The organism is Bacteroides sp. FSHCM14E1 (assembly GCF_019633785.1).
Classification (GTDB): Bacteria; Bacteroidota; Bacteroidia; order Bacteroidales; family Bacteroidaceae; genus Bacteroides; species Bacteroides hominis.
Genome location: NZ_JADKYL010000020.1, coordinates 1 through 49,512, shown reverse-complemented (window position 1 = coordinate 49,512; position 49,512 = coordinate 1). Strand labels below are relative to the sequence as shown.

The 49,512-nt window shown below is 43.3% G+C and carries 36 protein-coding genes, 1 tRNA gene and 2 pseudogenes; 8 read left to right on the top strand and 31 right to left on the bottom strand.

Translation table 11 applies throughout. From position 1 onward, the window contains the following. The first annotated feature begins 953 nt into the window (after positions 1-953). Genes metF through gldH form a run of 4 tightly spaced genes read left to right on the top strand, consistent with a single transcriptional unit; the run spans position 954 to position 4,942 of the window. Positions 954-1,907 (top strand): methylenetetrahydrofolate reductase [NAD(P)H], encoded by a 954-nt coding sequence (metF, locus tag ISX59_RS20470; RefSeq protein WP_005783089.1) that lies wholly within the window; start codon positions 954-956, stop codon positions 1,905-1,907. A gap of 3 nt (positions 1,908-1,910) precedes the next feature. Beyond that, the gene (locus ISX59_RS20465; RefSeq protein WP_022011750.1) at positions 1,911-3,020 is read left to right on the top strand and encodes a DNA polymerase III subunit delta'; all 1,110 of its coding nucleotides are present in this window, start codon (positions 1,911-1,913) and stop codon (positions 3,018-3,020) included. A gap of 16 nt (positions 3,021-3,036) precedes the next feature. Further along, positions 3,037-4,494, top strand: a complete 1,458-nt coding sequence (ricT, locus tag ISX59_RS20460) for a regulatory iron-sulfur-containing complex subunit RicT (protein ID WP_032541051.1) — start codon at positions 3,037-3,039, stop codon at positions 4,492-4,494. After that, positions 4,472-4,942: a gliding motility lipoprotein GldH gene (gldH, locus tag ISX59_RS20455; RefSeq protein WP_005783084.1), complete on the top strand. Its 471-nt coding sequence runs from the start codon at positions 4,472-4,474 to the stop codon at positions 4,940-4,942. Before ricT ends, gldH begins: the two co-directional genes overlap by 23 nt. Here gldH and rodA read toward each other — a convergent pair. From rodA to ISX59_RS20375, 16 genes are all read right to left on the bottom strand, one after another. Further along, entirely contained in the window at positions 4,937-6,394 is a 1,458-nt protein-coding gene (rodA, locus tag ISX59_RS20450) for a rod shape-determining protein RodA (RefSeq protein ID WP_005783081.1), read from the bottom strand. The genes gldH and rodA overlap by 6 nt on opposite strands. Then, positions 6,375-8,231, bottom strand: a complete 1,857-nt coding sequence (mrdA, locus tag ISX59_RS20445; RefSeq protein WP_032541052.1) for a penicillin-binding protein 2 — start codon at positions 8,229-8,231, stop codon at positions 6,375-6,377. The genes rodA and mrdA overlap by 20 nt, the downstream gene beginning before the upstream one ends. A 2-nt stretch (positions 8,232-8,233) precedes the next feature. Continuing rightward, positions 8,234-8,731, bottom strand: a complete 498-nt coding sequence (gene mreD, locus ISX59_RS20440) for a rod shape-determining protein MreD (protein WP_005783076.1) — start codon at positions 8,729-8,731, stop codon at positions 8,234-8,236. Then, entirely contained in the window at positions 8,728-9,573 is an 846-nt protein-coding gene (gene mreC / locus ISX59_RS20435; protein ID WP_032541053.1) for a rod shape-determining protein MreC, read from the bottom strand. The genes mreD and mreC overlap by 4 nt, the downstream gene beginning before the upstream one ends. Before the next feature lie 102 nt (positions 9,574-9,675). Then, entirely contained in the window at positions 9,676-10,698 is a 1,023-nt protein-coding gene (locus ISX59_RS20430) for a rod shape-determining protein (protein ID WP_005792050.1), read from the bottom strand. A gap of 73 nt (positions 10,699-10,771) precedes the next feature. Continuing rightward, positions 10,772-12,295, bottom strand: a complete 1,524-nt coding sequence (purH, locus tag ISX59_RS20425) for a bifunctional phosphoribosylaminoimidazolecarboxamide formyltransferase/IMP cyclohydrolase (RefSeq protein WP_032541054.1) — start codon at positions 12,293-12,295, stop codon at positions 10,772-10,774. 151 nt (positions 12,296-12,446) lie between these two features. Next, positions 12,447-14,480, bottom strand: a complete 2,034-nt coding sequence (locus ISX59_RS20420) for a M13 family metallopeptidase (RefSeq protein WP_005810940.1) — start codon at positions 14,478-14,480, stop codon at positions 12,447-12,449. Between the two features lie 15 nt (positions 14,481-14,495). Continuing rightward, a complete protein-coding gene (locus ISX59_RS20415) occupies positions 14,496-16,451 on the bottom strand; it encodes an ABC-F family ATP-binding cassette domain-containing protein (RefSeq protein WP_032543719.1) in 1,956 nt (651 codons plus the stop codon). A gap of 166 nt (positions 16,452-16,617) precedes the next feature. Further along, positions 16,618-19,011 (bottom strand): TonB-dependent receptor plug domain-containing protein, encoded by a 2,394-nt coding sequence (locus ISX59_RS20410; protein WP_220576232.1) that lies wholly within the window; start codon positions 19,009-19,011, stop codon positions 16,618-16,620. Between the two features lie 872 nt (positions 19,012-19,883). Next, complete coding sequence (locus ISX59_RS20405; protein ID WP_005783042.1) at positions 19,884-20,786, bottom strand: hypothetical protein; 903 nt, start codon at positions 20,784-20,786, stop codon at positions 19,884-19,886. A 126-nt stretch (positions 20,787-20,912) separates the two neighbouring features. Continuing rightward, complete coding sequence (locus tag ISX59_RS20400) at positions 20,913-23,264, bottom strand: outer membrane protein assembly factor (protein ID WP_005810951.1); 2,352 nt, start codon at positions 23,262-23,264, stop codon at positions 20,913-20,915. A gap of 27 nt (positions 23,265-23,291) precedes the next feature. Continuing rightward, positions 23,292-27,836, bottom strand: a complete 4,545-nt coding sequence (locus ISX59_RS20395) for a translocation/assembly module TamB domain-containing protein (protein ID WP_032541059.1) — start codon at positions 27,834-27,836, stop codon at positions 23,292-23,294. A 101-nt stretch (positions 27,837-27,937) separates the two neighbouring features. Beyond that, positions 27,938-30,247 carry an ATP-binding protein gene (locus ISX59_RS20390; protein WP_220576231.1) on the bottom strand — a complete coding sequence of 770 codons (2,310 nt, stop codon included), beginning with the start codon at positions 30,245-30,247 and terminating at the stop codon, positions 27,938-27,940. Between the two features lie 3 nt (positions 30,248-30,250). Then, the gene (locus tag ISX59_RS20385) at positions 30,251-31,576 is read right to left on the bottom strand and encodes an MATE family efflux transporter (RefSeq protein ID WP_005810956.1); all 1,326 of its coding nucleotides are present in this window, start codon (positions 31,574-31,576) and stop codon (positions 30,251-30,253) included. Next, positions 31,573-32,820: a M16 family metallopeptidase gene (locus tag ISX59_RS20380; protein WP_370539148.1), complete on the bottom strand. Its 1,248-nt coding sequence runs from the start codon at positions 32,818-32,820 to the stop codon at positions 31,573-31,575. The genes ISX59_RS20385 and ISX59_RS20380 overlap by 4 nt, the downstream gene beginning before the upstream one ends. Before the next feature lie 5 nt (positions 32,821-32,825). After that, positions 32,826-33,665: a peptidylprolyl isomerase gene (locus tag ISX59_RS20375; protein WP_005783032.1), complete on the bottom strand. Its 840-nt coding sequence runs from the start codon at positions 33,663-33,665 to the stop codon at positions 32,826-32,828. A 90-nt stretch (positions 33,666-33,755) separates the two neighbouring features. Here ISX59_RS20375 and ISX59_RS21490 point away from each other — a divergent pair. From ISX59_RS21490 to ISX59_RS20365, 3 genes and pseudogenes are all read left to right on the top strand, one after another. Continuing rightward, positions 33,756-34,127, top strand: a pseudogene (locus tag ISX59_RS21490) (response regulator); the annotation flags it as partial. A gap of 54 nt (positions 34,128-34,181) precedes the next feature. After that, positions 34,182-35,102, top strand: a pseudogene (locus tag ISX59_RS20370) (sigma-54 interaction domain-containing protein); the annotation flags it as partial. A 299-nt stretch (positions 35,103-35,401) separates the two neighbouring features. Then, on the top strand, positions 35,402-35,599 hold the full coding sequence (locus tag ISX59_RS20365) for a hypothetical protein (RefSeq protein ID WP_032543743.1): 198 nt from the start codon (positions 35,402-35,404) through the stop codon (positions 35,597-35,599). A 63-nt stretch (positions 35,600-35,662) separates the two neighbouring features. On the opposite strand, the gene ISX59_RS20360 is transcribed toward ISX59_RS20365, so the two are convergent. Genes ISX59_RS20360 through ISX59_RS20350 form a run of 3 tightly spaced genes read right to left on the bottom strand, consistent with a single transcriptional unit; the run spans position 35,663 to position 37,701 of the window. Beyond that, positions 35,663-36,337 carry an RluA family pseudouridine synthase gene (locus tag ISX59_RS20360; RefSeq protein WP_005783026.1) on the bottom strand — a complete coding sequence of 225 codons (675 nt, stop codon included), beginning with the start codon at positions 36,335-36,337 and terminating at the stop codon, positions 35,663-35,665. A gap of 8 nt (positions 36,338-36,345) precedes the next feature. Then, on the bottom strand, positions 36,346-37,092 hold the full coding sequence (gene fabG / locus ISX59_RS20355; protein ID WP_005783025.1) for a 3-oxoacyl-[acyl-carrier-protein] reductase: 747 nt from the start codon (positions 37,090-37,092) through the stop codon (positions 36,346-36,348). A gap of 12 nt (positions 37,093-37,104) precedes the next feature. Continuing rightward, the gene (locus ISX59_RS20350) at positions 37,105-37,701 is read right to left on the bottom strand and encodes a TetR/AcrR family transcriptional regulator (protein ID WP_005783024.1); all 597 of its coding nucleotides are present in this window, start codon (positions 37,699-37,701) and stop codon (positions 37,105-37,107) included. A 239-nt stretch (positions 37,702-37,940) separates the two neighbouring features. Between ISX59_RS20350 and ISX59_RS20345 the strand changes: the two genes are divergently transcribed. Next, positions 37,941-38,013 (top strand) — tRNA-Met (locus ISX59_RS20345). A gap of 125 nt (positions 38,014-38,138) precedes the next feature. Here the strand turns inward: ISX59_RS20345 and ISX59_RS20340 are convergent. The 12 genes from ISX59_RS20340 to ISX59_RS20285 all read right to left on the bottom strand — a co-directional run bounded on the left by ISX59_RS20340 (position 38,139) and on the right by ISX59_RS20285 (position 49,135). Further along, positions 38,139-39,662, bottom strand: coding sequence for a hypothetical protein (locus ISX59_RS20340; protein WP_220576230.1), 1,524 nt, complete (start codon positions 39,660-39,662; stop codon positions 38,139-38,141). Between the two features lie 338 nt (positions 39,663-40,000). Further along, positions 40,001-40,801, bottom strand: a complete 801-nt coding sequence (locus ISX59_RS20335; protein ID WP_220576229.1) for a hypothetical protein — start codon at positions 40,799-40,801, stop codon at positions 40,001-40,003. A gap of 13 nt (positions 40,802-40,814) precedes the next feature. Continuing rightward, positions 40,815-41,183, bottom strand: coding sequence for a GntR family transcriptional regulator (locus tag ISX59_RS20330; protein ID WP_005811098.1), 369 nt, complete (start codon positions 41,181-41,183; stop codon positions 40,815-40,817). Positions 41,184-41,198: 15 nt separating this feature from the next. Next, positions 41,199-42,011, bottom strand: a complete 813-nt coding sequence (locus tag ISX59_RS20325; RefSeq protein WP_220576228.1) for a hypothetical protein — start codon at positions 42,009-42,011, stop codon at positions 41,199-41,201. Next, entirely contained in the window at positions 42,008-42,862 is an 855-nt protein-coding gene (locus tag ISX59_RS20320; protein WP_044299991.1) for an ATP-binding cassette domain-containing protein, read from the bottom strand. The genes ISX59_RS20325 and ISX59_RS20320 overlap by 4 nt, the downstream gene beginning before the upstream one ends. Before the next feature lie 329 nt (positions 42,863-43,191). Next, the gene (locus tag ISX59_RS20315) at positions 43,192-44,625 is read right to left on the bottom strand and encodes a tetratricopeptide repeat protein (RefSeq protein ID WP_005822083.1); all 1,434 of its coding nucleotides are present in this window, start codon (positions 44,623-44,625) and stop codon (positions 43,192-43,194) included. Positions 44,626-44,644: 19 nt separating this feature from the next. Next, positions 44,645-45,592: a PstS family phosphate ABC transporter substrate-binding protein gene (locus ISX59_RS20310; RefSeq protein WP_005783013.1), complete on the bottom strand. Its 948-nt coding sequence runs from the start codon at positions 45,590-45,592 to the stop codon at positions 44,645-44,647. A gap of 2 nt (positions 45,593-45,594) precedes the next feature. Then, positions 45,595-46,410: an energy transducer TonB gene (locus tag ISX59_RS20305; RefSeq protein WP_005783011.1), complete on the bottom strand. Its 816-nt coding sequence runs from the start codon at positions 46,408-46,410 to the stop codon at positions 45,595-45,597. Between the two features lie 29 nt (positions 46,411-46,439). Continuing rightward, complete coding sequence (locus tag ISX59_RS20300) at positions 46,440-47,090, bottom strand: biopolymer transporter ExbD (RefSeq protein WP_005783009.1); 651 nt, start codon at positions 47,088-47,090, stop codon at positions 46,440-46,442. A gap of 12 nt (positions 47,091-47,102) precedes the next feature. Further along, positions 47,103-47,708, bottom strand: coding sequence for a biopolymer transporter ExbD (locus ISX59_RS20295; protein WP_005792004.1), 606 nt, complete (start codon positions 47,706-47,708; stop codon positions 47,103-47,105). Positions 47,709-47,735: 27 nt separating this feature from the next. After that, a complete protein-coding gene (locus ISX59_RS20290) occupies positions 47,736-48,548 on the bottom strand; it encodes a MotA/TolQ/ExbB proton channel family protein (RefSeq protein ID WP_005783005.1) in 813 nt (270 codons plus the stop codon). A gap of 140 nt (positions 48,549-48,688) precedes the next feature. After that, positions 48,689-49,135, bottom strand: coding sequence for a hypothetical protein (locus ISX59_RS20285; RefSeq protein WP_080783769.1), 447 nt, complete (start codon positions 49,133-49,135; stop codon positions 48,689-48,691). Between the last annotated feature and the right edge of the window lie 377 nt (positions 49,136-49,512).

Genomic DNA, 49,512 nt, shown 5'->3' with positions numbered 1-49,512 from the left:
TAAGCGCCGTCTATTCAGGAAGGCGGGAGAAAGGGAATAGCGGACAGGGAATGGGGCGGACGGGGGCAAAGAATATCCCAAGCGGCAAATAACAAAGGACTTCCGGAAAAAAGCAGAGCATTTTCAAGCAAACAAGCGGGGATATGAAAATGCTTTTTAAGGGAAAAACTGACAAGAAACAGAAAGTATACTTCTGAATACGAGTGAATTAGGAAAGTTTTTCAAGCGATGGCAGAGGGTGGAAGATGGAAGATGAGGGTGGAAGATAAACAGGCTGAAAACGCGATCTTCCACCCTATTAACTAAATGATAATCAGACAAAAAGATTGAAAAAGGTGGAAGATGGAAGATAGAAATACATTTCGCGGAGGAGAGGAGAAAAGCGGATGGGAGATGAAAGATACAAAAAGAAAAAAGGAAAGAGACCGGGAAAGAGTGAAACGGGACGAAAAGAAAAGATAAAAGACTAATGTTAAAAGCACATTTTGCCATAATTTCTCTCCCCCCCAAAAAAACAAGGCATGTTCTACCAAAGCATATGAAAGCAGTTATAGTAACAGACAAAAACTTTCTTTCATCGTTTTCCAGAGCAAAATCAGCTAATTATGATTCTTTCGCAATTCAAGCGCAAAGGTCTTTCAAAATAAACAAGATGTACCGTCATAAGGTAGTTCTAAGACTTCTGTCATAAGGAATAAAAGAACAAATACACCAGCAAAATCAACAGAAGGGACAACAAAACCGAACTTTAAAAATATCCCCAAAGGGGCATCTGTCCATGTAAATCTTGCCTTTCATTCATTAAAAGTATCGGTTAACAGCCAAAAAAGATTCATAACCGGAAGAGATAGCAATCTTTTAGGGTTCCACAACGATTTCATTTCATCTTTTTTTCGTATTTTTGTCCCAATATGCACCTTATTATAAGGAGAGCAACGACCAATAAAGAAACAATGAGAGTAATTGACTTAATACATAGCAACGAAAAAACAGCCTTCTCTTTTGAAATACTTCCTCCTCTGAAAGGTACGGGTATTGAGAAGCTGTATCAAACCATAGATACATTACGAGAATTTGACCCCAAGTATATCAATATCACTACGCACCGCAGTGAATATGTATACAGAGATCTGGGGAATGGGCTTTATCAGCGCAATCGGCTACGAAGACGTCCGGGAACCGTAGCTGTAGCAGCTGCTATCCAGAACAAGTATAATATGACGGTAGTACCTCACATTCTGTGCAGTGGTTTTACTCAGGAAGAAACTGAATACGTACTGCTCGACCTACAATTCCTGGGAATTACCGATCTGTTGGTTCTCCGTGGAGATAAAGCAAAGCACGAATCGGTTTTTACCCCCGAAGGAGACGGACATCATCATGCTTTAGAGTTACAGGAACAGATCAATAATTTCAATAAAGGTATCTTTGTAGACGGTTCGGAGATGAAAGTAACAAATACTCCTTTCTCTTATGGAGTGGCCTGTTATCCGGAAAAACATGAAGAAGCACCTAACATCGACATGGATATCTATTGGCTGAAAAAGAAAGTGGAAGCCGGAGCCGAATATGCTGTGACACAATTGTTCTATGACAACAAGAAATACTTTGATTTCGTAGAAAGAGTACACCAGGCAGGAATACACATCCCGATTATTCCGGGCATCAAACCTTTCAAGAAGTTATCCCAACTAAGCATGGTTCCGAAAACATTTAAGGTAGACCTTCCGGAAGAACTAACCCAGGAAGCACTGAAGTGCAAAACAGACGAGGAAGCCCGCAAAGTGGGTATCGAATGGTGTATCAACCAATGTAAAGAGCTGATGGCCGCCGGTGTACCCAGTATCCACTTTTACTCCATCGGAGCAGTGGACAGTATAAAAGAAGTAGCCAAAGCGATTTATTAAACTATGTTTTTCAGAGACGTCATCGGACAAGAGGCAGCCAAGCAGCGACTGATACAAGAAGTCAGCGAAGGACGCATACCACACGCCCAACTTTTCTGCGGGCCTGAAGGTGTGGGCAAGTTTCCATTGGCATTAGCCTATGCACGCTACCTGAGTTGCACGAACCGCAGTGAGACAGACGCTTGTGGAGTCTGTCCGTCGTGTGTGAAGTTCAATAAGCTGGTTCACCCCGATGTTCACTTCGTTTTTCCGGTAGTAAAAAACGGAAGAAGTGATGATTACATTGTGGAATGGAGAAAACTGGTACTGAATAATCCCTATTTTACGATTAACCACTGGCTAAATGAAATTAACGCAGAAAATGCACAGGCGGTGATTTACACCAAAGAAAGTGATGAGATCATGAAAAAGCTCAGCCTTAAATCCAGCGAAGGAGGATTTAAGATTACCATTCTTTGGCTTCCCGAAAAGATGCAGCAAGCTTGTGCCAACAAGTTATTAAAGCTGCTGGAAGAACCACCCCAGAAAACGATTTTCTTACTGGTATCAGAGAATCCGGAATTAATTCTCCAAACGATACTGAGCCGCACACAACGTTTCAATCTACGCAAAATAGACGAACAATGCATTGCCGACGCTTTACAAAACAAATATGGAGTGCAGCAGACGACCAGTATTTCGATTGCCCACCTGGCTAACGGAAACTTTATCAAAGCGCTTGAAACCATTCATCTGAATGAAGAGAATCAACTGTTTTTTGAGTTATTTGTCAGCCTGATGCGCCTTTCTTACCAAAGAAAAATCCGGGAAATGAAATTGTGGAGCGAACAAGTGTCAGGCATGGGACGTGAACGTCAGAAGAACTTCCTGGAGTACTGCCAACGGATGATCCGGGAGAATTTCATCTACAACCTGCATCGGAAAGAATTGACTTATATGACATTAGATGAACAGAACTTCGCTACACGGTTTGCCCCTTTTGTAAACGAACGAAACGTGATGGGCATCATGGACGAACTGAGTGAAGCTCAAAAACATATTGAACAGAATGTAAACGCTAAAATGGTATTTTTCGACTTCTCACTGAAGATGATCGTACTGTTGAAGCAATAACTTTAAAATAAAGTATATGGAATTTAAACTGCATAATGGGAGCGGAGGCCTTTGCTGTAAGAGCTGTTCCCGACAAGATAAAAAACTAAATACCTACGATTGGCTGGCCGACATACCGGGCAATGCGGAGGAGAGTGACATGGTAGAGGTTCAGTTCAAGAACACCCGCAAGGGATACTACCGAAACAGCAACAAGATCAAATTAGAGAAGGGAGACATCGTAGCCGTAGAAGCTACACCGGGACATGACATCGGCACCGTTACCCTGACGGGACGATTAGTGCCGCTCCAGATGAAAAAGGCAAACTTTAAACAAGATGCTGAAATCAAACGTATCTACCGCAAAGCCAAAGCTGTGGATATGGAGAAATATGAAGAAGCCAAAGCCAAAGAACACGCCACAATGATTCGTGCGCGTCAGATAGCGGCCAGCCTGAATTTGGACATGAAAATTGGCGACGTAGAATATCAGGGAGACGGCAACAAAGCTATCTTCTACTACATCGCTGACGAACGCGTCGACTTTCGGCAGTTAATTAAAGTGTTGGCTGAAGCTTTCAGAGTACGTATCGAAATGAAACAGATCGGTGCGCGCCAGGAGGCAGGGCGCATCGGAGGTATCGGTCCTTGCGGACGTGAATTGTGTTGCGCCACCTGGATGACAAGTTTTGTGTCTGTATCGACCAGCGCAGCAAGGTATCAGGACATTTCACTCAATCCTCAAAAACTGGCAGGACAGTGTGCTAAGTTAAAATGTTGCCTGAACTACGAAGTAGATTGCTATGTAGAAGCGCAGAAGCGCCTGCCTTCAAGAGAGATTGAACTGGAAACTAAAGACGGAACCTATTATTTCTTCAAAGCAGATATTCTCAGCAACCAGATTTCGTATTCAACAGACAAGAATTTCGCCGCAAACTTAGTCACTATCAGCGGGAAGCGGGCATTCGAAGTGATAGGACTGAACAAAAGGGGCATCAAACCGGATAGTCTATTGGAAGCTGAACGCAAACCGGAACCTAAAAAGCCGATTGACCTGTTGGAACAAGAAAGTCTGACACGTTTTGACCGTGACCGTCGCCGTAACGGAAAAGATGGAAATGGAAAAGAAGAAGGTGGAAACGGAAACCGCAAAAAGAAGAAAAAGAACAATAACAACCGTCCGCAACAAGCCGCCAATGCTGAAACACAAAACCCATCGCCGACGGCTATAGAAAACAAAGAGAACAGTGGAGCTCAACCGGTACAAGGGCAACAACGCACACGAGGAGAACGCCCCAAAAACAATAACCGCAGCAACAATCAGCCGCGCAAAAATAATGAGGCTCGTGAACCGCGCAATAATGAAAATCGGGAAACACGTAAGAATGAACCCCGTGAGCAGCGCCCTCCACGCGAACCCCGCGGACCACGTAACAACGAACAACCTAAACGCACCGAGAAACCCCAGGGAAATGAAAAACCTGCTCAAGAATAGCATCTGCATGCTTCTCATGACATGGATACTGACTGCATGTGACGATAACACTGTGTATCACTCATATCAATCCACCCCTCAAGGTGGATGGAAAAAGAGTGATACACTCTTTTTCAATGTCCCTTTGAATGACTCCCTGATCAATCTGCGATTGTCTGCCGGTGTACGCAACAGCAGTAATTATCCTTATCAGAATCTGGACATCCTTATCAGTTACAATCTGGAAGATTCAACTGTATGGAAAACAGACACTCTGAAGTTTACTCTGACTGACCAAGAAGGTAAATGGAAAGGAACCGGCTGGGGAAGTCTTTACCAATCGGCTCTCCCCTTAAAAGACTGCTCCATCAAGCATCCCGGTAACTATACTTTTAAAGTTGTACACGGAATGAAAGATGAACAAATAACCGGAATCATTGATGTGGGACTGAAAATCGAGCACTTATAACCTCCTGCTACGTCCTGCATCAATACGCAGAAAAATAAAAAGCAGAATAGTAAATCCCCATAAAGACGACCCCCCATAACTAAAGAAAGGTAACGGAATACCAATTACAGGAGTCAGACCAAGCACCATTCCGACATTAATAAATAAATGGAAAAGGAAGATACTCACAACCGAATAGCCATAAACCCGTCCAAAAGTTGAGGTCTGCCGCTCCGATACCGCTATAAGACGCAGTATCAATGCCAGGAAAAGTAAGAGGACAGCAGCTGAACCAACAAATCCCTGTTCTTCGCCTACAGTACAGAAAATAAAGTCTGTATCTTGTTCAGGCACATATTTCAACTTCGTTTGCGTACCGTTCAGAAAGCCCTTGCCGGTCAATCCTCCAGAACCAATCGCTATCTTAGACTGGTTAACATTATAACCGGCACCAGCCAAGTCCTCTTCCATTCCCAACACTACCTTTATACGAATCTGCTGATGAGGTTCAAGGATATTGTCGAAAACATAATCGCTTGAGTAGAGAAAACCAATAGATCCCAAAGCAAACAATCCTATCAGGAGATAAGCACGTTGTCGCTCGCTCAGAGACAAGTAAAGCAGATAGCAGATAACCACCACACAAAGTCCCCACTCTACCCAAACCAGATTAAAAGGAACAAGATACTCAGAAACAAGATAGGCAATCGACAATGCAAGCAAACTACCACCTATAATATTCCGCACAGGCTCCCATTTCTTTCTATACACCCAAACCATGGAACCTGCAAACAAAAGTATCATCATCAAAACAGCAAATTCTCCGATCGGTGTAGGTGTGTCGGCAATAAACACCTGATCAAAACGAATACCTACCACAAAATATACTACTGCACATACCCCTGAAAACAAAACAACCCCGGGCATACCTTCGCGATACAGCATCAAGAAAAAAGCAAGATAGACCAATGCCGAACCGGTTTCTTTCTGCAACACGATCAGCAACATCGGCAACAGAATAAAAGCAACCAAAGGCAAAAAGCATTTCCACTTCTTTATATTAAAAGAATAGGCATTCATAAACTTCGCCAATGCCAAAGCCGTTGCAAACTTTGCGAATTCCGCCGGCTGGAGACTGACCGGACCTAATATTAACCAGGAACGGGAGCCTTTTGTATCAGGTGCGATAAAGATAGTCACTATCAACAGAAGAATCAGACCTATATATACAAGGTATGCAAACATATCGTACATCCGTTCTTCAAGCATCAAAAGAATGAAGCCAAGCCCAAATGAACAGATAATCCACATAAATTGCTTACCGGCGCGGGTAGAAAAATCCAGAAAGTCACGATCACCATAATCATAACTGGCTCCACACACACTGAACCATCCGCCGATAATAAGGAGCAGGTAAATACCGATCGTTACCCAATCCAATGTTTTCCATAAACTAACGCTCCTCGTTTCCATACATAATCACTCTATTACTATATTCTTCTGCACGTATCTCGTTCTCGGGGGACAGCTTTCCTTTTAAATATTGTTCCATCATCAGTGCCCCGATAGGTACTCCGTAAACCGCACCAAAGCCACCGTTCTCAACATATACAGCAATGGCTATCTTGGGATTATTCATCGGAGCAAATCCCATAAAGACAGAATGGTCATGACCACGATTCTGCGCCGTACCGGTCTTACCACACACTTCAACATCCGGCAAAATGGCCCCAGCCACCCGGCAAGTTCCTCCCGTAACCGCAGCCCGCATACCGGTCACCACATCTTCATAATGTTTTCGGTCGATAGAGGTCTTTCTGGGCACCCGATAGATACTGTCAAGCTGTTCGTCCTGTATTTCTTTCACAATATGCGGAGTGATAAAATATCCCCGATTGGCAATAGTAGCACCCAGATTGGCTATCTGCAACGGAGTTGCCAGAATCTCTCCCTGACCGATGGCAATACTGATTACCGTCAATCCATTCCAGCGTCCACGATAAGCTTTATCATAAAACTGAGCATTAGGGATCAATCCGCGCTTCTCCCCCGGCAAGTCTACTCCAAGTTTATAACCAAAACCTTGAGAAACCATGTGATCTTTCCAAACAGTAATGGCATTTTGCGAGGAGCCATACTTCCGGTCACCAAACATCCGGAACAATCCCCAGCAAAAATAAGAGTTACATGAAGTAGCAATGGCCGGTATCAATGGCAGCGGTGAACCATGAGCATGGCAACCTACATGCAGGCTTCCGTAATTGAATCCATGAGCACAAGGAAAGGCCGGCGTATTGGTCTGAATAATTCCTTCCTGTAAGAAAGTCAGTGCTTGTGCTGTCTTAAACGTTGATCCCGGAGGATATACCCCCATAATCGAACGGTTTAGCAAAGGTTTCATCGGATCTCTCTGAAGCATGAGGTGATTCTTTCCACGCTGACGCCCAATCATCAGTCTCGGATCAAAATCAGGCGAGGAAACCATACAAAGTATTTCCCCCGTTTCCGGCTCAATAGCTACAATACTACCGATTTTGTTTTTCAATAAACGCTCTCCCAACATCTGGAGATCAATATCAATTCCGAGTTTCAGATTCTTCCCGGGTACCGGACGTTTATCATACTTCCCATCCATATAATGCCCCTGTATGCGCCCATGAGCATCACGCAACAATACTTCCACTCCCTTTTCACCACGCAAAAAAGATTCATACGATTTTTCAATGCCTTGCTTACCGATATAGTCGCCACGGATGTAGTAATCATCATTTTCTATGTCTTTCATTGATACCTCACCGATATCACCAAGCACATGGGCAGCAGAGTTATAACTATATTGTCGAATGGTGCGACGCTGTATATAGAATCCCCGGAATTTAAATAGTTTCTCCTGAAACACCCCACACTCTTCTGCCGAAAGCTGAGACATAAATACCTGATTAGTATAACGTGAATATCCCGGATTTCTACGGCGGTCTTTCATATCACTCATAATTCTCAGGAACTGCGCACGGGTGATATTCAGCGTCTGACACAAATCAAGTGTATCAAGGTTCTCAACTTCCTTTGGAACCATTGTAATATCATAAGCAGGCTGATTAAACACCAACAATTTATCATTCCGATCGTACATCGCCCCACGTGACGGATACTGAATTTTATTTAAGAAAGCATTACTGTCGGCATTCTTCTTATAGTCATCCGTAGCTATCTGGAGTGAAAATAAACGCACTAAGTAGATCAGGACAATAGCCAGCGCTACTCCACCGATCACATATTTTCGTTTCTCCAGCACATAATCTTTTGCCATATCTATCTCCTCACTCCTTCAACAGCCATAATACAAGTTATAGTCAAAATGGTGCTCGACACCACCCTTAACAGCAATAACGGTATGCTGGTAAATGAGAAGAACTCAAGAGTAAGCAACATAAGATGATGTACAAAGACACTCACCACCAGATATTTGAGAAAAGAAGCAATCCCCATACTTTTCAACGAAGGTACAATGCTGTCCAAAGTATCGCGGGGAGTAAACAAACGGAGAAACAACGGACGTAGAAAAGCCAGTAACACTGTCGCTGCCGCATTCATACCCGGTGTGTTAGAAAAGATATCAATGGCAAGACCTATGCAAAAGCCCCATAACATCAATTCGTTTCGGGAAGTACCGGAATTAAACTTTAAAATAAAGTAGACATATAAAAAAGGAGTAGCCACACCGGCAATATGCACATTATTCAGGATCAGTACCTGAAGCAAGATCAGACCGACAAACCATCCTATTCTATGTATATAGTTGATAATCATTGCGCCAAACTCTTTTGTTCCAATTCTTTTTGTTCATGCTGGCCGGTCCTTGCAATCACACGCACTTCACTCACTTTACCAAAATCCGTTGCCAGCTTTACTTTCAACAAATAAGAGAGCCCGTCATTCGAATCGGCCATATCATCTACAGTACCAATCATGATCCCTTCAGGAAAAACGGTAGAATAACCACTGGTTACCACTGTATCCCCTAAGTTGAACTCTGCATGACGGGGTAAATCTTTCAAATAAGCATATCGGGAATCTCCATACTCCCATTTCAGATAACCAAAATATTCACTACCCACAATTTTACAACTAATACTGGACTTGCTGTTCAGCACCGAAATGACCCGGGAATAATGAGAAGAAGTATCGTATACGATACCAACGACTCCGTTTCCGTCGACAACTCCCATTTCCGGGCGGATCCCATCTTTCGATCCACGATTTAAAGTGATGTAATTATCTACCAGATTGAGACTGTTATTGATGACCCGCGCCTTAAAAACCTGGTAATCCGTATTAGTTAAATTGCGGATACTATTTAATTCGGTAGAGTCTGATAAATGCCTTCCCAGAGCATCCTCCAGATTGTGATTCTGTTGTTCCAGTTCCATAATGCGATCCAGCAAATCTTCATTGACCGATTTTAAATGGAAATAAGAAGTAATCCCTCCGGATACTTCATACACTTTGCCGGCAACCGCATTAGCCGAACTGAAATAAACACTGTGTTGATAGTGATTAAAGCGAAATAACAAAACAAAACTGATCACCTCCAATAAAATGAAGAGGAACCAGTGATTATATTTCAAGAGAAAGTTCAGTAAATTCCGCATAAAGACATATAAGTTACAAGCTACGAACTACGAGCTACAAGTATATGCAGCTACATTTATGCACTGCCAGTAACTTATAGCTCGTAATTCGTAGTTAATTATTTATCTCATCAAGAATGAGAAACGGTCTACATTCTTCAATGCAACACCTGTACCTTTAGCCACTGCATGCAACGGATCTTCCGCAATGTGGAAAGGAATATTAATCTTATCAGTCAGACGTTTGTCCAAGCCACGAAGCAGCGCTCCACCACCGGCCAGATAGATTCCATTGTGTACAATATCAGCATACAGTTCAGGAGGCGTATTCTCCAACGCGCTCAAAATAGCCGTTTCAATTTTTGAAATTGATTTCTCAAGGCAGTGTGCTACTTCCTGATAACATACCGGCACTTCCATCGGAAGCGCAGTAATACGGTTCGGTCCGTGAACAATATAATCTTCCGGAGCATCCTCACCCAGTTCGGTCAAAGCAGCACCTACATTGATTTTAATACGCTCGGCCATACGTTCACTGACTTTAACGTTATGTTGGCGGCTCATATATTCCTGAATATCTGCTGTCAGATCGTCACCTGCAATGCGGATGGAGTTATTCGAAACAATACCTCCCAATGAAATTACGGCAATCTCGGTAGAACCACCACCTATATCGACAATCATATTTCCTTCCGGTGCCTCTACATCGATACCAATGCCAATAGCTGCGGCCATAGGTTCAAATACCAGATAAACATCACGTCCACCGGCATGTTCGGCAGAGTCACGAACGGCACGAAGTTCAACTTCCGTACTACCCGAAGGCACTCCGATCACCATACGAAGCGACGGAGAAAAAAGACGGTTGCGAGTATTTACCTGTTTGATTAATCCGCGCATCATCTGCTCGCAAGCATAGAAGTCGGCAATCACTCCGTCACGTAGCGGACGGATGGTACGAATATTCTCGTGGGTCTTTTCGTGCATCAGTTTTGCCTTTTCCCCCACAGCAATCATCTTGTCTGTCCGACGGTCAAGGGCCACCACCGAAGGCTCATCTACTACAATCTTACCACCGGTAATTATGATAGTATTGGCCGTACCGAGGTCCATTGCTATTTCTTGTGTAAAAGAGAATAATCCCATAATGAATAAATTTCTAATGCGTCGATATGCCAGTGTGCCCTAACGGGTTGTCCGGCATACAACAAGTTTTTAATTAGTGCTTAAAGTGGCGGATACCCGTTGTCACCATTGCCATGCCATGTTCGTTGCAATAGTCAAATGTCAACTGGTCTTTCACCGAACCTCCCGGCTGAATAACAGCTGTCACACCTTCTTTATCCGCAATTTCCACACAGTCGGGGAAAGGGAAGAAAGCATCCGACGCCATCACTGCACCCTGCAGGTCAAATCCAAATGACTTAGCCTTCTCGATAGCCTGCTTCAATGCATCCACACGCGAAGTCTGTCCTACACCGCTTGCCAGCAATTGTTTACCTTTTGCCAGTACGATGGCATTCGATTTACTGTTTTTCACTATCTTATTAGCAAACAACAGATCTTCGACCTCTTCGGGAGTAGGAATTTTATCAGTTACCGTTTTAAGGTCTACCGTTGTTTCAATATTCAAGTCTCTATCCTGAACCAGTACACCATTGAGCAAAGAACGGAATTGCTTTCTCGGCAATTTGGCTTCTTTACGAACCAAAATAATACGGTTCTTTTTCTGCCCAAGAATTTCAAGTGCATCTACATCATAATCAGGAGCAATCACTACTTCAAAGAAGATTTTATTAATCTCTTCCGCAGTCTCTTTATCAATAACGGCATTCGTGATCAATACGCCGCCAAACGCAGAAACCGGATCACCGGCCAAAGCATCTTTCCATGCCTCAAGCACAGTCGGGCGGGAAGCCAGTCCGCAAGCATTGTTATGCTTCAGAATAGCAAATGTAACGTCATCAAATTCATCAATCAAGTCTACAGCAGCATTAATGTCGAGCAGATTGTTGTAAGAAATTTCTTTTCCATGAATCTGGTCGAACATCTCGTCCAGGTTTCCATAGAAATATCCTTTCTGATGCGGATTTTCACCATAACGCAGCGCCTTCTGGCTGTTTGCAGAACAACGGAAAGCAGATCCCTCCTCGGCATCAAAGTAATTGAAAATAGCCGAATCATAATGTGATGAAACTGCAAATGCCTCTTTTGCCATCCAGCGGCGTTCTTCAAGGGAAGAAGTAGCTCCATGCTCCATCAACATATCGAGCAATGGTTTATACTGGGCCTGAGAAGCAACAATAATCACATCGTTGTAATTTTTAGCAGCGGCACGAATCAAAGAGATTCCGCCTATATCAATTTTCTCGATAATAGCAGCTTCATCGGCACCTGAAGCAACCGTAGCCTCAAATGGATAAAGATCTACAATGACAAGATCTATTTCAGGAATTTCATATTTTTCAATCTGCTGGATGTCTTGTTCCAGTCCGCGACGGCAAAGAATACCTCCGAAAATCTTCGGATGCAGCGTCTTCACTCTGCCACCCAAAATCGAAGGGTACGAAGTCAAATCTTCGACAGCCTTACAGGGATAGCCCAGTGATTCGATAAACTGACGAGTTCCTCCCGTTGATAAGAACTCCACTCCTTCTTCGTGCAGTTTGGTAATGATTTCATCCAAACCTTCTTTGTGATAAACCGATACCAGTGCGGTTTTTATTCTTTTAGACTCAGACATTGATTTGCTTATTAAGTATTTGGTGCGCAAAGTTACAAAATATTGTTTATCACACGTTATAAATAAGGTGTGAATTAATAATAAAAAAGCGCTGACTCACAATTAAATGAGTCAGCGCCTTTCTTATTATCAGTTTATTTGCAACAATCTATTACCAAATAGATACCCGTTTATCCACTGGCAAGTACATCGGATCTTTTTCAGTAATATTGAAAGCCTCGTACCATGCACCAATCTGAGGTAGTGCGCCATCTACACGCCATTTACCTAATGAGTGCGGATCAATCTTCGTAAGTTTCAGGATTTCTTCCGGACGGATATTGCCAGCCCACACATTTGCGTAAGACAGGAAGAAACGTTGTTCGGGTGTAAATCCATTTTCATTTTTCAAAGGTGCGGCCGCCGTTGCTTTCTTGAATGCCTGGTAAGACACTTGAAGTCCACCGTGATCGGCAATATTTTCACCCAAAGTAAACTCTCCGTTGGCATGAACCCCGGGAGCTACTTCAATGCTGTCGAAGAAGTTAACCATCACTGCTGCACGTGCTTCAAAGTTCTTGGCATCCTCTGCCGTCCACCAGTCTTTCAAGTTACCATCCTTATCATACTGACGGCCCTGATCATCAAATCCATGAGTCATCTCATGTCCGATAACTACACCAATCGCTCCATAATTGAAAGCATCGTCCGCATTCATATCAAAGAAAGGATATTGAAGTATTCCGGCCGGGAAACAGATTTCATTCGTCGTCGGATTGTAATATGCATTTACTGTCTGCGGAGTCATGTGCCACTCCTCTTTATCTACCGGCTTACCGTATTTGGCAATCATTTCATTGTAGCCCCACTGACTGGCGCGCTCAATATTAGCCCAATACGAATCATCCTTTATCTCAAGTGAAGAGTAGTCTTTCCATTTATCCGGATATCCGATCTTTACATGGAAAGTTGCCAGTTTTTCCATGGCCTTTTCTTTAGTCTCTTCTCCCATCCAGCTCAGTTCCCTGATACGTTCGCCCAGAGATTCTTGCAGATTCTTGACCAGAGCCACCATTCTTTCTTTGGCCGCAGCAGGGAAGTACTTCTCCACATACATCTGTCCGACAGCTTCGCCCAATGAACTGTCAACTGTGCTGACAGCACGCTTCCAACGAGGTTGCATTTCTTTCTTACCCGACATGGTACGACCATAGAAGTCAAAATTCTGAGCCACGAAGTCATCACTCAGGTAATTGGCGGCCGAATTGATCAGATTCCACTGCAAGTACAGAATCTGGTCCTCAAGCGGTACTGTATCGATAATGGCATTCACTTCTTTCATTGCATCAGGCTGCCCGATATTAATCTCTTTCAAGTTATTCAGTCCGGCAGTCGAGAAAAATACATCCCATGCGAAAGAGGGATATTCTTTTTGCAATGTTTCCAAAGTCTTCTTGTTATAGTTGGCATGCGGATCGCGTAATTCTACTTGTGAACGTGCCGACCGGGCCAGGCGGGTTTCAATGTTCATCACAGCTTTCACTGCTTTTCCGGCAGTAGTCTCATCATATCCTGCCAATCGGAACATCTTACCTACATGCTGCTGATATTTATCACGGATCTCTTTTGTCTGTGCATCATTCTCCAGATAATAATCCCGTTCGCCCATACCCAGGCCTCCCTGCATGGTGTGTACCATGTTTTCATTGCTATTCATGTCATCAGCGCTGACATAAAAAATAAAATAGGGATACATGCCATTCTTTTGCATTTCCACGATCAACGGATAAATCTCAGTTTTACTTTTGATAGCACCTATTTTATCCAGTTCGGGTTTAATGGGAGCAACGCCTTCCTTATTCAGCTTTACGCTGTCCATAGCAATATTATAAAGTTCACCTACTTTCTGTGCAATGCTGCCCGCTTCGTGTTTGCCTGCTGCCAAACCTTCAATCAGCCCGCGCAATTGCCGGCGATTGTTCTCGGCAAGCATATCAAACGAACCGAAACGCGAATATTCGTCTGTCAGAGGATGGTTTTTCATCCATCCGCCACAAGCGTACTGATAGAAACTGGTGCCCGGCAGGGCAGTTGTGTCAAGGTTGGCAAGGTCAATGCCGGACGTAAGTACGGCCTCTTTCTTACTGTTGCATCCTGTTGCCATACAACAGATTGCAAGGATTGGTAAATACTTAATTACTTTCATACACTTAAAAAACTATTATTTTTCATTCATCTCCTCCAGCTCCATTGAAACACGTTCCCACTCTTCCACCGTGTGGTCAAGTTGTTGTTTCAACTTCTGGTGTTGTTCGTAAAGTGACATATCCGAAGCACCATCGGGTGTAGCCATCTTCTCTTCAAGGATAGCTATAGCCGATTCTGTTTGTTCGATGGCAGCTTCACAGTCTGCCACCTGGCGCTCCAGTTTCTTTATCTTCTTATTAAATTCTTTCTGTGCTTCGTAGGACAGTTTATTTTCGGACACCCCCTCTTCAGCTCCTTCCTCTTTCTTACCGCCTGTAGGTGAGGCAGACAAAGGATTGTTTTTCTGAAGTTCGTTCAGGTTCTCTATTTTTTTCTTTTGAAGGAAATCATAGATACCTCCCAAGTGCTCTTTCACTACACCACCACCGAACTCATATACTTTAGTCGCAAGTCCGTCCAGGAAATCACGGTCATGACTGACAATAATTACTGTACCGTCAAATTCGCGTATGGCCTCTTTCAATACATCCTTCGAACGCATATCTAAATGATTGGTAGGCTCGTCGAGTATCAGGAAGTTCACAGGTTCCAACAATAATTTTATCATTGCCAGCCGGGTGCGCTCCCCCCCCGAAAGTACTTTTACCTTCTTATCCGAGGCTTCGCCACCAAACATAAAGGCTCCCAGGATATCGCGTATTTTGAGACGGATATCTCCCACTGCCACCCGGTCGATCGTATCGAAAACAGTCAGGTTCTCGTCAAGCATCTGTGCCTGATTCTGTGCAAAATAACCTATCTGTACATTATGTCCCAAGGTAAGCTTGCCTTCATAATCAATCTCGCTCATGATACATTTCACAAGGGTAGACTTACCTTCACCGTTCTTTCCCACAAAAGCAACCTTCTCGCCACGATTGATGGTCAGATTGACATCATGGAAGACAACATGCGATCCGTAAGTTTTCTTCACATCTTCGCAGATCACAGGATAGTTGCCACTACGGCTGGAGCAGACAAACTTAAGCCTCAACGCTGAGTTATCCACTTCGTCCACTTCGATCCGCTCTATCTTTTCCAGCTGCTTCATACGACTCTGAACCTGTACGGCCTTAGTTGCTTTATATCGGAAACGCTCAATGAAAGCCTCTGTATCTTCAATCTGCTTCTGCTGATTCTCGTAAGCGCGCAGCTGCTGTTCACGACGCTCCTGACGCAGAACAATAAACTCATCGTACTTCACCTTGTAATCATATATCTGTCCGCAGGTTATTTCGATGGTACGGGTAGTTACATTATTCAGGAAAGCCCGGTCGTGGCTGACCAGTACTACCGCATTGGCACGGGTAGATAAAAAATTCTCCAGCCATTGGATACTCTCAATATCCAAATGATTGGTAGGTTCATCGAGCAGCAGTACATCCGGTTTGCGGAGCAAAAGTTTTGCCAACTCGATCCGCATACGCCATCCACCGGAGAATTCACTGGTAGGACGATTAAAATCATCCCGACTGAAGCCCAATCCTAAGAGGGTACGTTCTATCTCTGCATGAAAGTTAGTCCCTCCCATCATTAGAAAACGGTCGTTCTCGTGCGTAAAACGGTCAATAAGTTTATGATACTCTTCAGAATCATAGTCAGTGCGGTCGGCTAACTCCTGATTCATCCTCTCCAAATCGGCTTGAAGCTCGAAAATATGTTCAAATGCCAGTTCTGCCTCTTCCATCACAGTGTGGTTATCGGCGAGAATCATCACCTGCGGCAGATAGCCGATCGTTACATCACGCGGAATAGCTATAACACCCCGTGTCGGACTTTGCAGTCCGGCCAGGATCTTTAACATCGTTGATTTTCCTGCACCGTTTTTACCCACCAGGGCTATGCGGTCTTTCTTATTGATGACATAACTAACGTCCTCAAACAATGGTGTAGCGTTAAATTCTACTGTTAATCCTTCTACTGAAATCACTTCTTTCTATAAATAAGGGAATTGAGGCAACAAAGATACTCAATTATGCAGACTGCGAAAAAGAATCTATATAAATATGCATCTTCGGAAACAGCAATAAATATCCGGAATGACAGTTCAATCGATTCTTCCGGACATTACCCAAAGAAATAATGCTACCGCACCACTATTCTTTTTTTAAAGAACGTATCAAACTGACCAACTGACCATTTGAAGCGATACCCTGAACAACAAAAGTTAACCGGCTTTGTCCCGGATCACTGAATTCCAACTGGGAGCCGGTTTTATTTAACGGAAGAGCAGGAAGCCAATATATCGTTTTGCAATTATTTTCACTGTTATTTGCCGACTTCTGCACGATAGGGTAGAAAGGCGAATAAAATTCACGTTTCAGCTGATACCCCATGGGACGAATCATCCTAAAATTAGATGCTTTCTTACCAATAGTACCTAAACCCGATTTTGTACTAATCAGAATAGCGCCATTCGATGCCTTAGATCCAATATATGCCATTTGGGCAGCATCTTTTACCAACTCGACGGATTCGACAATGGATACAGGAATAGCAACAAGTTCGGAATAAGAAGTTTCCAGTCCATCTACCATCAATAGAGCCGGAGGAGGAGTAGAATTCATCCCCATGCATAACCGTGTTATATAAAAGAAATCTCCTGCCTGTGAATCGACTGCCCGCCCCACTCCGGGAGTATTAATCAATAAATCTTTGATAGATGAATAAGGTGAAAGAGTCATTTCGTCCACATGATAAGTTTTATTCCAATCGGAGTGAGCCATTAAAGACTCGATTGCATACCGTTTCTTTTTCTCAATCTTCTGGGTGGAAACAACAACTTCGTCTAAATATTGCTCCATAGAAAAAGGATCGGTAGAAGACCGCTGAAACATATCCACGCTTGCCGGAGAAGGATCATCACCGGATTGCTCGGCAACAATCGGCTCGTCCATCTCCGCACGAAACCAATCCGCATAAATGGAAAGAGAAGAATGCACAGGCGGAATGGAATCCCGGTCGACTAACAGCGCCACACCCGTACCCCCTTTTTCCTTACGCGCCTGAAGAATGAAATGCGTACCTTGAGGAAAAGAAAGACTGTCGAAACGGAAACAGCCCGAAGCGTCACTCCTCGTCTGAAGCATAACCGTTTTATCGAAAGAGAATAAAGTGACAACCGCATCAGGGATGCACTTCTTCTCGGAATATTCGGAGACCACCTTGCCACTAATGCACTGACTACTCTCTACCAAAAAGGTACTGCGGGACGGAACAAGGCTGTATTTCACCCAACCCTGAGTCAGCATCAACAAGTCCAACAGATACGAGGTACGGGAGTCATCACTGGAAAAATAGAAAGAGGGATCCTCAACATATCCCTGAAGATCGGAACTCAGAAGAAAAGAGGAAAGAATATTGACCGTGGTATCTTGAAGAGCATAACGGTCGTCGGTAACTGAAACAGAGAGTGTACCGCTCAACGGCTCACCGGAAGTATCACGAAGCCCCATAGTAATATCCCAAAATGAACGTCCTTTATCCTCTTTCAGGCAAGCGGAGAAATCAACATCAGCACGCACGGAAGGGTTCCAATTGAAAGCGGTACGGCCGCTTAAGGGGACGCCCGAACCATCCAACAAAACAAAACGGAGTACACCCGGAGGCAGCGGAGAGCGAGGTACACGCAATGGGGTGGAGCCGGAAAAAGCCGCATGTAAAAGAACACTATCCCGATATTCGACACGAAGGGAATAACCCGAAGACACGACAGTACCTGAATTCAGACGCACCCAAAAGTCATCCTTACGAATATCGACACGGAGGGCTACCGCAGAAGCCGGTTCAACCTTCGGAAGGGCGAAACGTAACTCTTTACCCTCACGATTACGACATACCGCTGTATAACTATCATCGGGAATCGGTTCAAGATTGAAAAAGCCCATACCCCGATGAACCGAACTCAGTGTGGTGACGGTATCTCCACGCTGATTGAGCACAAAGCCTTGAACATCTGTCCCCAAACCGTCAGAACTCAAAGCCTTGAAAGCGACACGACTGACACAACCCGAGGGAAGATGTCCGCCTTCGGGAAAGAAAGAGACGTGATAGGAAGCCGCCATACGAGTCACACTCTCCTTGCGGTAATCCTGAAAGGGACGACCGCCGACAATAATCTGACGATAGAAATAACGGAGATCGGGCAAAGAGGAAAGATGACGGGTATAGAAACGAAGCGTATAATTGCCGGAACGAAGCGTATCACCCAAAGAGATGTAACCGGAAAAGACACCGTGATCATCCTTCACCATCTCACGGGAGATGACCTGACTGTCAGCCAACAGTTCGGCATAAACGTAACGGCTGTAAGCTGTTGCCTCGAGGCGGGTATCCATCAGGTAAGCACGGAACCGCACCGTGTCGCCGCGCTCATAATTGGCACGGTCCGTATGGACATAAAGTTTCTCATGAGGCCAGATAGAATCGGACTGGGCAGACAGCCGAATAAAAGAGAAAAAAAGGGCAATCAGAATAAGGAGTTCTTTCATACATAATCAGGATTAAGTATCAAGGAATATTTCAAATATAAACACATATTTTGAAATAAGCAACGAAAAGAGTGCAAATATGTGGCACATCCTGAATATTCATCCTTTTTCATTCGTTCCGGAGCTTCATACACTTTATTTCCTTATAAAGAATCGACACCCATTTGCAAACACAGACATCAAAAAGACACCGAATTGCAGGTTTCACTTACAAGCCCTTTTTGTTTCCGGGTCAAAGCAGAAGAAACAGAGCCCAGTAAAAGATTTTTTTTGCAGAAAAGCCGGGCTTTTTAGCCGATTGCGCCTTTGTTTTCTCGGAAAGAAGGAAGCATTTACCCCAAAAGAAGTAAGCATTCGGGTGAAAAGAAGTAAGCATTTTCGGAAAATGCTTACTTCTTTTCTGAATATCTCTATATGTTTTGGCAGATTACATATATTGTAACGATAATCGGGTGGCGAGAGCAACTGATTTTTTCCTGCTTGCCTTTCTTCGGTCGCCCTTTACAAAGTATCAAAAGAGTAGGCAAAACTCCTCGAAGAAAAGATTTAGAAACAGGAAGGTCATACTTCCTTTCCATTTACCGCCATTATGAATGAAACAAAATCAAAAGCGCAAACGGATATTTGCCTGTAAGCCGTTTTTATGAACCTTATCGGATTGCGGTCCGAAAAAACGAGATATAGAGAAATCATATTATCAATTTGACACTTTGACAAATTGACAATCTTTACCATCATAACCCGAATGGTGATTTAAAGTTCATCGGAAGGAATCACACAGAAGAGGTGTGATCCGGCTTGATATTAAAAAGGGACATCTTCACAAAGACGTCCCTTTCAAAATCTACATTATAGAAATGAGCAAATTAGCTTTAGAACAGTTTGTTAGGATATTCACCTGCATCTACCAATGCCTGGATCTTATCTACTACACCTTGACGATCGGCTGCATAAGTCACGCCGAACCATTTGCTTGTAGTATCCAGAACTTTCACACGAGCAGTGCCTTCGTTCACCAACTTGTTTACCATCAACGGAATGAAATATTCTGATTTCAGGTTTCCTTCGTTTTCTTTCAGGAATTCTTTGAAGTACTCTTCCGAATAAGCAAAATAGTCGGGAGTGAATCCCCACATATTCATTGAAACCGGAGTGTTATCACCGATTGTCTGCATTTCACCGTTTTCGTCCTTAAATGATACTTTACCGTCGATACGTTCGATGGCAGTACGCTCTACCACAGTAGTCAGATAACCTTCCGGATTTGTCTCGCAAACGCCACGGGCTACAGATCCGCTTTCTGAAAGCGTATTTCCTACACGGTAACCTACCATGCAGTAGTCGTTCTTTTTACCGTCCATCTTAGACAGTTCGGCACCCAATACAGCAAAGCTGTCACGTCCGTAGAAGTCATCGGCATTGATAACGGCAAATGGTTCCTTGATAACATCTTTACCCATCAGGACAGCATGGTTAGTACCCCAGGGTTTTACACGGTCGGCAGGACAAGTGAAGCCTTCGGGCAGGTTATCCAATGCCTGGAACACAAGTTCCACCGGAATATGATTTTCGTATTTGCTCAGAATCTTATCACGGAAATCCTGCTCAAAATCTTTACGGATAACGAATACAACTTTACCAAATCCACCACGAATAGCGTCGTAGATAGAGTAATCCATGATAGTTTCGCCGTTAGGACCCAGTCCGTCCAATTGTTTCAATCCTCCGTAACGACTGCCCATGCCGGCAGCAAGCACAAATAATGTTGGTTTCATAACTGTGAATATTAAAAGGTTAGTGATGTGTCTCATCAGATATCGTTGCAAAAGTACAAAATAGAATGAAGAATGAAGAACGAAGTATGAAGAATTTTCTTACTCCGTTCATCGCCATCGACTATTTTAGAACGGATAACCTACAGCAAAGTGTACCCCCAGCCCTTTCCAGAAAGAACCGGTCACATTGTAATATCCCTTCTTTCCCGTATCGTATGGGTCATGCAAAGGTACGCCACAATCTAAACGCAAAATAAGGAAATCGAGATCATAGCGCAAACCGGTACCCGTTCCCAAAGCAATCTGTTTACCGAAAGTCTTCCAGCGCAATTGCTTCTCCGGCGCCTCATCATCTTTACGCAACATCCAGACGTTACCTGCATCCAAAAAGACAGCACCATGCAAGTCACCATAAATGCGGAAACGATATTCTACATTAGCCTCCATACGGATGTCCCCGGTCTGGTCCAGATAAAGCCCCTTGGATGTTTTCGTGGGACGAAATCCACCCGGACCAATGCTCCGTGCAGTAAAAGCACGTACACTATTGGCACCTCCGATATAGAACTGCTCGCTGTAAGGGGCCGTATTAGTATTGCCATAAGCCCAGATAATTCCTCCTGCAACACGACTGGCTATGGACTGATTCTTGTCGATCTTCCAAGTATAACGGAAATCACTGTTCACCTTTAAAAATTGAGCAAAAGGAACACCAAACAACTTTTTGTCTTTCTGGCTAAACTTCCGTCCGAAAATACGGTAAATGCCGGAAGTGATATTTCCGGCAGAAGTAAACGTAGTCTGCCACCAAATAGGATTACGCACCCCGCGCAAAGCTGCGTTATCAAACGTATAAGTATATTCCATGGCCGGAATAAACTGATTCTGTAAACTGCGGTACAATGCCTTATTTTGTTCGGCTATCTCTTCAAAAGCTTTTGTTGTATGTTGCAGCACATTGAAAGTCACCCGGAGGGGTGTCAGGCTGTGACGGCTGGTACGAGTCGGCTGAAAATCATAAGTGGCATTCCCCCCGAACGCCAATAGTTTATAATATTTGGCACGGTTCAGCTGGTCGATATACAAACGGAAAGTAGTTGTTGCCGGGAAGTCATATTCACGTCCTCCGAAAGAAGGAAATACCACCCGGGGGAAAGTCAAAGCCGTAGACACTCCCATCTCCCAGCTATTCATCAATGAACTTCCTTTATTCTGCCCGGTCTGCCATTCATAAGAACCTTTCAATTTTACATTCCACGTTTCTCCCCCACCGAATACATTGTAACGAGTCAGCCCGAAAGATGCCCCCGGCCCGGTCTGGTTATTACTCTTGGTCGTCAGGTTAAATTCCAGTTCGGCATCATACGGTTTATCAAATGTAGCCTGTAAACGTACGTTCAGTGTGTCACATGTTGCCGTAGAGTCCTGAGGTATATATTGCAGATCAAGATAACGGAAAATACTCAATTGTGAAAGACGTTCCTGAATACGTGTCTGCCGGTATTGGCTATACAAGCGGCTATGGGCGGAGTTACGTAAAGAATCATTGCGGACATATGCCTGATAATTCAGCCAACGGTAAAGCATATTCGGACGCACCTGCATTTTCTTATAATAATGAATGTCAAGTCCACGGTATTCAAGTGTGCTGTTAGGCACTTCTCCACCCTTTCCATACAGATAAACTGATGTCTTCCCTACATAGTATGGGCGTTGGGCTGCTTCCGGAAGCCCGGGTACAGGTATCAGCCGGAGACTGACATGTCCGGGATTCAACAGAGTATCCGCCTGATATTTCATGTAATCCGGACGAAAATAGAAATATCCCCGGTTACGCAGCAAAGCGCTGATACGGCTACGTTCTTCGTCAAGATCACTGACATTGAACTGTTCGCCCGGTGTCAACAGCGAACCTCGTCGCCCTCTCTCCATGATTCTCAACGTACGCGGATTGAAACGAGTGTAATAAACCGTATCAATATAATAAGGGTCTTTCATGTCAACCGTATAACGTATGCTTGCTTTCAGGCTGTCTTTCTTGTCCGGCAGAGTCTGATAACGGACCGTACCATTAAAGTATCCATAATCGTGCAGCAAATTAGTACCCACCTTGGCACGTATCTCCGGATTAACAGTAGAAATGAATACGGGAGGATTGGCGGCAAACCGATTAAAGAGCCAGCGCCCGAATCCTTTCTTATAATGAACCAGACTGTTGTAAGCCCACATTTTAAAAGGGATAGGAATGAATCCCAACACCTTTGTACTGGGAGCCTTTTCGAGCGCAGCATCCAGTTCTGTCAGGGCATCGTCCGTCAAAGGTGCCTGCGGACGGTTTTCAATAATAGTTTTCGATCCGGTATAAAGCACTTCTCCTTCGGGCAAATGTTTGGTCGTAGAACAAGCTCCCAAAAGCAGCATTACCAAACCGGCTTGTATGGTGCCAAGAAATATATGAAATATCTTTTTACGTATCATCCTATTTTAATCTCTTTTATTAATCAATTACTGATGTGCTTCACCGGTTGATGAAGCCTTCTGTGTATCAGGAGACGTCTTCTTCTTTTTACGGAAAATAAACAACTCACTTAATCTGTCGATACGCTTACGCAGTACCAGACCGATACCGGTCTCCGTAATTTCTCCTTCAAGCACACTTTCATAATTCTTATTATGGAAAAGACGGATGTAACGGGTTCCGGATGTATCGAGACGATATTCCAAAGAAATATTATCGATAAACGATTCAACATCATTTGTAGCTTGTGCACCGGTAGATACCTTGCCGCCAAGCACTATCTGGAAACGATCGTTGAAGAAACGCTGTGAATAACGGAAACTATAGTCGGTACGCTTTCCGCCTGCATCGGCAGCATCATGGTCTTCTACCCCCATCGAGAAACTGGCATTCTTCAAATTACCCGCCAATGCGTTGATCTGACTGGAAAGTATACTGTTTAGTGCCGATCCCATATTCAGTCCGCCACCTCCGGAACTTCCGGAATTTGCAAGATAGAGTCCGGTAGCCAGCATGGCAATGGCTTGCTTCCCACGTTCGTCAGCACTCATAGAAGCCAACTGATTCTGCACTTCTGCATCATCGGGTGCATCAATTTCAAAAGCCAGCGAAAGGTTATCCAAACGATTCTTCACGACAATCGACACGTCAAAGTTAACCATACGCGACTGTCCGCTTTCGCTGCCTACCGAAGCACGAAGGCGCTCGGTGGCTTTCAGGTTTAGCATCGGGTCCATCGGGTTTCCCGTCCATTCTACATAGCTGCCATTGTTTATATTGAATTCTTTCAACGGAATCACAGGAAGGGCATATTTCATCATTCCCCCCGTAAGGGTATATCGTCCTGAAAGAGATAAGTCTCCTTGTGGAGTATATTGCATGCTCAGATTACCTCCTCCCTGCAATTCGACCCGGCTGCTGCGGTCAGCACTCAAATCCGCTTTCAACCGGACTCCGGGATCAATCTGCACAGTCATAATCATATCGAGTCCGCCAAGTGACACGACAGGAGCTTCTTCTTTCTGTACGGTGGTCGTATCACTGAAAGAAGTAAAAGTAACCAGGTCCCCCAACCGGTCTTGCACAGTGAGCGGCGAATCCATCAAGACATAGGTGACATCCGTATTGCCCAGCAGGTTCATATTGCCACGCATCACCAACGCATCCACCGGACCACGCAAAGTTGCATTAAAGTCCACAAACACTTTTCCATATACCAGACTCTCTTTAGTACGGGGAGCGTTGAGCAGCATGTAGTTTTCCGCCAACATCGACAGATTCACTTTAGGACTGCTCAAATCGCGAAAATCGACTGTACCATCAATCGTGAAAGGATTCTTACTGGTGGTAAAAATAGCAAATTTGTCGAACATCAAACGACTGTTCTTAATCTGTACGGGACGGTTGTCGAACGTAAACCTTGCTCCCGCCTGACGGGCGAAGACCGACACGCTGTCCAGAATCAGGTCACCATTGACCAATGGCTGATCCGTATCTCCGGTTATGTGCAGTCCACCATCCATATCACCCGAAAGGTTAACAACCTGATCCGGTACAAAAGCATTGGCTATCTTTAGCGGGAAATGCTCCATTGTGGCATTTACCTCGATACTGTCCTTACCGGTTACCGAGGGATGAAGCGAACCGTCGGCCATCAGAATTTCCTCACCCTCATAGGTCAGATAAGTACTGATGTAATGTTTCCCTCTTTCACCCGGAAGCCACGTTACCCCAAGTCCAACGTCTCCGATACGTTGGCGCTCATAAGTCAGTTCATCGATACTGGCCTCGGCAGATACCTGCAAAGAAGTAGCTGTCTGCACATAATTGGCCTCAGCCGAGAAGAGACCGGACAAATCAGGAAGGTAAGGAAGTACCTTACTGATCTCAGCCAACCGGATGCGTTGCAACTCCACGTCAATATTCTGCAATGACACGGTGTCACTCTGGTTTGATTTCATTCGGAATCCCATATCTTCATCATCTACCATATCGACATTGGCATACAGACGCATGTTTTTATGAAGATATATCCAGTTGTGCCGGTCTACGAAGTGGAACTTCCGAAAAGCGATAATGGGGTTCTCCGGCATCAGCGTGAAAGCAAGTCCCTCCCCTTTTCCACTTCCCTCAACCAATGGACGGACATTCACACCGAAAAGTACACCGGTTTCTCCTTTATCATTTTCATAGCGCAACGTGAGTTCGGCATCATCGTTGCGTATTTCTCCGGCAATACTCGATTTAAATACAATCTGCGGATTCTTGGGCCCGTTGATGACTCCTCCATGCAAACTCATGCGAGTCGTATCTTGCTTGACAGTAAAGTAAATCGTATCCAATTGCAGGGTATCCATCTTCAATGCGTGAATAGCAGCTTTTCCGTTGATACCCCAATCGGGAGCGGTGCCAAACTTCACACCCATATCATGAAAAGCAATATCTTTTGTTGCCAGATAATATGCCAGAGGATTTTCTTTACCGGCAGACATCGAAAAAATGGCAGTAGGCAACGCCTTACGCAATTCTCCATGATCAAGCTCTTTTTTATCAATCTGCTCAATCAGCACATCGGCAAAGTGAATAGATTGTTCAATCAACTTGTCCAGACTGGAACGTGCCGAAAGGTTAAGTTTCATATCACCAGCCGTAAGATGGGTGAAAATACGGTCACGACGGGCCTCTGCTGTAAAATTAAAAGCTAAAGGATGCTTCAAGGGTTTGGGAGCAATACCCAGTTCGTACAAGTCGAGTTGGGTAACATCCAAATCAGCCTTTCCGTCCATGTAGGGTTTGGCAAGATGATATTCGGCATTGGCGTTCATCTTCAACAACCGGTTGTCACTAACCACATGGGCTGTGGCAAGTGCATTCTTAACATCACCGGTCACTTCAATTCCCGAAATACGGTAACGTCCGTAATGGAGTGACTCCAACGAGGCTTTCAGTGAAGCAACCGTACGATAAGAAGTAAAGTCCGTTCCCCTGCCTACTGCTGCTACCGATGTAGTCAGTTCATAAATCGAGTCTTTAGGCAGGAAATGATGGAGCTGCAAGGCTTCCACCTTCAGATCGGCCCGATAAGCCTCGGTACTTCCATTGTAAGCCGCATCTACATTCAGTGATCCCTCACCCTCTTTCAGCAAGAGTTGCGCCATATATTGCGGACCTTTCATCCGGGCTTTTGCGACAAGCGACATCTGATTGGGAATGACAAGAGAACTGTCCGCCCTTGTTCCACCCAGAGTTGTCAGGAAATTAAGATTCTGGGTCTGCATTCTCAGGTCGATAACAGCCGACCGCTCCACGCTATCAGTCAGGTTCAGCAACTCCCCACCTCCCGAAAGTGAGAAAGCTCCGGGTAGCTCAGCGCTGAAACGAGTGATCTGCATCTCTTTCAGATTGCCCTCCGTACCGGCACGTATCACCAAAGGGCGGAAAGGATAGGCCTCCTTGAAGCTATCAGGCAACCCACCGGCAAGAAGCAGAACATCCTGCTTCCCAATCATCGCATTAAAGCGTGCGGTCAGCCGTCCGGTCGTAGGAATATTCACCAACTCCCAATAGGTCTGTGCCGTAAAATTTATTTCAGAATGGGGTGTCAACAGTTTCAAGTCCGGCACCCGGATGACAGTATCATTGGCAAACACACGCCCGGTAAGTGAAGTGACACTTAACCCGGACCGGTCGTTCATCGAAAACTCACGGATGACAGCATTCATATTACGCCCGCGATAATACATCGAATCGAGCCCGATACGTATATCACGCAAAGCAATATGTGACGGATCAAAGCCTTCGGCTGGTTCCATCGAACCCACATCATAATTCACAGAAGTACCCGACAACAAAAAGCTGCGAAGCCCGTAACGCAGATTCTTCAAATCGGCTTCGGCCTCATTGATTTGTGCGTCTCCCACATGGGCTGCCAAACGCATACTGTCTGCCGGTAACTGCATGCTGAAGGAAACATTCTTTAATTTCAAATGGCGTAAATCAACTTTCCAACGAATCTCACTCTGAGCAGTATCTTTCGGTGTAGCAGTAGTATCATTCAGAAGTAACTGAACATGGGTATCGGATAATTCGGCCCGATTAATAACAGCTACTTCATTGGGTAAATCCACCCCATGGCTTTCGAGTTTAAAGCTGCCTAAGACACCTTTCAGACGCATACCATCTATCAGGTCAACAGAGTTAACAGTCACCTGACGAAGAGTGATATCATCCACTTCTACTTTTCCACGAAAAAGCGGAAGTGCCTGCACATGCACATTGAAGCTTTCAAGTGATAATAATGTATCGGGAGTCTGAATGACCTCAACCCCTCTTACCAGCAAATTTAAAGGAAACCGCAAATCGATACGCCGGACATTAATCTGCATACCAGTCGCTTCGGAAGCATAAGCAGCAGCCTCCTTTCTCAGAAAATTCTGTACGGGAGGAATATAGAGTAATACCATCAGTATCACAAAGAGTATGACAGGAGTAAGCAAAATCCAGCTTACCCATTTGATCCATTTTCGTTTCATGAAGCTTGTGTCTCAATGTAAAAAGTGATACAAAGAAAACAAAATTATCCGGAAAAAGATTAAAGTGACGATGATTTTATATATGAGTAGACTCACAACAATCACCGGGACTGATCCTCTGACGCAAACCGGCGCGCTTCTGTCAGCACGATATCTACTTGCTGAAGGGCTTCTTTTGCTTTTCGTACAATTTCGTCCGAAATAGCTTCTCCACGGCGCTGCTCCAACCACGAAAGTAAGGGAAGTACTCCTGAAGCCCCAAGTAAAGTAAACAGAGGCAACAGCTTATGTGCCATCCCTGCTATCCCATCCACATCCATGGTCCGGACAGATTCTTCCATCCGACTCCGGTTTTTCTCCGTTTCTTCAATAAAAGTTTGAATAATAGCTGAAGCTGCTTCCGAGTCATCCTCGGAAAAAGCCGTCAACGCCCGAAAATCAAGAGAGGTCTCCGTCGGCCTGATTGACGAATTTTCAAGGACTTCACCCGTTATTATCGCTAACAGTTCCTTCACCGTAAAAGGTTTGTGCAGACATCCCGCAAACCCATATTCCCGGAAATCCTGTTCGCCCATCTCACTACGTGCAGTAACAGCAATAACCGGGATAGCACGTGCCTGAGGAATATTGGATGCACGCAATAACTTCAGCAAATCGAACCCGTTAATGGCAGGCATCTGAACGTCAGTCAGCAATACGTCAAATGAAGAAGTACGAAGTTGTTCTATCAACTCGTCCGGCTGCTGACAGCAAGTAGCTCGAATATTCTGTTGCTCAAGCATAGCCGCGGTCAGTGCCAATTGAATCCAGTCATCATCAATCAATAAAACATGATTTAGCTTTTGGGAGGATATTTCTTCTCTATCACCAGCCTGGTCTGAAGCTGAGGTTGAAACAACTACCCCCTCCTGCTTCTCCCCGACAACAGGCCCTACCGGATACAGTGGCAAAATGACAATAAAACGGCTTCCTTCCCCCAGCGTACTTTGCACGCTAATCGAGCCTTCAAGTAACGTCACAAGTTTGTGAACGATAGAAAGTCCCAACCCAAATCCTTCCTCCCCCTGTGCTCCGGGTAATCGGGTAAACTCCTGAAAAATCTTCTCACGATCGCCGGGCGCCATTCCTTTACCCGTATCCGCAACCTCAATGCGGACACTGGATGAATGGTAGGTGACATTCAATGCGATATTGCCCTTTACTGTAAATTTCACAGCATTCGAAAGCAAATTATTCACGATTTGCCGGATGCGTAAAGGATCGCTGATAAAACGTCCATCCAACTCAGAATCTATACTGTAGTCCAAAGCTAAGTGTTTGGCATCGGTCAGTGGTTTGAAACTTACACGAATCTCTTCGAACAGTTGTGCCGGATTGAATGTAACCCGGTTGACTTCTGCTTTATTCAGATCCAACCGATGGAAATCAAGCAAATCACTTACCAGTTTAAGCAAATGTTGCGAAGAACTTTTCATATTGTCCAGATAGAATCGTTGCCTTTCGTCCGTTGTCAACCCTGAAAGCAAATCCGTATATCCGATAATAGAACCCAGAGGAGCTTTAAAGTCATGAGTAATGGCAAGCATTAACTTTTCGCGGGCCTCAAGTAACGCTTCTGCACGTTTATTGGCCTCTTCCAATTCTCTACGGTAACGATTGCTACGGGTAATATCCCGCCAGATCATAATCAAGAAACAAGCAGACAACAATACAGCAGCAACGGCAATTCCTCCGATAGTTCGAGTGGATCTATTGCGAAGCTCTTGCTGTTCGGACGCATTATCCACAGCACGCCGGGTGACTACCTGTTCATAAGTTGTAATCATACTGTCTATGCGAGTGGTCAGTTCCCTGTTCATCCGGCGGAGGCGGGCATTATAATTAGGGCGTACTGCCGGCTTTGCCTTCCGCTTGGTTACCGTACGTATACGCTGATGTAACGAGTCAATCGGGTTATAAGATTCAAGAATAGTGTCCGTGGCAAACTCTACTGCTGTATTGACCAATACAGCAGTATCTTCCTTTGAAGGCACAAAAACCTCACCAAGCCTCCTAAAAAAACCCTTCTTTTTTCGCTTGGTAATAACAGAATCGCGTTTGGTAATGATACGGTGCTGCACACGCTGCTGGGTGATCATCGTATCCTGCTCGGCAATAATGGAATCCAACTCAACCGGAGTAATCATGCTTTCATTCGCTTCATTGATGATCTGAAGCATCCGGATGGTATTTTCATCCTTTTCTTTCAACAGAAGAAGTAAACTGTCCGTCTGTAAACTTTGTACATCATCCGTATCAGACAATTTCTCCATCTCCCTATGTACGAACAACAGAGAGAACAATAACACGACCAGCAACAAAGTATACCCCGCCGCGATCTTTACTTTTGTGAAACGGGAAGGAATAGCCATAACTTATCTTGTTTTATACCTGAAACGTAACCATAACATGATTGCCGCACTACTTAGTCCGAAAGGGAAAGCCATCCAGACTCCGAACAATCCCCACCCCATGACAAAACCAAAGAAATACCCGGCCGGGAGAGAAATAATAAAATAGGCAATGAAAGCAATCAGCATCATAGGCTTTACATCCGAAATGCCACGCAGTGCATTGGCAAAGTTGATTTGCATTCCGTCTCCAAACTGATAAGCCAGAAAAGGCACCATCAGAACGACTACCATCGCTGACACTTCCGTATTGTCAGTAAACCATCCTCCCACCTGATATCGGAAAAAGAAAACAATGGATAACAATACGATTCCCATAGCCAATATGATATGTGCGCCGGCATAAGCCGTACGTCGCACATTAACGATATCGTTTTGACCTTTGAAATTGCTGACCCGTACAGCCACTGCCGCTCCCATCCCATAGAACATCATAAAAGTAAACTGTGAGATAGTGAGCATCACCTGATGGGAAGCCAGAGCAATAGTGCCCAACCATCCTACCATCACCGTACTCAAACTAAATGAAGCAGTCTCCATCCCCATCTGAAAAGCGACAGGCCACCCCAAAGCATTTAACTGCCGAAACAACGCGCGCGACCATCCTAAACGGATAAATCCCAGTTTATAACGCAAAAAACGACGGCTACTAAAAAAGACCAATACAAAAACCAACACCATGACAATGCGCGAAAACAATGTGCTGATTCCGGCTCCCAATAGTCCCAACTCAGGAAATCCCAGTTTACCATTAATCAGTATATAATTTCCTACAATATTCAGCACATTACCACCCAGAAGTATCCACATAGCTGTCTTGGTATCGGTTATTCCGTCAGTAAACTGTTTGAATCCGTTAAATAACAGCACAAAAATTAATGAAGCAAGCAATATCAGATAGTAGGGTTTGATCAGAGAAAGCAATTCTTCCGGCTGCCCTAACCTTTCCACATTCAGATAAAGAATCGCCATAATTCCGGTTAGCAAAATGCCCACCAAAAGATTGGCAAGCAAACTACAACGCAAAGCTTGTCCTGCAGCAGCAAATTTACGCACACCATAAAAACCGCCAACAATGGGTGTAAGCCCATACGAGAATCCGGTGCTGAAGATGATAGCCAACGTAAACATATTATTGACGAAGGAAGCCGCCCCCAGTTCATTGGTACTGTGATGCCCAATCATCAAGGTATCGGCAAAACCAAGTACAATCACTCCCACCTGCCCGATGACAATAGGAAGGCCAAGAAAAAATAGTGCTTTATAATGATTCTTATATATAAGTCTCATTCCTGCTCTCCCTTGCTACTCTTATAGTAAAGTACCACTCCATTTTCTTCACGGAATGCGGTTTGTGCCACTGCTTTCAGACGGTCGGCAGTTACAGCACGATAACGTTCTACTTCCTTCTCCATATCTTCTGCTTGTCCGTTCAACTCAAACCATGCAAGATTCGTCGCTACATTCAGATAATTGATATTTCCAAATATCTGGGTAGACTCAAATTTATTCTTCACTTTCTCAAGTTCATGTTCCTGTACCAAAGCAGTTTGCAACTCGTTCAACTCTTCACGTACGGCTGCCTCGGCCTCTTCCAATGATACACCGGCAGCCGGTTTACCACTGATATGAAACAAACCGGCATCAATCGTTCCTGATATATAGGCATCAATACTCGAAAACAATTGTTTTTCTTGTACAAGATGCTGATTCAGGCGACTGGAACGTCCGTTACTTAAAATATCCGATAAAATATCAAATGCATAATAATCGGCATTCAAACGGTCACACATGTGATAAGCCATAAAAAGCGAATCAAGCGGTACATTTCGCTCGACTACCTGGCGGCGCTCTCCTGTCTGGACAGGCTCCTTGGGCAACTGTCGTAAAGGAACCTCCCGACGGGGAATGGGGCCGAACCACTTTTCCGTAAGACTTACGGCCTCTTCAAATGATATATTTCCGGTGACAGCAAGCACAGCATTATTGGGCGCATAAAAACGAAAAAAGAAATCTTTGACCTCTTCCAATGTTGCATTGGCTATGTGGGACAATTCTTTACCAATGGTAGGCCACTGATAGGGATGAACCCGATATGCCAAAGGGCGCAACAAATGCCCGACATCACCATATGGCTGATTGAGACAGCGTTGCTTGAACTCTTCCATTACCACTCCACGTTGCACTTCCAGGCTGCGCTCACTAAAATCAAGACTCAGCATCCTATCAGATTCAAGCCAAAATCCAGTTTCTACATTCTGCCGGGGTACAGTGAGATAATAGTTGGTAATATCATTATTGGTCCAGGCATTATTTTCTCCTCCCGCTAATTGAAGCGGTGCATCATAATCGGGTATATTCACCGAGCCCCCAAACATCAGATGCTCAAAAAGGTGAGCAAACCCGGTATGTTCCGGGTTTTCATCCCTGGCTCCCACATTATAAAGAACGTTGAGTGCAACCATCTGCGTGCTGGCATCCTGTGAGTGAACCAGCCTCAAGCCATTGCTCAGAATATGCCTGTTGATCTGCAGCATATTTATTCGATAACAGAAACGTTGATAATCTTCACATCTTCTTCCGGACGGTCACTGCGGTCCGTTTTTACCTGCTGAATTTTATCAACAACATCCATACCTTCTATAACTTCTCCAAAAACTGTATATTCACCATCCAAATGCGGAGTACCTCCGACGGTAGTATAAGCTTTTATCTGCTCAGGAGTAAAATGAAAATCCGGTTGTTTGGCAGCTTCAGCCTCAGCCTGTATAAACAAAGTATCTTGTAAAGCGAAAAGTCCATCCTGATCGTTAGCCTTACGCATTTTATAGATTTCCTTCATATGTTTCTGTGCCAAAGCATTAAAAGCCTCAGTCACTTTATTCTGATTCTTCTGCTGTTCCATATTCAGAAGAGTCGAATCACTGAACACTTTTCCGGTAACAATATAGAACTGACAGCCGGATGACTCCTTATTAGGATTTACCTCATCGCCCTGACGAGCAGCAGACAAGGCACCTTTCTTATGGAAATATTTAGGATATACAAACTCTGCCGGAACTGTATAGCCGACATCACCCGAACCTAACATCTTACCCTTCGGAGCATTTTTCGATTCCGGATCACCGGCTTGCACCATAAAGTCTTTTATTACGCGATGAAACAGCGTCCCATTATATGTTCCGTCTTCAGCCAATTTAATAAAATTATCTCTGTGTTTTGGAGTCTCATTATACAATTTCACTTTGATATCTCCTAAAGAGGTCTCAATTTTCAATACAGTTTCTTTTTCCATGTTTCCATTTTTCTTTTGTCCCGGTTTACAAGCTACTGCACCGCAAACCAGTATAATTAATAATATCCAAAAATTCTTTCTCATAACGCTTTTATTTAATTTAAGTCTGCAAATATACGACTTTACCTCAAAACCTCTTACCTTTGTAGCTCACAAAAAGAGGCAAAAGCTAACATCATGAGATCCATACTGATAGTTGAAGATGATATTACGTTCGGAATGATGCTAAAAACCTGGTTAGGCAAAAAAGGGTTTAATGTATCATCGGTAAGTAACATTGCACGTGCGCAAAAGCACATCGATGCACAACCGACAGATCTGATTCTTTCCGACTTACGACTTCCCGACCACGATGGCATCCATCTATTGAAATGGATGGGTGAGAAAGAACTTCATATCCCATTGATTATCATGACAGGATATGCAGACATCCAATCAGCAGTACAAGCCATGAAATTGGGCGCGCAAGATTATATTGCCAAACCGGTTAATCCTGAAGAGCTACTCAAAAAAATAACTGAAGCCCTTCAAGTTAAAGAATCCCCTCTTCCACAGGTAGCCCCACATGGTAAAAGTCCCAAAACCAAACAGGAATCCCATTCCTATCTGGAGGGAGAAAGCGATGCAGCCAAACAACTTTATAATTATGTCAGCCTGGTAGCTCCCACTAACATGTCAGTCCTGATCAACGGTGCCAGCGGAACCGGTAAGGAATATGTAGCTCACCGTATTCATCAGTTAAGCAAACGTTGCGACAAACCGTTTATCGCTATCGATTGTGGCTCCATCCCCAAGGAATTGGCTGCTTCTGAGTTTTTCGGACACATCAAAGGCTCTTTTACCGGAGCACTCTCTGACAAAACCGGTGCATTTGTAGCAGCAAACGGAGGTACCATCTTTCTTGATGAAATAGGTAACCTCAGCTACGAAATACAAATTCAACTTCTTCGTGCATTACAGGAACGTAAAATACGTCCTGTTGGTTCAAATACAGAAATAACAGTCGATATCCGTCTGGTATCTGCAACCAATGAGAATTTGGAACAAGCTATCGAAAAAGGAACATTCCGTGAAGATCTATATCATCGGATTAATGAATTCACTTTGCGAATGCCTACGCTGAAAGAACGTGGAGAAGATATCCTTCTTTTTGCCAACTTCTTCCTCGACCAAGCTAATAAAGAACTTGACAAGCAACTTATCGGCTTCGATGCCAACGCTTCAAAAGCACTTCTTGAATATCACTGGCCCGGCAACCTGAGACAGATGAAGAATATAATCAAACGTGCCACACTGCTCGCACAAGGTAGTTTTATTGGTCTCACAGAACTGGGAAATGAGATACAGGAGACGCAACCCTCAACTCCCAAAATGGCATTGCGGGATGAAGATACCGAAAAAGAGCATATAATGGAGGCGTTGCGACAGACAGGCAACAATAAAAGTCGCGCCGCGCAATTACTTGACATTGACCGCAAAACATTATATAATAAATTGAAACTATACGGAATCGATCTTTAACGAACAGCAAGGTGTGGAATATTTCCACACCCCATTCCACACTTTCCACAGTGTTCTACACTATCCTTCATCTTTATCTTTCTTTTAGCATACTGCAAATCAACCGGTTACATCAGGCCTTCCTTTCTGGCACAGCATTTGAAAAATACTCTGTACAAGTGTTTAACCAAATGAAAATAAAACTAAGGAGTTAGTTTTATAGTAGTAGCAATGTTTATGTTTGTTTGTGATGGTTTTTAACCTAGACCTTAACATGAAATTAAAAAACAGACAATCAAAACTTTTAAAAAGCAATAATTATGAAAAAGTTAGTTTTAGTAGTAGCTATGTTTATGTTTGCTTGTGGATCATTCTTTGCCATGGCACAGGATCCGGTGAAAAAAGATCAAAAGAAAGAGGTCAAAGACACTGTGAAAACCGAACCTAAAAAAGAAGTAGCTGATACAACTGCTACAACGGTCGCAGCACCAGGAGCATTTGCACAGTTTGCCGAATAATAGTAAGCACACTACAACAAAAAAGCCATTCCTACTTCGTCTATTCAGGGAATGGCTTTTTTGCTATATATCTATTTCAAACCCATGCCACAAATTACTATCCGGCACAGGAGCATCGAGTTCTATCAATTCTTTGGATACCGGATGAACAAAACGCACATACCTGGCATGCAGACAGATACTACCATCCGGATTGGAACGTGGAGAGCCATACTTCAAATCACCTTTAATAGGGCATCCCATCTTTGCCAGTTGGCAACGGATCTGATGATGACGTCCAGTCTTAAGGTCAACCTCAAGCAGGAAGTAATTATCCGAACGGCCGATAAGCTTATAGCTCAGAATTGCTTTCTTACTATTGGGAACCTCCTTATCATAAGCATAGCTCTTATTCTGTTTTTCGTTACGTACCAGATAATGTATCAGTTCACCTTCAGGTTGCTTCGGGCAATTTTTCACAACAGCCCAATAGGTCTTTCTGACCTCACTGTTCTTGAACATCTCATTCAGCCGGGATAAGGCCTTACTGGTTTTCGCAAAAATAACAAGACCGCTCACGGGGCGGTCCAGCCGATGGGTTACACCGATAAAGACATTTCCGGGCTTCTGATATTTATCTTTCAGATATTGCTTAACTGTTTCTGAAAGAGGAGTATCCCCCGTTTTGTCTCCCTGAACGATTTCGGAAGCGGTCTTGTTAACTACTATAATATGATTGTCTTCGTATACAACGGTCATACCGAATATTACATATTCATACCACCATCAACCTGGATCACCTGTCCTGATACATAAGAAGACATATCAGAAGCAAGGAAAGTAGCCACATTGGCCACATCTTCAGGAGTACCGCCACGGCGCAATGGAATTTTCTTAGCCCATTCAGTTTTCACTTCTTCCGAAAGGCCGGCTGTCATATCAGTGATTATAAATCCGGGAGCAATGGCATTGGCACGAATACCACGAGAGCCAAGCTCCTGTGCGATAGATTTGGCCAAACCAATCATACCGGCTTTTGAAGCTGAATAGTTAGACTGTCCCGCATTACCATGAACTCCTACCACTGACGCCATGTTAATAATGCTTCCTGCTTTCTGACGCATCATAATCGGTGTACAAGCATGAACAAAGTTGAAAGCAGATTTCAGGTTTACGTTGATAACCATATCCCACTGCTGTTCACTCATACGCATCATCAATCCGTCACGAGTAATGCCTGCATTGTTAACCAGAATATCAATACGTCCAAAATCTTTATGAATCTCTTCTACCACCTTTGCAGTATCTTCAAAATTGGCAGCATTCGAAGCATATCCTTTAGCTTTTACACCCATTGCCTCGATTTCTCTCGCTGTGTTCTGTGCATTTTCGTCGATAACAAGATCTGTAAATGCGATATTTGCTCCTTCAGAAGCGAACTTCAAAGCAATAGCTTTACCAATACCACGAGCCGCACCGGTCACAATGGCTGTTTTTCCATCTAATAATCCCATACTAAATTTAAATTATTGATTAATTTTTGTTCTATGTAGTGCACCAAACACGATGTTGGCAACATATCTTTTTCGGGTTTCCATATCCAGGTTCGCCCCGATATGTCCTCGAATATATGGCACCTCGATGCCTTTTACGCAGTAATGTACCAACGCAGCGGTCATTTCCACATCGTCTATATGGAATACCCCTTTGTCTTGTCCTTCCTTCAGCACACTTTTGAAAAGTTGCATTTCTTTTGCATCAAACCTTTTGCGGACTTTCTCCACCCGCCAAATATCTCTGAAGAAGTTGGCACGGAGTGTTCCGTTACGATAAACCACCTCTTTTACTGCATCCAGTCGCGTGTAGATCATCTCTATAATTTTTTTATCAGGAGAGATATCTTTATCTGCCACACGCTTCATCATATCCGACAGAATATCCAGTTCAGACTCTACAACAGCCAAATAGATTTCATCCTTACTTTTAAAATAGGTATAGAGCGTACGCCTACCCTTTTTAGAAGCAAGAGCGATATCATTCATTGTAGTATTCTCCACGCCCATCTTGGCGAAAAGCTGACGGGCAACGTCTACTAACTTGGCTTTTGTTTTTGATACGGTCATAGGTTAATTGCACATTGCTGAATTATTTGTGCAAAAGTAATTCTTTTCTTTCGTCCACACAAGAAAATAAATAAATTATTAACAATTGTACCTGAAAACACTATAAAAAAAAGCAAAACAGATCATCTCTGATTTTCAAGAACATAGCATAAAAACGACATTTTTATCGAAAAATAAATATCGAAATATTTGGTAGTTCAAATAAAAGCCGTACCTTTGCACTCACAAAACAGAAACATCGCGGAGTGGAGCAGTTGGTAGCTCGTTGGGCTCATAACCCAAAGGTCGTCTGTTCGAGTCAGGCCTCCGCAACTAAATAGAAGAGAAAGGCTGATAATTAATAAATTATCAGCCTTTCTTGATTTTATATCAGAACCAAAGGGATCATGGATTACCGTTTTATCATTAAGTACCAACTTTAAGACAGTCACCAATAGCTACATTATTCTTAGTACCATCCCCGGATCAGAACAATCTCCCTCAGAAGCATTCATGAGTCCTATTTGTCGGATTACATCCCCCGGTATTGTCAAACGATTCCCCTTAATTACAATTTTGGAAGTAATATCCACCGGAGTTTCTCCTGCCAAATCCTGTGCATATACCGTACGATTCTCCTTTTCTATTGAGGAAGGAAATACCATCGTCACCTCTTTGAAATACCCCAGTAAACCGACAGGCACATCCCAACGATCAATAGATACGGTCACTGCAACTTCTTCTGTTACATATTCACGCCCCAAATTACGCCCTATTGTAACAACAGCTACAGCACCATTGGGATAACGGGACGCCAGCACAAATGGACGAACTTCCAGAGGAGCCCCGGAAACTTCCGGCAATCCCATTCCCCGGGCGACCCGTGCCGGTGCTTCAGCTATCACGTCCGTACCAACCTTACGTCCTTTATTCCAGGTTTCGTTCTCCCATAGCGTCCAATGATCAGTAAGCTTCACACTATCAATAGCATAAGCTGTATTTCCTACTGAGAAAGGTACTGCTATCCGATGCCATCTGACTCCACGTACTACTTCATCCAAACGTCGCTTTATATCACGCCCGGTCGGTGGAAATACAAAATCCTGTGTCCCATCCGGCAAAGTTCCTGCAAACGAATGACGCATCACACCAATAGCACAACCCAGCCCAACTGCAATATAAGGTTCATCTTCACAGTTGATAATTCCTTTTGCCCCATTAACGGTCTTATAAGGTAATAGATCACAAATACGCTGAATAGTAATCGGCTGCGCCATAATGTTTTCTACATCATACGTCCGAAAGACATCGCTGAATTCAATAAACTCATTTCGCAAAGCATGTTCTATATATAAATGAGGAGCATACCGTTTGCCCATAGAAGTTAATCTTCTCCTCCATTCTCCATTCCTATCCTCTTTCCCCCAATCCACTTTCCAATAATCAAAACCTGCTTCATTAGCTACCTTTATCCTCCGTTTCCAATATTCTTCCTCAGGAATATCGGCATACTTTTCTGCCTTCTGGGCACAAATCCATCCACCAACACCTTTCCAGCCTTTGCCTTTGATTTTTAAGGATAGCTGCCTTAAACGTTCCACGTCATCTCCACCAAAAGACGGGAAGCGATCCGGACTAAGTTCTACAGTTCCTAAATAAGGATTTGGTGAATCATTAACGCCTTTCGGTATATCCCATGAATCGTCCATTACAAAATAAAGATCTTTCCGGATAGCAGGATAACAATCTACCCAATTCTGATAGGGTCCATCTCCAAATAAATAGTCTTCAGTCATGGCGGCTCTGGTTAGTTCAGTACTTTTATAGCTGACCACATAGCCTTGCAAATTCCACGTACAAAAGTAATCCGGAGCTTTAGATGGAGTATCGGACACAAGGCTTTTTACTGCACATGGCTGACCTGCAACAGAAATACACATGCTACAAAAAAACAATATCAATAAGTTTTTATGTCGTGTCATATAGGATATTTTTTAGATTAACAAAAACAAATATTGCAAATATAATCATTCTTCTCATCTATCGGACAAGATCATTTCATTCGTTTCATTAAATCTCTCCAAAACGGCAAAATACTCCAATGCCTTACCACTCCAAAAACACGCCATTACTATCGCATTTAGCCCCATAATAGTCTACTGCATAAATGGTAAGTATGTAACAGAAAGTATAGCTTTCCACTTCTGATAACAAAAAAAGATGCAACAATAAACTAAACAGTTCTTTTGCTACATCCTTTTCTTCCTGATATACAATCTATCCACTCAAACTTCTCAAAGCCCGAGAAGCAATGCCTTTTTTATTCGTCCTGAAGTACTAAACACCCTTTTTCCTTCATCGTCACATGCAGCACGGCATCCTCCTTCTTAGGAGTCCAAATCATCTTCTTGCATTCCCCTTTCTGGAGCTCATTACGATGATAAGTCTCACTACCTGTCAAGTGTTCAGTACCAATTGTACATTCATGGACACCCCAGTTTCTGACGCCATCCAGATCCAAATAAAGATAGGGAATTATCGATTGGTGAGCATTAAATGTCACGCCATCACCATCAACATAGAGAGCGCGAATCTCACAAGAATCTAAACGTACTTCCCCACTTTGGATATGCGTAGCCAAAGAGTCTGTTTTTATCCCGTTTATATTCGTACGCAATCCACGAATGGTATTGGTCAGAAAAGCCAGATTAGCATCCGCTTCTATAGTAAGCTGTAATCCTTTAGCCTGCAACCCCGGAATAAGACATTTCTTTTTCTGTTCAGGAAGATCATAATTAGTCAAATCCAGGCAAATCACCAAAGTATCCGCATCCTGACTGATTTTCAGATATTCAGATTCCGGACTAAATAATCTTGTTTTCCCATCAGTAGATGGCACTACATTCACGCAAGCCTGTTCCAGCCATGCATGACGTGTATCACTTGCATAAACTTTTACGGCACGAACACCGGAAAACTCTGTTTGAAGCAACTTATCCGAAAAAGTGAGTATGTATGAGTCTCTATCAGACTTTTGGAAAGAAATATAAACGACACCTGCCATTAGTATCACGAGTACCGAAGCAAGTATGCCAATAAATATATATGTAGTACGTTTCATAAGATTCTATTTTTTATTTTTGTTTCATCATAAAGTTACGATACATAACCAGCAGCTCTTCATCCGAAACTCCCAGTGTGTAGAGTTGACGAAATACGTGCTCAAGTTCATCCTTCAAGAAGGTCTCCCGGCGAAGTGAAAGAATCAGATCTTTGGCACCGGCAGAAACAAAATAACCGATACCTCGTTTATTGTAAATGATATTCTGCGACTGAAGATAGTCGAACGAGCGCATGGCCGTATTGGCATTTACCTCTACTATAGCTGCATACTCCCTTACGGAAGGAATACGTTCCTCCTCCTGATACTGCCCGAGAAGTATCTCATCACAGATTCGATCTGCTATTTGCAGATAAATGGCTTTACTCTCTTTAAAATTCATAAACGTAAGAGTTTGTTACATTCGATTAATAATCTCAGATTCCTTGAAACGGAAATACGAAAGTGTCCAATTGACCAGTGTAAAGAGTATTGCTATTGCTGAAAGACAACCAAAAGCTGCTTCCTCACTAATATCCGGATTGAAGTTTATGTGATCCGACCATATCAATTTAGCAAATCCGCCAACAATTAACACATAGGCAATAAAAACAATCATTCCTACAGAAAATGTTTTGACAAAAGAATTCTTAGGCCAGACAGTACTCCCTAATACAAAACAAGACTGAAAGAAAAAATAGCCTGCTATCATCAATACAAACGTATAGGTATGCCTGAATACCGTATAATAACCTGTATTATCACCAAACAAATGAGACAACGGAGTAACCGCAATCGCATCATTCTCCGGATAAGCTAACGAATACACCAATACCTTTGTATAATCCGCCAGCTTATAGGTAATCAGAAAAACGATTAAGAAAACAACCGTAAATACCAGCCAGCGGGAAAAGAATTTTTCAAACGAAGTGGCAGGAGTCATAAGTACAGAGAGCCGCCCTGTTTTCGATTTCATCCTTTCCATCGTGAACGAAGCACTCAGGCAACCAAACACCCAAAGCCCCCATATAAAAATCATCAGATTAAAACTCCAGGTTATATCGCTATCCTGACTGGCCCGATAACTCAAATATCCATTCCATATCATTATCACCGCCATGGCACCATACATCAACGCGACACGGAGCAGATTTGACTTCCAGTTTTCGATCATCTCTTTACGGCAGAGATTCATAAAACGTGTTTGGCTGAAAAAAGTATCTCTTATCATAATTCTGTTTGTTTAGTGTGGAACAATGCAGATATCCTTTCGGGAACTGCCAAGGTAGCGTTAAAAAGTAACTCAAGATTGATCTCCGAATCCTCACCCGATTCATTAGGCAGAAGCAAGAAATTACCTTGAATAGACGGAGCGGAATATAAAGAAGATTGAAGCAATGTCCGGTCGTCACTCTCAGTAAAAAGCAGTTTATCACAAATGCCCATTACAGATTCGTTCAGTAGCACCCGGCTATTGTCCATAATCAGCACATGGTCCAACACCTTATCAATGTCACGCACCTGATGTGTAGAAATCAAGATCGTTTTATCATCTGTCATACCCGAAGCTATAAACTTCCGGAACTGGCTCTTACCCGGAATGTCCAGTCCATTGGTCGGCTCATCCATCAATAGTAAAGACGTATTTGTAGCAAGCGCAAAGCTCATGAACACTTTCTTCTTCTGCCCCATAGAAAGCGCCCCCAGATCAATATTGATATCCATCTCAAAATAGTGCAGATATTTCACCATATCCTCTTTACTGAAACGAGGGTAAAACGGACTGTTTAACTCTACATAGCTAATTAGCGAAACAGGGGGAAGGTCAAACTCTTCAGGAACCAGGAACATATCCTGCAATGTAACCGGCAGGCGACGGCGCACATCAGTACCGCGATAAAGCACACGGCCACTTTTGGGTGTGAGTAGGCCACTCATGAGATAGAGTAGTGTAGATTTACCTGCACCATTTTTGCCGAGCAATCCGTAAACTCTACCCTTCTCAAGTGACAGAGAAAAGTCATGCAATACGGCACGCTTCGATTTACGATAGAAAAAAGAAAGATTTTCTGCTGTAATCATCTTCATTTATTTATGAGTTTATGTGTATTAGTATAATAGTACACTGCAAAAGTAGACAAATATATGAATACTACAACAAATTCAGCAATATTTTTTCAAACTTTCTTATGCAATTCTTATAATCAACACTATAAAGGAACACATTTTATATATACAAAGAAGAGAATAAGATCAACGCAAAAACTGAGAAGCATATGTCTCACTAAATATAATAAGGTGAAAAACAAGCAGACTTATAATTAAGCAAAGGTAGCGGAAAGCACTATAAAAAAGGAGGAGCTAAGAATCACTCTCCACTCCTCCCACACGACAAACAACTAAAATTATTACTATTTGATGCCATCCAATGCACGTTTAGCAGTAGCATTAGCGGGGTCTATAGCCAGAATTTTATTCCAATACTCCTTAGATTCAGGAAGTTTGTTAGCCACCAGATAATAATATCCCAGATAACTGTAACACTCAATCAGTGCAGAGTTATATCTCGGATCGTTTTTGTCAACCAGGAATGTGGCTACCTCTTCATAATAAGGTTTAGCCAATCCCTGAGTGGTTTCCGGGTCTAACGCAGAATTGGTGCGTGCCCTCCAGAAGTTACCCAAATAACTATCCGGAGCCACTGTAGCAATTTCAGTAAAAATAGAATCGGCAGAGAGAAGAGCAGCCCTCCGCTCATCTAAAGGAACCGTCAATGTATCCGATTGCGTACCCTTTTCGTAATAAAGCTTTCCAATCTGGAACTGTACGTCAGGGGTACGCTTATCGGCACTCAACGATTCGCTATATTTTTTATAGGCTTCTATCGCCTTTGTAAATTCATTATTCAATTCATAAGAAGAAGAAACTTCACGCCACAAATCTGTTTTACTCGGATCGAGTGTGATTGCCTGCATATAAGCATCCACCGCTTGATCATACTTTTTTACAGCATTAAGCAAATGACCGAAATACATATAGTCAAGATAAGAAAAATCGGCCTTATCAGACTCTTTAAAGAAAGCATCTGCTGCTTTCATAGCTTCATCATAGCGTTTCAAGTCGGTATAGTTATACATAGCCAAACGGTTGAACGCGGCATCACGCGGATTCTTCTGCAATCCCATCAGAGCTATCTGTAGCGACTTCTCAAAATCATGGTTCAAGAAGAGCGCAAAAGAGTACTTCGTCAAATCATCTTCCGTTGCTTCCGGAGTATTGATGAATCGGGCATAAGCTTCAGCCGCTTTATCAAACTTATTATTCAAATAATAAATTTCAGCCAGTTTCTTGTCGGCAGCAACACTCGAAGGATCAATGCTCTTCAGCTGTTCCAGTTTCTCTATGGCAAGTTGTGGACTGGCAGCCTTATACACATCAGCGAATTTCAAATAGGCCTCTTTATAATTAGGATCGAAATAGATAGCCTGTTCGTAAAGCTGACAAGCTTTTCCGGCATCTTTCTTAGCTACGGCTATATCGCCTTGCAGCACCGATACCGCAGCCGATTTGCTGTCAGCCTTTTGTCCAAGAGCGGCATAAGTTTCCGCTTCACTAATTTTACCAGCTTCCAGATATGCCTGACCAATAGCAGTCAGGAGATCGGTATTTTTTTTATTTTTCCCTTTCAGCAACTGTGCGGCTTCTTCGGAAGCCTGCGCCGGGTTGGTCTGAATCAATTCTTTTACTTTGGCAACCTCGCTGTGCCAATCAGCATCCGCCGATTGCGCAAAAAGCGGACCGGCTGCTACAAATGCTCCTACTAAAAACAGTTGAAATCGTTTCATTGTAATTCAATTTTAGTTATTATTCGTCTTTCACGTCCACAATACGAACCGGCTGGGTAGCCGGAACGAGTCCGGACTTTAATATAATCCGCTGCCCTCTATCAGAAGTGAGAAAAGAAGCGAATCCCCAGGGCAGTGCATTACGGGGATCGTTCAGTAACACATAAATAGGGCGTGCTAACGGATAGTTTCCGTAATACAGATAAGCTTGATAGGGCTTGTAACTGTTCTGCGGGGTAGCCATATCGTCTGCACTTACTGACATCACTCTAATCTCATCACGGAAAGACAAGTTTGTGGTATCACTCCGGTTTCCAAGCCAATTGACGCCAATCACTCCGATAGCATCGGGTGTACGTGCTACGTAATCAATCACTTGCTGATTTGTCCTCAGAGCCTTTACATCTTTATCGGATAAAGGAGCTCCTTTGCAGATGGAGTCAACTGCAAAACGTACCGTGCTTGAGTTCTTATTATCAAATACGAGTTGGATATCACCCAGCTTTGAGGTAGGATAAAGCTCTTTCCATGCATGTACCCTTCCTGTCAGAATACGCCGGATATCACGCACCGAAATCAGGGTATCTGTATTTTGCCTGTTGACAATCAGGGCTAATCCATCAGTAGCCAGCTTTATTTCCCGAGGGAAGAATTTCCGGCTGTGGAAAGAATTCATCTCTTCGGGAGTCAATGTACGAGTGGTAATAGCCAGACGCACACTATCCTTCAGAAGCTGATTGATAGCGTCTACCTCAGTAGTATAACGGGGAACAATTCCGGCCAAAGGAAATAATCCCTCGAATACATCGATTTCCTCTTGAACAATGGGTTGAAAACTTTCGTCAGCGGTAATAGCTATTACTCCCGACGTATAAGTATCCGTCAGTCCGTCCTTGGGTTTTGAATTACAAGCAGATAATACAATCAAAGACCAGGCACTGATTAGCCAGAATTGTTTCTTAGTCATAATTACTGTAGTTTAAAGACAATAGGAACTGTGAAATTTACTGCCACGGCCTTACCGTTCTGTTTTCCGGGAATCCATTTAGGCATCGATTTGATAACACGTATGGCTTCCTTGTCGCAATATGGATCCAATGAACGTGCGATAGTTACATCCCGCACCTGTCCATCCTTACCAACCACAAAACGACAGATCACCTTTCCTTGTGTACCATTCTCGGCAGCAATGGTAGGGTATTTCAGATGTTCACCGATATACCTCATCAATTCTGTGGTTCCACCGGGGAATGTAGGCATCTGTTCTACCATATCGAAAACTTTTTCTTCGGCCGGCTCTGCCTGAGTAACCACTTGTTTCAAATCGGCAATATCCTTACCGTTTGCTTCATCGTTACCCTTCACGTCGGCAATGGATATAGCGACTTTGGTTTGTGTGAGTTCTTCCTGGCTTTTAATCTCATCATCCTCATGTACCTCCTCATCTTTTTTAATGACTGGAGCGGTAAACTTGATAGAACTCTTCAAAGCAGGTGGGGGTGGTGCCACCGGTTCTACTCTCTTCATCTCTTCCTGCTTTATTTCAGGCTCCTCCAATTGCGACAAGGTGGTGACTTCCGTCATTACCTCTTTTTGCTTCGGAGTGGCCATCTTGATTAAAGTCGGAAGACTAAAGCCCACTAAGGCGATTATCAACACAATAACCATTGCCACATTGTGACGTTTGGGTGAATCAGCACGCATTTTATACGCACCATAAGCTTTATTTTTGCCTTTAAAAATCAGCTCACACCATTCAAAAGAAGTTAAATCTATTTTTGCCATTTTAATTTTCTATTTTTTGGTGTTACATTTTATTCGGCAATATTCTGTGAAAGCTCACCCTTACTTTCAAAATTCTTCACCAGAAATTCGTCAGCCTCGGCAATATCCGTTATCACATACTTACCAATATTACATATCTGCATTTCATCGAGAGCGTCAATCAGATTTGCATACGATGCATTATCCATCGCCTTGATGATGACTGTAGGCGTATCCTTTCCACTCTTTATTTCGGAAAGTTGCTTTGTAAATTCATCGTCTGATATCTTAAGTTCCAGCTTCTTCTGTTTCAGATCATTTACCTGTCTGACAGCAGCAGCATTCTTCTTCAGAAGTATTGCCCGTAATCCATCCGGTTTATACGACGTCTCTTTCAGAGAAGTATAATCCTTGTAGTTGGGTTCTCCTTCATAATAATATAGTTTGTCATCGGGTCCCAACAAGAGCGTGATTGCCTGTGAAGCTTTCACCTTGCTTTGCTGTTCTTCAGTGATGTTTTTATCATTGCTCGGCATGCTTATCTCCATCGTCTGAGGTTTGCTCAACGAGGTACAAAGCATAAAGAAAGTGATCAACAACATATTCATATCCACCATAGGCGTAAAGTCTACGCGAACCGTCATCTTCTTCTGTTTGCTATTCCCCTTCTTTTTACCGCTTTCTTGTACTTCAGCACTCATAGTTGTTCGTTTTTAGTTTTCAGAAGTCGTTTTCAGAGAAGTAATCAGGTTATACCGATTCTCCCTGAGGTCCTGAAGTGAATTCATAACATTTTTAATCACAGAATAAGGAGTATCCGCATCAGCCTTGATCGCAATACGCAAATCAGAATTCACAGCACGTGCATTACGCACCCATGACTTAAACTGATTATCAAGACTATCGCAAGGAATACCTTCGTTCTTCAGTACTGCATCCTGCTTGTCAGTCGGCAAGTCAAGATAAGTTTTCATGTTTTTCATCGGCACTCCGAAAGTGGATGCCAACATGAATTTCTTTTCCTGTTCCGGAGTGAATGTGACGCCATATTCCTGTCCCATGCTCTCCAATACCGCTTTCAAGTCGGACTGCTTGTCCATACTCATAAATATCTTTCCGTTCGGATCGACCAATATCTGAAGGATATTCTTTTCCGGAATCTTAATTTCCGAAACTGAGGCGGGTGTAGTCACTTGTACCGGCTCTTTCTTCACAAATGTAGAAGTTAACATAAAGAAGGTAAGCAACAGTACCGTAACGTCACTCATCGCCGTCATGTCGATGAACGTACTTTTCTTTTTAATTTTCGCTCTGCCCATTATTGTCAGAATTTAGTGGATTCCAGATTATTTATGAGTAGCTGCAAAAGTCTGCACAATAGAGAAGCCTACCTCGTCAAGGCTGTAAGTCAACTTATCGATTTTGTTTGTATAGTAGTTATAAGAGATAACTGCCAACGCACCGGTAAGGATACCGAAAGCTGTATTAATCAAAGCTTCAGAGATACCTTGTGAAAGAGCCATTGAGTCGGCAGAACCACCGGCAGCCAAAGCGGCAAACGAACGGATCATACCAATAACCGTACCAAGCAATCCCATCAAAGTACCCAATGTGGTGATCGTACCGATAATCGGAAGATTCTGTTCCATCATCGGAAGTTCAAGCGCAGTAGCTTCTTCTAGTTCTTTTTGGATAGCAAGCAGTTTCTGATCTTTCGAAAGAGAAGAATCATTCTCCATTTCTTCGTACTTCCGCAATGTAGAAGTAACGACGTTTGCTACAGAACCACGCTGTTTGTCACAAACTTCCTGCGCCTTACGAAGATCTCCTGCCGATAAGGCATCCTTGATGTTAGAAACGAATTTAACCAAAGAACCTCTACCGAAAGCAGAGCGAAGAGCAAAATAACGTTCAATGCTCAATGCCAATACAGTCAGCAATAAAGTTTGAATAACAGGCACAATCACTCCACCTTTGTAAATAGTCCCCATAAAGTTTCCCGGAAGTGGGTGGTTGTTAGGATCGTTGTTCATAAAGTTCGTGGGATTTCCCAAAATGAAATGATAGATACACACTGCTATAATGAAACAGCAGATAATAACCAATCCGGCATTCTTGATACCTACAATCTTAGTCGACTTTTTTTGAGTAGTTTCCATAATAAAGTTTTTTTTGTTAAAGAATTTGTTATTAAGAATTAAAGTAAATACGATTAGACACACCGCAGTCCGACCCCTACAGCCCTCATGCTAAAAATGAGGCTGCATTGTCAAACACAGCGAGTATATAAGATTGGGAATTAAATAAGGATACGTCTTAAAGCAAAGATGTAGTAGTGACAGCTTATGGACGCATAATGTGGATCCTTATCCGAATAATAAGATTTACTTTGGTCTAATACCAACAAATTCTCTCTCAACAGGCACAATTTACGCATTGTGTCATTAAAAAGGTCAGAATCCTCAAGAATTCGACGAAGACGAAGATTATTAGTAGAAGAATATGTTTCAGAAACGGGTTTGAAACCTAGTTCAACATCGGAGACAGACAAAGTTTGCGATTTATCAAAACCGGCAAAATCGCTACCACACCGATAAGAGTAATTAGCATCCAAAGAAGAGGATGAAACCTGGCAAGAAGTAACCGGGTTATGAGAGCATTCCATAATATTCAATGCATTGCCACTTATGCTAAATGATAGCATCAGTAGAACAAACATCAATATGAATTTTACAGAAGTTTTCATCGTTCTATTTTTATGGATAAACTCTCTTTTCGATTTTCGTGGCAAAAATAGTAACTTATTGTATAGTGTCACCATATTTCACATCTTTTAATTACTAAAAATCGAACTCTACCATTAAAACACTCACAGCCGGTTTTTGTTTTAACTAAAAGATTCTTTCTTTTATATAAAAGATTAATCAAAGTAAAAAAGGTATAATGCAAATAAGTGATCCCCGCTTCTCCAAGCGCATGTCCCTCTTAGCCTATACCCCAAAAACAAGTCATCCCCTCGTGTCTTCTGACCCGAGGGGATGAACTCTCTGAAAAAAACGGCGACTACCTACTCTCCCACTGTTACGCAGTACCATCGGCGTGATCAGGCTTAACTTCTCTGTT

Bases quoted from the DNA above. Each gene is read 5' to 3' on its own strand.
- mreC (WP_032541053.1), bottom strand. From the start codon at position 9,573: ATGCGGAATTTACTGAACTTTCTCTTGAAATATAATCACTGGTTCCTC.
- metF (WP_005783089.1), top strand. From the start codon at position 954: ATGAGAGTAATTGACTTAATACATAGCAACGAAAAAACAGCCTTCTCT.
- gldH (WP_005783084.1), top strand. From the start codon at position 4,472: ATGAAAAACCTGCTCAAGAATAGCATCTGCATGCTTCTCATGACATGG.
- ISX59_RS20325 (WP_220576228.1), bottom strand. From the start codon at position 42,011: ATGATAAGAGATACTTTTTTCAGCCAAACACGTTTTATGAATCTCTGC.
- ISX59_RS20290 (WP_005783005.1), bottom strand. From the start codon at position 48,548: ATGGAAACTACTCAAAAAAAGTCGACTAAGATTGTAGGTATCAAGAAT.
- ISX59_RS20285 (WP_080783769.1), bottom strand. From the start codon at position 49,135: ATGAAAACTTCTGTAAAATTCATATTGATGTTTGTTCTACTGATGCTA.
- purH (WP_032541054.1), bottom strand. From the start codon at position 12,295: ATGTCTGAGTCTAAAAGAATAAAAACCGCACTGGTATCGGTTTATCAC.
- rodA (WP_005783081.1), bottom strand. From the start codon at position 6,394: ATGGAAACGAGGAGCGTTAGTTTATGGAAAACATTGGATTGGGTAACG.
- ISX59_RS20405 (WP_005783042.1), bottom strand. From the start codon at position 20,786: ATGAAACCAACATTATTTGTGCTTGCTGCCGGCATGGGCAGTCGTTAC.
- ISX59_RS20335 (WP_220576229.1), bottom strand. From the start codon at position 40,801: ATGAAACGTACTACATATATATTTATTGGCATACTTGCTTCGGTACTC.
- ricT (WP_032541051.1), top strand. From the start codon at position 3,037: ATGGAATTTAAACTGCATAATGGGAGCGGAGGCCTTTGCTGTAAGAGC.
- ISX59_RS20350 (WP_005783024.1), bottom strand. From the start codon at position 37,701: ATGACCGTATCAAAAACAAAAGCCAAGTTAGTAGACGTTGCCCGTCAG.
- ISX59_RS20385 (WP_005810956.1), bottom strand. From the start codon at position 31,576: ATGAGACTTATATATAAGAATCATTATAAAGCACTATTTTTTCTTGGC.
- ISX59_RS20360 (WP_005783026.1), bottom strand. From the start codon at position 36,337: ATGACCGTTGTATACGAAGACAATCATATTATAGTAGTTAACAAGACC.
- fabG (WP_005783025.1), bottom strand. From the start codon at position 37,092: ATGGGATTATTAGATGGAAAAACAGCCATTGTGACCGGTGCGGCTCGT.
- ISX59_RS20315 (WP_005822083.1), bottom strand. From the start codon at position 44,625: ATGAAACGATTTCAACTGTTTTTAGTAGGAGCATTTGTAGCAGCCGGT.
- ISX59_RS20310 (WP_005783013.1), bottom strand. From the start codon at position 45,592: ATGACTAAGAAACAATTCTGGCTAATCAGTGCCTGGTCTTTGATTGTA.
- ISX59_RS20300 (WP_005783009.1), bottom strand. From the start codon at position 47,090: ATGAGTGCTGAAGTACAAGAAAGCGGTAAAAAGAAGGGGAATAGCAAA.
- mrdA (WP_032541052.1), bottom strand. From the start codon at position 8,231: ATGGCAAAAGATTATGTGCTGGAGAAACGAAAATATGTGATCGGTGGA.
- ISX59_RS20430 (WP_005792050.1), bottom strand. From the start codon at position 10,698: ATGGGATTATTCTCTTTTACACAAGAAATAGCAATGGACCTCGGTACG.
- ISX59_RS20320 (WP_044299991.1), bottom strand. From the start codon at position 42,862: ATGATTACAGCAGAAAATCTTTCTTTTTTCTATCGTAAATCGAAGCGT.
- ISX59_RS20375 (WP_005783032.1), bottom strand. From the start codon at position 33,665: ATGAGAAAGAATTTTTGGATATTATTAATTATACTGGTTTGCGGTGCA.
- ISX59_RS20395 (WP_032541059.1), bottom strand. From the start codon at position 27,836: ATGAAACGAAAATGGATCAAATGGGTAAGCTGGATTTTGCTTACTCCT.
- ISX59_RS20330 (WP_005811098.1), bottom strand. From the start codon at position 41,183: ATGAATTTTAAAGAGAGTAAAGCCATTTATCTGCAAATAGCAGATCGA.
- ISX59_RS20465 (WP_022011750.1), top strand. From the start codon at position 1,911: ATGTTTTTCAGAGACGTCATCGGACAAGAGGCAGCCAAGCAGCGACTG.
- ISX59_RS20420 (WP_005810940.1), bottom strand. From the start codon at position 14,480: ATGAAAGTAATTAAGTATTTACCAATCCTTGCAATCTGTTGTATGGCA.
- ISX59_RS20390 (WP_220576231.1), bottom strand. From the start codon at position 30,247: ATGGCTATTCCTTCCCGTTTCACAAAAGTAAAGATCGCGGCGGGGTAT.
- ISX59_RS20410 (WP_220576232.1), bottom strand. From the start codon at position 19,011: ATGAAAGAACTCCTTATTCTGATTGCCCTTTTTTTCTCTTTTATTCGG.
- ISX59_RS20365 (WP_032543743.1), top strand. From the start codon at position 35,402: ATGAAAAAGTTAGTTTTAGTAGTAGCTATGTTTATGTTTGCTTGTGGA.
- ISX59_RS20295 (WP_005792004.1), bottom strand. From the start codon at position 47,708: ATGGGCAGAGCGAAAATTAAAAAGAAAAGTACGTTCATCGACATGACG.
- mreD (WP_005783076.1), bottom strand. From the start codon at position 8,731: ATGATTATCAACTATATACATAGAATAGGATGGTTTGTCGGTCTGATC.
- ISX59_RS20340 (WP_220576230.1), bottom strand. From the start codon at position 39,662: ATGACACGACATAAAAACTTATTGATATTGTTTTTTTGTAGCATGTGT.
- ISX59_RS20305 (WP_005783011.1), bottom strand. From the start codon at position 46,410: ATGGCAAAAATAGATTTAACTTCTTTTGAATGGTGTGAGCTGATTTTT.
- ISX59_RS20400 (WP_005810951.1), bottom strand. From the start codon at position 23,264: ATGATACGTAAAAAGATATTTCATATATTTCTTGGCACCATACAAGCC.